Below are 51,338 nucleotides of genomic sequence, written 5' to 3'. Positions count from 1 at the left end.
ACCTTTATCAGCGCCGCTCAGGTTGTTCGGGGGCTATTTCAGACTTCGCCATTCGGCTGACCCACAGTTTGTTCGAGCGCCCATTAAGCATCGAACACCTTGAATACCGAAGGCAAAAGCGAACAGAGCTGAAGGCTGCCCAAGGCAGCCTTCAGCTCTGAAAAGGTTTTACCGGACACTAGTGACGCTCCGCGTGGGAATGCCTCACTGGACGCTCCGCGTCCGCTCTTGATGTGACGCAGAGCGTCACGGGCTGCATTCCCACGCAGAGCGTGGGAACGATCATCCTCCAAACCCCGCGTCATACCCCTTCCTTGAGCCAGCGTAGGAAAGCTACCGCCGAGCCCTGCGATTAGTCCTTAGCACCCTATTCATGTTTAACTTGAACGTTCATTCAAGTTAAACCGGTGGTTCGCCGCCCGCTCACAACAGGAGGCTTGCCTTTGCTGAGTCCGATTTTTACAGCCACGTTTTCCCCCCTCGAGGTGCACCTTTCATGAGTGCATCGTCCATCCCCGCAAGCGGTCAGGTCCGCATGAATCCGCCGGTGTTTTATTTCGCGGCGACCTTCATTTTGTTGTTCGCCGTCGTGGTCATGGCGATCCCCGAACAGGCCGGCGCCTGGCTTCTGGAAGCGCAAAACTGGGCGGCCAATACGGTCGGCTGGTACTACATGCTCGCGATGACGCTGTATCTGGTCTTCGTGGTGGTCACCGCCTTGTCCGGCTACGGCAAGATCAAGCTCGGTGCCGACCACGACGAGCCCGAATTCAGTTACTTGTCCTGGGCGGGCATGCTGTTCGCCGCCGGGATCAGCATCACGCTGTTTTTCTTTTGCGTGTCCGAACCGCTGACTCACCTGGCGCAACCGCCGCAAGGCGAGGCCGGCACGGCGGAGGCGGCGCGTCAGGCGATGCAGATTCTGTTTCTGCACTGGGGCCTGCACGGCTGGGGTGTGTTCGCCTTCGTTGGCATGGCGCTGGCCTATTTCGCCTATCGACATAACCTGCCGCTGGCCCTGCGTTCGGCGCTGTACCCGCTGATCGGCAAGCGCATCAATGGCCCCATCGGTTACGCGGTGGACGGCTTCGGCATCATCGCCACGGTGTTCGGCCTCGGCGCCGATATGGGCTTTGGCGTATTGCACCTCAACTCAGGGCTCGACTACCTGTTCGGCATCGCCCACACCCAGTGGATTCAGGTCGGCCTGATCACGCTGATGATGGGCGCGGCGATCATCGTCGCGGTGTCCGGCGTCGATAAAGGCGTGCGGGTGATGTCTGACATCAACATGCTGCTGGCCTGCGCGCTGCTGCTGTTCGTGTTGTTCGCCGGCCCCACCCAGCACTTGCTCAATACCCTGATCCAGAACCTCGGTGATTACCTCGGCGCCTTGCCGATGAAGAGTTTCGACCTCTACGCCTATGACAAACCCAGCGACTGGCTGGGTGGCTGGACGGTGTTTTACTGGGCCTGGTGGATTGCATGGTCGCCGTTCGTGGGCCTGTTCATTGCGCGGATTTCCCGTGGCCGGACCATCCGCGAATTCGTCTTCGGCGTGCTGCTGATCCCGCTCGGCTTCACCCTGGCGTGGATGTCGATCTTCGGCAACAGCGCCATCGATCAGGTGCTCAACCACGGCATGAGCGCGCTTGGTATGTCGGCTATCGACAACCCGTCGATGACGCTTTACCTGCTGCTGGAAACCTACCCGTGGAGCAAAACCGTGATTGCGGTCACGGTGTTCATCAGCTTCGTGTTCTTCGTCACCTCCGCCGACTCCGGCACCGTGGTCTTGTCGACGTTGTCCGCCAAGGGTGGCAATCCCGATGAGGACGGGCCGAAATGGCTGCGAGTGTTCTGGGGCGCGATGACGGCGCTGGTGACCAGCGCACTGTTGTTCTCCGGCAGCATCGATGCCTTGAAGTCAGCGGTGGTGCTGACCTCGTTACCGTTCTCGATGATTTTGCTGCTGATGATGTGGGGCCTGCACAAGGCGTTTTATCTGGAGTCGCAGAAGCAGATCGCGCAACTGCATTCCCTGGCGCCGGTGGCCGGTTCGCGACGCGGTGGATGGCGTCAGCGCTTGAGTCAGGCGGTGCATTTTCCGTCTCGGGATGAGGTCTATCGCTTCCTCGATACCACGGTGCGCCCGGCGATCGAGGAAGTGAAGGCGGTGTTTGTCGAGAAGGGGTTGCACGTGGTCACTCAGCCCGACCCGGCCAACGACAACGTCAGCCTGGAAATCGGTCACGGCGAACAGCATCCGTTCATCTATCAGGTGCAAATGCGCGGTTACTTCACGCCGTCCTTCGCCCGTGGCGGCATGGGCTCCAAGCAACTCAACAACCGTCGCTACCACCGCGCCGAAGTGCATTTGAGCGAGGGCAGCCAGGACTACGATCTGGTGGGTTACACCAAGGATCAGGTGATCAACGACATCCTCGACCAGTACGAACGGCACATGCAGTTTTTGCATTTGGTGCGTTGATCGACGGTTTGGCGGGGGAATCCGGTTTTCTTACCAGTGACCGATGGTCAGCGGGCAATCTGGTCTACTTGTGTTCGGTTAATATTTATCAGAGTGTGTATTGTGTGTATTGAGGGTGTGATCGTCGCGTAATGTGCTCAGCAGATGCTGCCCACAAGGACGAAGGTGATGCGAAGTCGGGAAATGATCAGGATGATCGAAGAGGATGGCTGGTATCTGGTGGCTGTGAAAGGTAGTCATCATCAGTACAAGCATTCATGCAAGTCAGGCAGGGTGACGATAAAGCACCCTGACTCTGATCTTCCAAAAGGAACCATCAACAGCATATTGAAACAGGCGGGTCTGAAATGAGGCCCGACATTGGAAACGAGAGCCTCGAAAGGGCCACATCACAGGAAGGACTCATCGAAATGAAATTCCCGGTCGTTCTGCACAAGGATGCCGACTCAGAATACGGAGTGATTATCCCGGACGTGCCGGGATGCTTCTCCGCAGGCGCTACTGTGGCGCAGGCATTTGAAAACGTGAAAGAAGCGTTGGCTTTGCACTACGAAGGTCTGGTCGCCGATGGTGATCCACTTCCGCAGGTGCGTGAAATTGACGCTCATCTTGATAACCCTGATTACGCTGGCGGTGTGTGGGGTGTGGTCGAATTCGATATCACACCCTATTTCGGCAAGTCGGTGCGCTTCAATGCCACGCTTCCCGAGCAGTTGCTTGAGCGTATCGATCAGACGGTCAGACGAGATCAGCGATATAGCTCAAGGTCTGGCTTTTTGGCGGCTGCCGCGCTACGTGAGTTGTCGGCGTAAGCGTTGGGCGTGGATATCGACTCTATGGGGGGAGCTCAGTTTTTAATAATCTGTGAAACGTTTCAGCAATTAGTCGAATCCAGGGTTTGCTGGCGTTTGTCTGGGCGTATGCTGGGCAGCTTGCAAAACAGTCGATACCCCATTCAAGACCCACAAGAGAGGATTCGATGACCTACACCGCTGCCGAAAACCGCTACGACTCCATCCCTTACCGCCGCGTAGGTCGCAGCGGGCTGGTGCTGCCGGCACTGTCCCTGGGCCTGTGGCACAACTTCGGCGACAGCACGCCGATCGACACCCAGCGCTCGCTGCTGCGCACGGCGTTTGACTCAGGGATCAACCACTTCGACCTGGCCAACAACTACGGCCCGCCTTATGGCAGCGCCGAGATCAACTTCGGTCGTTTGCTGCGTGAAGACTTCAAGCAGTACCGCGATGAGCTGATCATCTCCAGCAAGGCCGGTTGGGACATGTGGCCCGGCCCTTACGGCCAGGGCGGCGGGTCGCGCAAGTATGTGCTGGCCAGTCTCGACCAGAGCCTGCAACGCCTGGGCCTCGATTACGTGGACATCTTCTATTCCCACCGTTTTGACCCGGACACCCCGCTGGAAGAAACTGCCAGCGCACTGGCCACGGCCGTGCAACAGGGCAAGGCGTTGTACATTGGCATCTCGTCTTACTCCGGGGTGAAAACCCGGGAAATGGCCGCGTTGCTCAAGGAGTGGAAAGTCCCGCTGCTGATCCACCAGCCGGCCTACAACCTGCTCAATCGCTGGGTGGAAAAGGACCTGCTGGATGTCACCGACGAACTCGGTACCGGCGTGATCGCCTTCACACCGTTGGCGCAGGGCCTGTTGACCGACAAATACCTCAACGGCATTCCGAAGGATGCGCGGGTCAATCGCCCGGGCGGTGACTCATTGCAGTCGTCTCACCTGTCCGAAGCCAACATCGCCCAAGTGCGGGCGCTCAATGAGATCGCCAAGCGTCGTGGTCAGAGCCTGGCGCAACTGGCGTTGGCCTGGACCTTGCGCGATCCACGGGTGACCTCGGCGCTGATCGGCGCGAGCCGGCCGGAGCAGATCATCGAAAACGTCGGGGCGCTGAAGAACCTGAGTTTTAGCGTGGAAGAGCTGGCGGAGATTGATCGATTTGCCCAGGAGGGCGGGATCAATCTGTGGGAGAAGCCTTCGATGGCTGAGTAACTCCGTACTGATCGTTCCCACGCTCTGCGTGGGAATGCAGCCCGGGACGCTCAGCGTCCCATCCAAAGCCGGACGCAGAGCGTCCGTTGAGGCATTCCCACGCGGAGTGTGGGAACGATCGGCTCAGCGGAAAAACGGCACATCCCCCAACACCGTCGCCCGCTGCATCACCCGCCGTGCCGGGCGGTAATCATCCACCGCGTAATGCTGGGTCACGCGGTTATCCCAAAACGCGATGTCGTCTTTTTGCCAGCGCCAGCGAATGGTGAAGTCTGGCCGTGTGGTGTGGGCGAACAAGAACTTCAGAACTGCTTCGCTCTCGGTTTCCGACAGTTCGTTGATCTTCGACGTGAAACCCTCATTGACGAATAACGACCGGCGCCCGCTCACCGGGTGCGTGCGAATCACCGGGTGTGACAGCGGCGGGTTCTTGCGCCGGGCTTCTTCCCATTGGGCCAGTGCCTCCGGCGTGTTGCCATAGCGCTCCAGTGGAAACGAACGGGTGAAGTCGTGAGTGGCGGTCAGCCCTTCGAGCAAGGTTTTCATCGGCGCGGACAACGCTTCATACGCCGCAATGCCGCTGGCCCACAGGGTGTCGCCGCCAAACTCCGGCAGCAACTTGGCGCTGAGCACCGCGCCCATCGCCGGGGTCGGCAGGAACGTCACATCGGTGTGCCAGATCGCGTTGTCCCGCACGTCAGTGACGGCGGTGTCGAGGATCAGCACTTCCGGTTGTTCCGGCACGTTCGGGTAGATCGGATGAATATGCAGGTCGCCGAAATAGGCGGCGAATCGCGCCTGTTGCTGTGGCTCGATCGGCTGGTTACGGAAGAACAGCACCTGATACTTGAGCAGCGCCTGCTCGATGGCGTCGCGTTGATCCACGTTCAGCGGCTGGCTGATGTCGACGCCGCTGATTTGCGCGCCGAGGGCGCAGCTTAATGGGACGATAGTCAGGTGGCTCATGGTGGCTCTCTTCAATCCGGGGTGTCGACACATGAATATTCAGTGAGCCAGGCCATGCCACGGCACCAGTTTGCGTTGCAGGGCGCGCAGGCCCATCTCCATGGCGAAGGCGATCAGCGCGATCACCAGAATCCCCAGCACCACCACATCAGTGACCAGGAACTGCGCCGCCGACTGCACCATGAAGCCCAAACCGCTGGTGGCAGCGATCAACTCGGCAGCCACCAGCGTCGACCAACCCACCCCCAAGCCAATGCGCACACCGGTCAAAATGTCCGGCAAGGCACTGGGCAGAATCACATGGCGAATCAACTGCGCCCGAGTCGCCCCCAACGACTGTGCAGCGCGCAATTTCGCCGGGTCGACGGTGCGCACGCCGGTGGCGGTGGCGATGGCTATCGGGGCGAAGATCGCCAGGTAGATCAGCAACACTTTCGACAGCTCACCGATGCCGCACCAGATCACGATCAGCGGCAAATAGGCCAGGGGCGGAATCGGGCGGTAGAACTCGATCAGCGGATCGAGAATGCCGCGAGCAATGCGGTTGTGGCCGATGGCAATGCCGATCGGCACTGCGGTCAGCACCGCGAAGCCCAGGCCCAAACCGATGCGGCTGAGGCTCGCGCCCAAGTGCTGCCACAAGGTCGAATCCATGTAGCCGCTGGTCACCAGCAGCCAGCCTTTTTGCAGCACGGCGGAGGGGGGCGGCAGGAACAACGGTTCGATCAACCCGGTGGCGGTGACGGCCCACCAGATCGCCAACAGCGCGATCAGGGTCAACACGCTGATCCAGCGGGTGCTGATACGGCGGCGCAGCGCAATCACCGCCGAGCCCTTCACCTTTGAACCGGGTTTCACCGTTGCGGCGGGAATTCCATAGCTGCTCATGCGTGCTCCTGCCGCTGGACGGCACTGCGTTGGGAGAACACTTTGGCGAGCACGTGTTCGCGGGTTTCGATAAAGCGTGGGTCGGACTTGATCGAGCGCGCTGACTCGCCAGCGGCGTAACGCTGACCGAAATCCAGGCTCAGGCGCTCGACGACTTGCCCGGGATTCGGCGCCAGCAGAATCAGGTCGGTGGCGAGGAACACCGCTTCTTCAATATCGTGGGTAATCAGGAACACCGGTTTGGCGGTGCGTTGCCAGACTTGCAGCAGCAGCTCCTGCATCTGTTCGCGGGTGAAGGCATCCAGGGCGCCGAAGGGTTCGTCCATCAGCAACACCCGAGGGTCGGCGGCGAGGGCGCGGGCCAGGCCGACACGTTGTTTCTGCCCGCCCGAGAGTTGCCAGATGCGGCGGTTTTCGAAACTGGAAAGGTCTACCAGCGCGAGCATTTCCCGGGCGCGCTGTTCACGTTTTTCTCGCGCAGCGCCGGCCAGTTCCAGGCCGAAGCCGACGTTGGCCAGCACGTCCTGCCAAGGCAGCAGGGCGTCGTCCTGAAACACCACGCCGCGCTCGGCGCTCGGGCCTTTGACCGGCACGCCGTCAAGGGTGATGCGCCCGGCGCTGGGCTCGACGAAACCGGCAATCAGGTTCAACAGCGAAGTCTTGCCACTGCCGGAAGGGCCGAGGGCGACCAGCAACTGCCGGGGCCCCAGGCTCAGGGAAATATCCGCCAGCACAGGTTCCGGGCTGCCGGGGTACTGTGCGCTGATGCGCTCCAGCTGTAGCAAAGCCATCGTAGTTAACTCCCGATCAGTTGGTGATGTACTTGGCGCTGACGTACGGTGCGTAGTCCGGCAGTACGGCCTCGACTTTGCCTTGTTCCTTGAGGAAGACGGCGGTGTCGGTAATGGCCTTGGTGGTCGGCGCGCCGAGGGTGATCACCTGATCAGCCGCCAGCGGGTATACGTTGCCTTGCAGCAGCAGCGGAATATCGCTGGCCTTGGCACCGGAGAGTTTCACCAGTTTGTCGACGTTGCTTTGGTTGGCCAGCCAGGCTTGCGGATCCTTGCGGTAGTCGGCGTAGGCATCGAGGGTCACTTTGGCGAATGCGGTGACGATCTCCGGATGCTTCTCGGCGAAGTCCTTGCGCACGATCCAGGCATCGAAGGTCGGCGCGCCGAACTTGGCCAGTTCACCGGAAGTGATCAGCACTTTGCCGTTTTCCTTGGCCACACCGAGGGCCGGGTCCCACACGTAGGTGGCGTCGATGTCACCGCGTTTCCATGCCGCGATGATGGCTGGTGGCGCGAGGTTGAGCACGGTGACTTTCGACGGGTCGATGTTCCAGTGTTTCAGCGCTGCAAGCAGGCTGTAGTGGCCGGTGGAGACGAATGGTACGGCAACTTTCTTGCCTATCAGGTCTTGCGGGGTCTTGATCCCGGACCCGTCGCGCGCGACCAAGGCTTCGGCGGCGCCGATCTGGGTGGCGATGAGGAAGGTTTCCACCGGGACTTTGCGGGTGATTGCCGCCGTCAGGGGGCTGGAACCTAGGTAGCCGATCTGCACGTCGCCGGAAGCGATGGCGGCGATGATGTCGGCGCCGTTATCGAACTTGCGCCAGCTGATATCGGCTTTGGTGGCTTTTTCGTAGGCACCGTCGGCTTGGGCGACTTTGGCGGGGTCGACGGTGGTCTGGTAGGCGACGGTCACATCTGCCGCCTGAGCCAGGAAACTCGCCGCAGCCAACGACGCGGCCGCCAGGAGGCGAAGGGGGAAAGTCAGTTTCATCGGGAAGCTCCTTTTCAGACGACCGAGAGTCGGCGTGAAAGGAGACTAAATGATATAAGAAACTTAAAATAAATAACTTTTTAGAATGAGCTTATGAGCGGAAAATTCTAAAGGCTCAAAATATGGCAGCCTGCGGCAGCTCCTACAAAGGTAGCGTGCAAATCCGAAATTGCGTGATGCGGGCAAAAAAAATCGCAGCCTCGACACCCTCCCATAGGAGCTGCCGAAGGCTCGGGCCGCGTTCGGACGATCTTTTAACAGGCGCTGTTTAGTTACTGATCGCCAAAATACTGGCCTGATACGATCCGACAAACACATCGAAATCGCCGACTTCGTTCCGTTCAAGCTCAACCTGCTGAGCCAGCGACGAACGCGCCAGCTCTTCAAACCTGGCCTGTTCTTCGCCTGAAAGCGGCTCGCTGCGGAAAAACTCTGCATGCACCTGGCTTTGGCGCAAGGAGAACTGGGCGAAGCTTTCCTTGTGCTCGGCCATCGCTGCCAGCACCTGGGCCGATGGCGTCAGGGACGAGTCCTGGACCTTGGCCATTTGGGCGTCCAGCGCCTTGCTGTGGGCATCGCCGCCATGGCTTTGATCCAGCAGCGCCGCCAGTGGCGCAATCTTCTCCAGCAATTCGCCGGCCCATTCCTTCATGTCCACCGCTTGCCCGTCGCGTTGCAGCTGCAGGCCCGGACGACGACCTTCCTTGACCACGCTGAGGAAGTTCGAGGTTGCGTTACCGCAACTGGTACTGGTCAGCAGCGGGCTGTCGTTCAGCGCGCAGTACAGCAGGAATGCGTCGAGGAACCGTGATTCGGTGAGGTCGATGCCCATCGGCAGGAACGGGTTGATGTCCAGGCAGCGGACTTCGACGTACTGGATGCCACGGGCCACCAGCGCCTGAATCGGCCGTTCGCCGGTGTAGGTCACGCGCTTGGGGCGGATGTTGGAGTAGTACTCGTTTTCGATCTGCAGGATGTTGGTGTTGAGCTGAACCCATTCACCGTCCTTGTGCGTACCCACCTCGACGTACGCTGGATACGGCGTAGCCACCGCCTTGCGCAGGCTATCGGTGTAGCTGGTCAGGTCGTTGTAGCACGGCGTCAGGCCGGCCTGGGCATTGCTCTGGTAACCCAGATCGCTCATGCGCAGGCTGGTGGCGTACGGCAGGTACAAAGTGTCCGGGTCCAGCTGTTCCAGCTGATGCGAGCGACCGCGCAGGAAACCGGCGTCCAGCGCAGGGGACGCGCCGAACAGGTACATCAACAGCCAGCTGTAGCGACGGAAGTTGCGAATCAGCGCGATGTAGGCCGACGACTGATAGTCGCGGTCGGTGCCGACAAAGCCTTCGGCCTCTTTAAGCAGCGGCCAGAGCTTTTCCGGCAGGGAAAAGTTGTAGTGAATCCCGGCGATGCACTGCATCGTCTTGCCGTAACGCAGGGCCAGGCCCTTGCGATAGACGTACTTGAGCTGACCGATGTTGGAGGTGCCGTAATAGGCGATCGGGATGTCTTCCTCGGCCGGCAACGGGCACGGCATCGATGGACTCCACAGGTACTCGTCGCCGAGTTTGCTGTAGGCAAACCGGTGAATCTTGTCCAGGCTCGCCAGCGTATCCGCCGGGTCTGGCAGGGCCGGCGTGATGAACTCCAGCAGCGACTCGGAGTAGTCAGTGGTGATTTGTTCGTTGGTCAGCGCGGAACCCAATGCTTCGGGGTGCGGCGTTTGCGCCAGGCGCCCTTCGCCTGTCACGCGCAGGCATTCACGTTCGATGCCGTGAAGGCACTGTTCGAGCAGAGAGAGGTTAGCGCGCTCGCCGAGCAGAGCCAGGCGGCGGTTGAGAAGTTCGCTCAAGTTGGATTCCTTCACGCGTCAGTCGCCCCAATATGGGGGTGGGCAAGACGGTCTACAAGGGTGAAGTTGAAACTGGCGTTTTCGCCTGGTTCTTGAGCCATATAGGCCCGTATTGAAAGGCCAACTTCAATCCTTGAATCTGGCAGACACGAGCGAAGGAAACTCCCACAGAAACTCCGACGCTGTAGTCACAGCGCCGAAATTAACTCAAATTGATGATTGGGGGCTACAGGACAGCGAACGTGCCTTGTGCTTTTGCGACCAGTTTGTCGCCTTGCATCACATCGGCCTCGACGACAAGCGTGCGACGGCCCGGGTGGATCACCCTGGCCGTGCACATCACTTCACCGTCGGCCACTGCGCGGATGTAGTTGATCTTGCACTCGATGGTCGCGCTTTGTTGGTCAAAACCGTGGGTGCTGGAGCAGGCCAGCCCCATGGCAATGTCCACCAGACTGAACAAGGCCCCGCCGTGCAGCTTGCCGCCGCGATTGCGCAGTTCTGGTTCCAGCGCCAGGGCGACTTGCGCCACCCCGGTGTCCAGGCTGTGCAAGCGACACCCCAGCAGCTTGAAAAATGCGCTTTCGGTCAAGCCAGCCGGGATCTCCATCAACGTTTCTTCAACTGCTTGGCGTTGGCAAACAGCGACGCCATGGCGTTGTTGGTCGGAGCCGCTGTCGGGGTTTCCTTGCGCGGCGCGGTGTTCTGGGACTGGCGCGGAGCCGACCCCGGACGTGCACCACGGGCACCGTCGATCTTCTCGCCCGGGGTATCGCTCATGCGCATCGACAGGCCGACGCGTTTGCGCGGGATATCGACTTCCATGACCTTCACCTTGACCACATCACCGGCCTTCACCGCTTCGCGTGGATCCTTGATGAACTTCTCCGACAGCGCGGAAATGTGCACCAGACCGTCCTGATGCACGCCGATGTCGACGAAGGCACCGAAGTTGGTCACGTTGGTGACCACGCCTTCGAGGATCATGCCCAGTTGCAGGTCCTTGAGGTCTTCGACGCCGTCCTGGAACTCGGCGGTCTTGAACTCGGGACGCGGGTCGCGGCCAGGTTTTTCCAGCTCTTGCAGGATGTCGGTGACCGTCGGCAGGCCGAACGTTTCGTCGGTGTACTTCTTCGGATCCAGACGCTTGAGGAACGCGGCGTCGCCGATCAGAGAGCGAATGTCGCGGTCGGTTTCAGCGGCAATGCGCTGCACCAGCGGATAGGCTTCCGGGTGAACCGCCGACGAATCCAGCGGGTTGTCGCCATTCATTACGCGCAGGAAGCCGGCGGCCTGTTCGAAGGTTTTTTCACCCAGGCGGGCGACTTTCTTCAATGCCGCACGGGTTTTGAACGCACCGTGCTCGTCGCGGTGGGCAACGATGTTCTGCGCCAGGGTCGCGTTGAGGCCGGAGATGCGCGCCAGCAGCGCCACGGAGGCGGTATTGACGTCCACGCCCACGGCGTTCACGCAGTCTTCGACCACTGCGTCCAGGCCGCGCGCCAGTTTCAGCTGCGACACGTCGTGCTGGTATTGGCCAACGCCGATGGATTTCGGATCGATTTTCACCAGCTCGGCCAGCGGGTCCTGCAAGCGACGAGCGATGGACACCGCGCCACGGATCGATACGTCCAGGTCCGGGAATTCCTTGGAAGCCAGTTCCGAGGCCGAGTAAACCGATGCGCCAGCCTCGGAGACCATGACTTTGGTCATCTTCATGGCTGGGTATTTTTTGATCAATTCAGCCGCCAGTTTGTCGGTTTCGCGGCTGGCGGTACCGTTGCCGATGGCGATCAGGTCCACCGAATGCTTGGCGCACAGGGCGGCGAGCACGGCGAGGGTCTGGTCCCACTTGTTGTGCGGCACGTGCGGGTAAACCGTGGCGTGGTCCAGCAGCTTGCCGGTGGCGTCGACCACGGCGACCTTGCAGCCGGTGCGCAGGCCCGGGTCGAGGCCCAGGGTGGCACGCGGGCCGGCCGGCGCGGCCAGCAGCAGGTCGTGCAGGTTGTGGGCGAACACGTTGATCGCTTCGGTTTCCGCGCCATCGCGCAGCTCGCCCAGCAGGTCGGTTTCCAGGTGGGTGTAGAGCTTGACCTTCCAGGTCCAGCGCACCACTTCGCCCAGCCATTTGTCGGCGGCGCGGTTCTGGTTCTGGATGCCGAATTGCTGGCCGATCATGCCTTCGCACGGGTGCATGGTGCCGGGCAGCTCGTCACCGACTTTCAGCGCGGAGCTGAGAATACCTTCGTTGCGGCCACGGAAAATCGCCAGTGCGCGGTGGGACGGCATGCTTTTCAGCGGTTCGTCGTGTTCGAAGTAGTCGCGGAACTTGGCGCCTTCCTCTTCCTTGCCGGCGATCACGCGGGCACTGAGGGTGGCTTCTTGCTTGAGGTAATTGCGCAGCTTGTCCAGCAGGCCCGCGTCTTCGGCGAAGCGCTCCATGAGGATGTACTTGGCGCCTTCGAGGGCGGCCTTCGCATCGGCCACGCCTTTTTCGGCGTCGATGAAGCGCGCCGCTTCGGTTTCCGGGTTCAGGGTCGGATCGTTGAACAGGCCGTCGGCCAGCTCGCCGAGGCCGGCTTCCAGGGCGATCTGGCCCTTGGTGCGGCGCTTCTGCTTGTATGGCAGGTACAAGTCTTCGAGACGGGTCTTGGTGTCGGCGAGCTTGATGTCGCGCTCAAGTGCAGGGGTCAGCTTGCCTTGCTCCTCGATGCTGGCGAGGATGCTGATACGCCGTTCGTCGAGTTCTCGCAGGTAGCGCAGACGCTCTTCCAGATGACGCAGTTGCGTGTCATCGAGGCTGCCGGTCACTTCTTTCCGGTAGCGGGCGATGAAGGGCACCGTGGAGCCTTCATCGAGTAGCGCGACGGCCGCTTCGACCTGTTGAGGGCGCACGCCCAGTTCCTCGGCGATGCGGCTGTTGATGCTGTCCATAAAACCACCTGACAAATTGTGAAAGCAGGCTCGCAGGCGCGGAGATAGGGCCTTCGCGAGTCTGGTTGAGCGGCCTGGCGAGCGCCGCTACCTGGATCAACAGGCATGCCGTTGACCCGTGAAATCGAACAATTACTGCCATCGCCATGAAAATAAAAAGTGGCTAACGGCAATAACGATCAGACGTTGCCTGACACAAAAGGCCGCGCATTATAACCAGCGTTCTGTCATTCGGGGGCATTGCAGGCTGTAGGCGAAAAGACTGGTTTTCTGGCGGTGAAGGAAAAATCTGCTAACAATGCACTCGGTGCGTATAACGGCAGCTACGCCATAATGCGCGCCGAGATCAAAGGAGCATCCAATGAGCAGCACTGCACAAACTGCTGAAGGCGAAAAAATTCTTATCGTTGACGACGATCCAGGGCTGAGCAGCCTGCTGGAACGCTTTTTCGTCAGCAAGGGCTACCGTGCCCGCGCCGTCCCGAACACCGAACAAATGGACCGCCTGCTGGCGCGTGAAGTGTTCAATCTGGTCGTCCTCGACCTGATGCTGCCCGGCGAAGATGGCCTGACCGCCTGCCGCCGCCTGCGCACGGCGAACAATCAGATTCCAATCATCATGCTCACCGCCAAGGGCGACGAGCTGAGCCGCATCAAGGGCCTGGAACTGGGCGCCGACGATTACCTGGCCAAGCCGTTCAACCCGGACGAGCTGATGGCCCGGGTCAAAGCGGTGCTGCGGCGTCAGGCCGCACCGGTGCCGGGTGCGCCGGGCAGCGAAGACGAAAGCGTGACCTTCGGTGACTACGAGCTGTCCCTGGCCACCCGCGAACTCAAACGCGGCGATAAAGTGCACATGCTCACCACCGGTGAGTTCGCGGTGCTCAAGGCCCTGGTCATGAACGCCCGTCAACCGCTGACCCGCGACAAGCTGATGAACCTGGCCCGTGGCCGCGAGTGGGATGCCCTGGAGCGTTCCATCGACGTGCAGATATCCCGTCTGCGCCGGATGATCGAGCCCGATCCGTCCAAACCGCGCTATATCCAGACCGTCTGGGGCGTGGGCTACGTGTTCGTTCCGGATGGCGCCGCCACGAAGTGATCGGTGATTTGTAGGAGCGGGTCTTGCGGGTGACGGGTCGGATGACCTCTCCCGCAGACTCGCGATCCGCAATATGCGAGCATCGCTCGCTCCTGCAAGTGTGTAGCGGTTACCCATGAAAACCCCTGTTTGGTTCCCCCAGAGCTTCTTCTCCCGCACCCTGTGGCTGGTGCTGATCGTCGTCCTGTTCTCCAAGGCGCTGACCCTGGTTTATCTGTTGATGAACGAAGACGTGCTGGTGGATCGCCAATACAGCCACGGCGTCGCCCTGACGCTGCGCGCCTATTGGGCCGCCGATGAAGAAAATCGCGCGAAGATTGCCGATGCCGCGACCTTGATCCGGGTGGTGGGCGCCGGTGTGCCGGAAGGCGAGCAGCACTGGCCGTACAGCGAGATCTACCAGCGACAGATGCAGGCCGAACTGGGTGCCGACACCGAAGTACGATTACGCATGCACTCTCCACCGGCGCTGTGGGTCCGGGCGCCCAGCCTGGGCGATGGCTGGCTGAAAGTGCCGCTGTACCCGCATCCGTTGCGCGGCCAGAAAATCTGGAACGTGCTCGGCTGGTTCCTCGCCATCGGTTTGTTGTCGACCGCTTCGGCGTGGATTTTCGTCAGCCAGCTCAATCAACCGTTGAAACGTCTGGTCTATGCTGCGCGGCAACTCGGTCAGGGCCGCAGCGTGCGTCTGCCGATCAGCGACACGCCGAGTGAAATGACCGAGGTCTATCGCGCCTTCAATCAGATGGCCGAAGACGTCGAACAGGCGGGACGCGAGCGCGAGCTGATGCTGGCCGGGGTGTCTCACGACCTGCGCACACCGCTGACCCGTTTGCGGCTGTCCCTGGAGCTGATGGGCGATCATAGCGACCTGACGGACGACATGATTCGCGACATCGAAGACATGGACGCGATTCTTGACCAGTTCCTGGCCTTCATTCGCGACGGTCGTGACGAGTTGGTGGAAGAAGTTGACCTGAGCGATCTGGTTCGCGAAGTCGCCGCGCCGTACAACCAGAACGAAGAAAAAGTGCACTTGCGCCTGGAGCCGATCCAGCCGTTCCCGTTGCGTCGGGTGTCGATGAAGCGGCTGCTGAACAACCTGATCGGCAATGCGCTGCATCACGCTGGCAGTGGAGTGGAAGTGGCGGCTTATGTGTCCGGGGATACCAGCGCGCCATATGTGGTGCTGAGTGTCATGGACCGTGGCGCGGGGATTGATCCGTCGGAGCTGGAGGCGATTTTCAACCCGTTCACCCGCGGTGATCGGGCCCGGGGCGGGAAGGGGACTGGGTTGGGGCTGGCGATCGTGAAACGGATCGCCTCAATGCATGGCGGGAATGTCGAGCTGCGCAACCGCTCCGGTGGTGGGCTGGAAGCACGGGTTCGGTTGCCGCTTGGGTTGATGTTGCCGCGGGATGCGGTTTAGCGGCTGAAAAGATCRCAGCCTCAACCCTTACCTTTGGTCCGCGTCATGTTCGGCCCGCCATTCTTCTCCAGATGCTCAATGATGATCCCCGCCACGTTCTTCCCCGTGGTGGTTTCAATCCCTTCCAGACCCGGCGACGAGTTCACTTCCATCACCAACGGGCCGTGATTGGAACGCAGGATATCCACACCCGCCACTGCCAAACCCATGACCTTCGCTGCACGCAACGCGGTCATGCGTTCTTCCGGGGTGATCTTGATCAGGCTCGCGCTACCGCCGCGATGCAGGTTGGAGCGAAACTCCCCCGGCTTGGCCTGGCGCTTCATCGCCGCGATCACCTTGTCACCGACCACGAAACAGCGAATGTCCGCGCCGCCGGCTTCCTTGATGTACTCCTGAACCATGATGTTCTGCTTCAGGCCCATGAAGGCCTCGATCACCGACTCCGCCGCCGTCGCCGTTTCACACAGCACCACGCCGATGCCCTGGGTGCCTTCCAGCACCTTGATCACCAGTGGTGCGCCGTTGACCATCTCGATCAAGTCGGGAATGTCATCCGGGGAGTGCGCAAAACCGGTGACCGGCAAACCGATCCCCCGGCGCGACAGCAATTGCAGGGAACGCAGTTTGTCTCGGGAACGGGCGATGGCCACCGATTCGTTGAGCGGAAACACCCCCATCATTTCGAACTGGCGCAGCACTGCACAGCCATAAAACGTGACCGATGCGCCGATCCGCGGGATCACCGCATCGAAACCCTCCAGCGGTTTGCCACGGTAGTGGATTTGCGGCTTGTGGCTGGCAATGTTCATGTAGGCGCGCAGGGTGTCGATCACCACCATTTCATGGCCACGCTCTACACCGGCTTCGACCAGACGACGGGTGGAATACAGACGCGGGTTCCGCGACAGCACAGCGATCTTCATGCAACACCTGTGGAGAGGGTAGATACCGGGAACACCGGCTTGTCTTGTACATATTTGATGCCCGGATTGACCACCAACTGGCCGTCGATCAAGGCTTTGGAACCGAGTAACAGGCGATAACGCATGGACTTGCGGCAGGCGAGGGTGAACTCGACCCGCCAGACCCGATCACCGAGGGCCAGGGTGGTACTGACCACATAGCGCATCTGCGCGTGGCCGTTGGAGCTTTTAATGGTTTTCATCGTCACCAGCGGTGCTTCGCAGCGCCGGTGACGCAATTGCACCACCGTGCCCAGGTGTGCGGTGAAGCGCACCCACTGTTCGCCGTCGCGCTCGAACGGCTCGATGTCGGTGGCATGCAGGCTGGAGGTACTGGCGCCGGTGTCGATTTTTGCCCGAAGGCCCGCGACTCCCAAATCCGGGAGCGCCACCCACTCGCGCAGACCGACAACGGTCAAATGGTCAAATGTCTTCAAAAGTGCTCAACCGGCAAAAACCGCTCAGGCCATGTGCGGCCGAATTCGCGGTATTCACGCAGAATAATGGGTAAAAGGCGACAGATATCTACGGCCCGGATTTTCATCCCTCAAACAGGGGGGAATGCCTGCATTCTAATCCACAGCGTTGTGATTCATGGCACGACAGAAACGGTAGTACAGTTCATCGATATTTCAGAATGAGGTCATCCAATGGCACAAAAAAGCGAAGAGGACGACAAGGTCCGTCTCGATAAATGGTTGTGGGCCGCGCGTTTTTATAAAACACGTGCCTTGGCCAAGGCCGCGATTGAAAGCGGCAAGGTGCATTGCCGGGGTGAGCGCTGCAAGCCAGGCAAGGAGCCGAGGATCGGCGACGAGTTTCAGATTCGCACCGGCTTCGAGGAGCGCACGGTGGTGGTCCAGGCGTTGTCGATCGTGCGCCGTGGCGCGCCGGAAGCTCAGGCCCTGTATGCCGAAACCGAAGCCAGCATTGCCAAGCGCGAAGCGGCGGCGGCCATGCGCAAGGCCGGGGCGTTGGGCGTGAGCACCGACGGCAAACCGAGCAAGAAACAGCGCCGGGATTTGTTCAAGTTTCGCGGCAACAGCAACGACGAGCAGTGACAGCTGTCGGGCGCAGACTTGTAATCGCCTGCCTGTGCAGCCATATGGGGGATATTCGCCAACGGCGCATTTCGCAGGTGAAAGCACCGCTCGTCGAAAACCGAGGTTTGACCTTGCTTGGAACAACCCCGAATTGTTCATAAAATGCCGCTATGGCTAAGCTCACCCCCAAAAGTGCTGCTACGGCGTGTTTCATTTTTTTGTAACCTTTTTTGTCACCACTTCAGATACCCAGACCTATGACCGATCTACCGGATACCGACTACACCCAACGCTTCATCTTCGATGACAGCGACACCCGCGGCGAACTGGTGGCATTGGAGCGTAGCTATGCCGAAGTCCTCGCCAAACACACCTATCCGGAGCCGGTCGCGCAACTGCTGGGCGAGCTGATGGCGGCTGCAGCGTTGCTGGTAGGCACCTTGAAGTTCGATGGCTTGCTGATTCTTCAGGCCCGTTCCGAAGGCCCGGTGCCGATGCTGATGATCGAGTGCTCCAGCGAGCGCGAAATTCGCGGCCTGGCCCGCTACGACGCCGAGCAGATCGCGCCCGATGCGACGCTCGCCGACCTGATGCCCAATGGCGTGTTGGCGCTGACTGTCGACCCGACTCAAGGCCAGCGTTATCAGGGTATCGTCGATCTCGACGGTGAAACCCTGTCCGATTGCTTCACCAACTATTTCGTCATGTCGCAGCAGGTTGGCACCCGCTTCAAGCTGTACGCCGACGGCCGTCGTGCCCGTGGCCTGCTGTTGCAGCAATTGCCTGCCGACCGTCTGAAAGATGAAGAAGATCGCGCCGCCAGTTGGCAGCACATCACCGCCCTGGCCAGCACCCTGACCGCCGACGAATTGCTGAGCCTGGACAACGAAACCGTGCTCCATCGCCTGTACCACGAAGAACAAGTGCGTCTGTTCGATGTGCAGAAACTGCGCTTCCATTGCAGTTGCTCTCGGGAACGCTCGGGCAATGCGCTGGTCAGTCTGGGTCTGGAAGATGCTCAGAGGCTGGTCGTCGAACATGGCGGCAGCATCGAGGTCGATTGCCAGTTTTGCAACGAACGCTACCTGTTCGACGCGGCCGATATCACCCAATTATTCGCCGGAGCAGGGGTTGATACGCCGTCAGATACCCGTCACTAAAACGCTTCAGCGCAGGTAAATTCACTGCTTTGCGCCGGAATAACGCCGTTCTGACGGGAGGGCCCTACACTTTTTGGGCTTTTCTGGCATAATCCGGCCCACTTTTTTCGCGGTAGTAGTGCACGACTTTCTACTACAAAACGTTTGGAGCACTCGGCCACTGGCCGACGGGGAACCTCATGACGCAAGCCAATAACGCCGTGTACACCGATCTGAGTGTTGATGATCTGGTTAAACAAGCCCTGAGTCGCGGTGAAGGCGAGCTTGCCGATACCGGCGCGCTGGTTGTTCGCACCGGTCACCGTACCGGCCGTTCGCCAGTCGATCGTTTCATCGTTGAAGAGCCGACCACCCAGGACGCCATTGCCTGGGGCCCGATCAACCGCAAGTTCCCGGCCGACAAGTTCGATGCCCTGTGGGCTCGCGTCGAGGCGTTCAACAACGCGCAAGAGCATTTCGTTTCCCACGTGCACGTAGGTTCGGCTGAAGAGCACTACCTGGCCGTGAAAATGACTACCCAGACTGCCTGGCAGAACCTGTTCGGTCGTTGCCTGTTCATCAACCCGGCCCAGTACAACCCGGCCGGTCGTGAAGAGTGGCAAGTTCTGAACGTCGCCAACTTCGAGTGCGTGCCAGAGCGCGACGGCACCAACTCCGACGGCTGCGTGATCATCAACTTCGCCCAGAAGAAAGTGCTGCTTGCCGGCATGCGCTACGCCGGTGAGATGAAGAAAGCCATGTTCTCGGTGCAGAACTTCCTGCTGCCGGCCGCCGACGTGTTGCCAATGCACTGCGCCGCCAACATCGGCGAAGCGGGCGACGTGACCCTGTTCTTCGGTCTGTCCGGCACCGGCAAGACCACCTTGTCCGCCGACGAAAGCCGTTACCTGATCGGTGACGACGAACACGGCTGGGGCGAGGGCGTGGTGTTCAACATCGAAGGCGGTTGCTATGCCAAGTGCATCGACCTGTCCGAGAAGAACGAGCCGGTCATCTGGAAAGCCATCAAGCACGGCGCGGTCCTGGAAAACGTTGTTATCGACGACGCCAAGCACGCCGACTACACCGATGTCAGCCTGACCCAGAACAGCCGCGCCGCCTACCCGCTGGAGCACGTAGCCAAACGTTCCGAGAAGAACCTGGGCGGCGAGCCAAACGCAGTGATCTTCCTGACCTGTGACCTGACCGGCGTGCTGCCGCCAGTGTCGATCCTCAATGAAGAACAAGCGGCCTACCACTTCCTGTCCGGCTACACCGCTCTGGTGGGCTCGACCGAAATGGGTTCCGGCAGCGGCATCAAGTCGACCTTCTCCACCTGCTTCGGCGCACCGTTCTTCCCGCGTCCGGCTGGCGAATACRCAGAACTGCTGATCAAACGCATCCGCGGCTTCGGCTCCAAGGTCTACCTGGTCAACACCGGCTGGACCGGCGGCGGCTACGGCGTCGGCAAACGCTTCAACATCCCGACCACCCGCGGCGTGATCGCAGCGATCCAGAGCGGCGCGTTGATCGGTGCCGAGACTGAGCACCTGGACACCATCAACCTTGACGTGCCATTGGCTGTACCGGGCGTTGAGACTGGCCTGTTGAACCCACGTAACACCTGGGCTGACAAGGCTGCTTACGATGAGGCTGCTAAAGCACTGGCCGGGTTGTTTGTTGAGAACTTCAAGAAGTTCGACGTGAGCGACGCGATCAAGGCTGCTGGGCCGAAGTTGTAAGAGTTGGTTTGATGTAATGAGAAAGCCGCCCTTTGGGGCGGCTTTTTTATGGGCGCTGATTCAGTTCCCTTGAGGCATAACTGGCAATATTCCCGCAGTAAACCCGCTAAACAGCCAGAATAATTCCACTTCTATTGTCCTGATCCACTAGACCTCTTCCACTTCCTGCGTGTCCCAGCGTTGCTTCTTGATTGCTTTGTAGAGCATGGCAATCGTCAGCGGGACTTTGTCGCCTCGACCCTTTGCCCGACGCTTGAGAAACACATCAAACCCTTCCGGTTGAAAATAGCGATACGCGTCATAGTCGACGAAATCGATGGCGAACTGTTCCTCCAGCGCTTCCATCAGCTGCCGCGCATCGGCGCCATCGCAACCCAGGTCGAAGTTGATCGAGGTGTTGAGGCTGATGGCTTTGCGTTCGGGCAGGCCGAGTTCTTCGTGCAGCAGCTGCATGAGCAGGTGCATGGCGTGGTCGTCGGGGAAGTTGGGGGCGAGGATCATTACGGGGCATCCGGTTGGGCTTTGGAGGATCTTATTGGGCGTCGGATTCGTGGGGAAGGGCGCAAGCCCGATGGCAGCGGTTAAAACGTAAAGGATGTCTCCGGTTTCTACCCAGGCAAGCCAGCTCCCGCGGGGGGCGGCTTGCCTGTTAGCGCGTGGTCAGGCTGACGCTTTCCAGCCCATCATGCGTTGTTGGGCGACTTTCAGTAGGTCGCAGCCATCTTGGGTCAACAAGAAGAGCGCGTGAGTGATGTGGGGGATGTCTTCGACATCACCGTGTTTGAAGCAAACGCAGTGCAGCGTTTTGAGGAGGTCGCTGGAGGCTCGGATGCGCTGGAGGGCGGCTTCGAGGATGTCCTGGGGATTGGCCTCTGTGTCAATGATCAGGGGCGGGGAGTCGGTGAGGTTGGTTTGGAGTGGGCGGTAGCGATCGGGTGTGAACGGATTATTCATAATGTGTAATCTCGAATGCATCAGAAAGAACCGCTGCCATCGGGACCAAGCGATGGGAGGCGGACTGTATTCGGGTTGGTCAACCGGTGAGATCACACGCTTACCCGGCACGCCCGAAGACGTCCCAAACACAGCCGCCATAAAGCGTGCTGACACAAAGCGCCAGCAGCATACAACGGGTGCGTACGTAGATCTAATTCGGGTGACCAAGCCCGAGTCGCTGATTCGGCAGCGACAGTTCGACTATAGGTGTGAGCCGCCGGGTGGCGATAGGCGACAAGGTGTCTGTGCTTGTAGGACCGGGATGAAGCTTCGATAGGCCCTTGCCTACGGACTTATCTCTTTTGCTATTTGTCTCGTTTGATTGCCGTCAGGCGTTTGGCTCCCACCGAGATTTTCATTCAAACCGCTGTGGTTTTCGGCAGGCGTTGCCGGGCGATTTCGAGTAGTTCATTGCCGTCCTGGGTCAGCAGGTACAACGCGTTGACGATATTGGGGATGTCTTTCGCGTCGGCCTGTTTGAAACACAGGCAATAGAGCGTTTCGAGCAGGTCGCTGGCGGCACGGATGCGTTGCAGAGCGGCGTCGAGGATCTCGTGAGGATTGGCATCGGTGTCGATGACCAACACCGGGGTGTCGCTGTAGCTGGTCTTGAGTGGGTGATAGCGGTTGGTCAACGGGTTGAACGTGTTCATGGTTGAGGCGTGTCCTGTACGAAGTCGCTCCGGCGGGCCGACACAGTGTTTTCAGCCGCGTCGAAAACTATAGAGGGCCGCAGCGAGGCGTCGCAAGGTGGTGCAAGTGGACAGGTTTTGTAGGGGGTTTACCGGTGTTATCGCCCTTTGCCTACGCAGCCCTCGACAATTTTTTAAGCTTTTCCCCTGAAGGTCGATATTCCTACGGGATTGTCAGGCATAACGCATCCAGCCTCTGGAGGGTGCGCGCCAGAATGTGTAGGACGTTTCGAAGCGTCTGAGTCGACTCTTAAAGGGAATTAGGTATGCAGTGGCTACGTGTGGCCTCGATTTTATTGTTGTGGGCCGGTGTTTCTCGGATAGCGGGTGCTGCTGACGTCGGTCATTCGCTGATCCTGGCCAACATGGAGCGAACCGGTTGGCCGGATGCGCTGACCACCCAAGCGGACATCGACACCGCCTCTCGCGCCGAGGTGTTAATGGTGGGCAAGGCATTGCTGGCCAGCGAAGCGCTGGATGAGCAGGGGCTGAAACAGCGACTGGGCGTGCGGGCTGTGAAGCTCAAGTCGGTCAGGCAAGTGCGTGACGGGTTGTGGGATCGGTTGCTGATCACCTATCGCAGTGCCAGTCAGAACTGCGAGGACCAACTCTTCTGTCCTCGTGTGCGCAGGGTCTCCGATTTGCGTCAGCTGGCGGCGGCGTTTACGGGGGAAATAAGCCCGGCTTATGCGGCGTGGGCGAGCAAGAGCCGGGTGTTTCATGAACAGGCGCTGGATGAGCAGTTGCGGGTGGCGGTATTGGTGCCGTAGCCACCCGACGTCAGTCGATCGATGACTAAGTCTGTGAGGAGTTGTCCAGAGTTGTGGGCGCAGCATAGAGGGGGTCGTCAGGGAGCTTCATGCACCCGTTCAGCAGCAGGGATACAAGGACAAGGGCGATTGGGAAAAACAGAGTGTCAGGCATGATTGTTCCTTCGTAAGGATCCGCGTGCAGGCGTCCTGCCTTGATGAAAACTTCGCGGATAATGGTTTTTCTCGAGCTGAACCTTACCGGCTGACAGGGGACTGATGTCAGGGGGCAAAGTGCCTCGTTTGTTTCAATCTGTGGCGAAGGCATCGATGGGCCGACGCTGTATCATCCCGTATCGTTTTTGCCCCCGACCTTTTCTCGACTTGCTGCGTTCGCCGGCTAGGCTTTGGGCTTCGCAGCGGTCAACGGAGTGACAGCTTATGCACAACACCCTGGAACAGGTTTTCGGTTATCCACAGTTTCGGCCCGGCCAGGAGGCGGCGGTCAGCGCGGTGTTGGCCGGGCGCTCGGCGGCGGCGATTTTCCCTACCGGCTCGGGCAAATCCCTGTGCTATCAGTTACCGGCCATCCTGCTGCCGCACCTGACACTGGTGGTCTCGCCTTTGCTGGCGTTGATGCAGGATCAGTTGGCGTTCTTGCAACGCCACGGCATCGCGGCGGGCAGCATCGATTCGGCCCAGAGCCGCGACGACGCCAGCGATGTGATGGCCCGGGCCAAGTCCGGCGAATTGAAGATTCTGATGATTTCCGTGGAGCGCCTGAAGAACGAGCGCTTCCGCCATTTTTTGCAGCAGGTGCCGATCTCGCTGCTGGTGGTGGACGAGGCCCACTGCATCTCGGAATGGGGCCACAACTTCCGCCCCGACTACCTCAAGCTCCCGGACTATCAGCGCCAGTTCAACATCCCCCAGGCGTTGCTGCTGACGGCCACCGCGACACCCAAGGTGATCGCCGACATGGAGGCCCGGTTCGCCATTGCGCCTGAGGATGTGGTGACCACCGGTTTCTACCGGCCCAATCTCAATCTGTTGGTGGAACCGGTGCGTGGCCAGGACAAGCGCCGCCGCCTGGTCGAGTGGATGAGCCAGCGTCCCGGCCAGCCCAGCATTGTCTACGTCACTCTGCAGAAAACCGCTGAGCACATCGCCGAACACCTGGGGCGCAACGGTATACAGGCCGAGGCCTATCACGCCGGTTTACCCCACGAGCAACGGGAAGCGATTCAGCGCCGGTTCATGGGCGGGCAGTCCAATTGCATCGTCGCCACCATTGCCTTCGGCATGGGCATCGACAAAAGCGATATCCGCAACGTGGTGCATTTCGACCTGCCCAAATCCATCGAAAACTACAGCCAGGAAATCGGCCGCGCCGGGCGTGACGGGCAGCCGTCCGATTGCCTGGTGCTGGCCAACCGCGACAGCCTCAACGTGCTGGAGAATTTCGTCTACGGCGACACACCGGAGCGGGACGGTATTCGTTGTGTGCTTGACGAGTTGCAAGCCGCAGCGCCCGAGGGGCAGTGGGAGTTTCTGCTGGGGCCTTTGGCCGATCAGAGCAACATCCGCCAGTTACCGCTCAAGACCTTGCTGGTACAGCTGGAGTTGCGTGGGCTGATCGCTCCGCGCTATGCCTATTACGCCGAATACCGCTTCAAGTATTTGCAGGAGCCGGAAGCGTTGCTGGCCCGTTTCGAGGGTGAGCGCAGGGACTTCGTCTCGGCGATCATCCAGACCTCCAGCCGTGCACGGACCTGGGCCACGGTGAATTTCGACGCACTGTATCAGCAGCATTCCGCCGAGCGCAGTCGAGTGGTCAAGGCGCTGGATTACTTCCAGGAAAAGGGCTGGGTGGAGCTTGAAAGCAAGCAGATGACGGAGGTCTATAGCCTGCTGCAAGCCGACTTCGATTCCCAGGCCTTGAGCGCCGAATTGCACACCTACTTCAGCCAGCACGAACGCACCGAGATTTCGCGGATTCACGCCATGCTGGATCTGTTCGCCACCGACCACTGCCTGGGCTATCGCCTGGCCGAGTACTTCGGCGACGAAAACGCGCCACGGCGATGCGGGCATTGTTCGGTGTGTCACGGCCACGTAGCGCGGTTACCCGAACCACCGGTATTGCCGGCGCTTGTGGATAAAAATTTCGAGGCGCTGTGCGGTGATTTTATCCACAGGCACCAGCAGCACACGGGAAGTGCTCCATCGGCGGAGCGCGTGACGCGGTTTTTGTGCGGGATCAGCGTGCCGTTGTTTACCAAGCTCAAGGCGCGGTCGATTCCGGGGTTTGCGGCGTTGGAGGAGTATCCGTATGCCGAGGTCCGGACGTGGGCTGAGGCGAACCTCTAACCTGCGGGATCGGGACGCATCCATCCGCTGAATGTCACCCATCACGGGAATAAACTTCAAAAACACCCATAGGCTGACTATGGTGAGGGCTGTCTTTGGATCGCCAATAAGAGAACAACAACCATGAGCCAGACATCGTTCGATATTCAGCGCGCCGCCGTGATTGGCGCGGGCACCATGGGCCGGGGCATTGTCATGTGCCTGGCCAACGCCGGGGTGCCGGTGCAGTGGGTCGATAACAATCCGCAGATGCTTGAGCAGGCGCTGACCAGCGTGGCTGACACTTACGCCCACAACGTGCGTCAGGGGCGGCTCGATCAGGCCGAGGCGGATGCGCGCATTGCACGGGTAACGGCGGTTGCCGATTACGCGGCGATCCGCGATGTTGATCTGGTTATCGAGGCGGTCTACGAAAACCTCGAACTGAAGCAGAAAATCTTTCGCGAGCTCGACGGCCTGCTCAAGCCTGAAGCGATACTGGCCAGCAATACCTCGGCGCTGGATATCGACGCCATCGCCGCCGCCACTCGCCGCCCGCAACAGGTCCTGGGCCTGCACTTCTTCAGTCCGGCGCACATCATGAAGTTGCTGGAGATCGTACGCGGTGCCCAGACAGAGCCGGCGGTGCTTGATGCAGCCCTGGCACTGGGCCAGCGCATGGGCAAGGTCAGCGTGATCTCGGGTAACTGTCACGGTTTCATCGGCAACCGCATGCTGCATCCGTACGTACTCGAAGCGCGCAAGATGCTGCTGGAGGGTGCGTTGCCTTATCAAGTGGATGCGGCGCTGCAAGGTTTTGGTTTCGCCATGGGGCCGTTCCGCATGTACGACGTGGTCGGCATTGACCTGGAGTGGCGCGCGCGGGAGCTGGCTGGCAAAGGCCAGGATGCGCCGGAAGTTCAGGTGGACAATCGTTTGTGCGAGCTCGGGCGTTTCGGCCAGAAGAGTGGCGACGGGTATTACCATTACGAACCGGGCAGTCGTCAGGCTGAGCACGATGTGGAAGTCGATGCGCTGGTACTGGAAGTCAGCGAAGGGCTGGGGTTTCAGCGGCGTGAGATAGGGCCAGAGGAGATTCTTGAGCGCAGCTTGCTGGCACTGGTCAATGAAGGGGCGAAGATCCTTCAGGAGGGCATTGCGGCGTCGGCGCACGACATCGATCTGGTGTATCTCAACGGTTATGGTTTCCCGGCGGACAAGGGCGGGCCGATGGCCTGGGCGGATCAGCAAGGGTTGGCGGATATTCATCTGCGGTTGTTGCAGCTTGAGACCAAACAGGGGGATCACTGGGCCCCGGCACGGTTGATTGGGGAGTTGGCGGCGCAGGGCAGAGGGTTTGCCGAGATGTGATTTTATGTGGCATCTGTGAGGGGGCCTTCGCGAGCAAGCCCGCGAATGAGCAAGACGCGATTTTCGCCTTAGACTGACGATCCAACTCCAGGAACAAACGCTGATGTCTAACCCGATGCCCCAACGCACCGACTACCCCCATTTCCAGCCCATCACCACCCGCTGGCATGACAATGACGCCTACGGTCATGTCAACAACGTCACCTACTACAGTTTTTTCGATACGGCGGTGAACACCTACCTGATCGAAGTCGGCGGTCTGGATATCCATGACGGTGAGGTGGTGGGTTTTGTGGTGAGTTCGGCCTGCGATTACTTCGCGTCTATCGCCTTCCCGGATCGGATCGAGATTGGCCTGCGGGTCGGCAAGTTGGGCAATAGTTCGGTGCAGTACGAGCTGGCGGTGTTCAAGGCTGGAGAAGATGAGGCCTGCGCGGCAGGGCGCTTCGTGCATGTATTCGTCGATCGGCTGTCGAACCAGCCGGTGGCGATTCCTGCCGGATTGCGTGGGGCATTGGAGCGACTGGCGATCTGAGGGCAAAAAAAATCGCAGCCCGAGGGCTGCGATTTTTGGATCTACCGGCAAACGAGGCGATTCAAGCCTCAGTCGCGATAGCGATGGTGATGCTTGCGATGGCCGTAGGCATGGCCACGACCCGGATGGCCGTCACGGTAGTAGCGACGATCATCATCGTCATAACCACGACGATAGGAACGACGATCATCGTCGTCATTGCTACTGTTGCCCATGTGATTACCCAGCGCGCCACCGAGGCCGCCGCCTGCTGCGGAGCCGATCAGGCTACCGGTGGTGCCGCCCATGCTGCGGCCGACCACGTTACCGCCAGCTGCGCCCAACGCACCGCCAATGGCGGCTTCGCCACGGCTGTGTCTGTCTGCGCCAACTGCGCTACCACCCGCGCCGCCCAGGGCCGCGCCAATGGTTGAACCTGTACTGCCGCCTAGCGATTGACCGACGACCGAGCCCAGAACCCCGCCCAATGCGCCGCCCACACCTGCTTCGGTGGTGCCGCCAGCAGACGCGAAGCCACTGACCAGGCCAAGGGACAACAAGAGAATCGAGGAGAACTTCATAGAGGAACCTCAAGGGGATGACGGCGCGATCCTGAGGCTGTGTCATGGTTGTGACAATAGAAATCCGACGAATAACACGACTTGAGCACATTTCTATAAGTTACTGTTTTTTGGGCGGAACTTAAGTATTTTTCACCGGTCTTTAGCTACTTATCAAAGGCCGTTTTCATAGGAAGACGGCCTTTTTTGTGGGCGATTGGAAAGTACGAATCGGAAGAATTTGTTGAGTGGGCTACCGCCATCGCTGCGTCAAGCTGACTTGGCCATGATCAACCCGGTTTCACTCGCCGCTTCCAGCCGGATCGCCACAAACTTCGATGTCGGCGTATGGCTGCCATCCCCGGTGCTTTCCAGCGGCACCAGCGGGTTCACTTCCGGATAGTACGCAGCCGCTTGCCCGGCAGGAATATCAAACGCCAGCAGGGTAAAACCCTTGACCCGCCGTTCACGGCCATCATCCCAGATCGAAACGATGTCAGCCTTCTGCCCCGGTTTGAAGCCCAGGCGAATGATGTCGGCTTCATTGACGAACAACACATCCCGCTGACCTTTAACCCCGCGATAACGATCATCAAGACCATAAATGGTGGTGTTGTACTGATCGTGGGAGCGCATCGACTGCATGATCAGGTCCGGCAGCACGCCGGTGGCGCGGGTACGTTCGTGCACCAGGTGTTTGGGCAGGATGTTCGCACGGAAGTTGGCCCGACCCGATGGAGTATTCCAGCGACGTGCGCCGGCACTGCTGCCCAGGTAGAAACCGCCGGGGTTCTGGACTTTCTCGTTGAAGTCCCGGAAGCCCGGGATGGTGTCGGCGATCAGGTCGCGGATACGGCTGTAATCAGCCACCAGCCAGTTCCAGTCCACCGGTTTGCTGCCCAGGGTCGCGGCGGCGATGCCGGCAATGATTGCAGGCTCCGAGCGCATCAGGTTCGACAACGGCTGCAACTGACCGTTGGAGGCGTGGACCATGCTGAAGGAGTCTTCCACGGTCACCGCTTGGGGGCCTTCGGTCTGGATATCGATATCGGTGCGGCCCAGGCACGGCAGAATCAGCGCGTCTTTACCGTGGACCAAATGGCTGCGGTTGAGCTTGGTGCTGATCTGCACGGTCAGGTCGCAGTTGCTCAGGGCCTCGAAGGTCCGTGAGCTGTCCGGGGTGGCTTGGGCGAAGTTGCCGCCCAGGCCGATGAAGACTTTCGAACGGCCTTCGGCCATGGCGTGAATCGCCTCGACCACGTTGTGGCCGTTTTCGCGCGGCACCTTGAATTGGAAGCGCCGCTCCAGGGAGTCGAGGAACGCCACCGGCGGACGTTCGTTGATGCCCATCGTCCGGTCGCCCTGCACGTTACTGTGGCCGCGCACCGGGCACAGACCGGCACCCGGCCGCCCGATGTTGCCGCGCAGCAGCATCAGGTTGGCGATTTCCTGGATGGTCGCCACTGAATGGCGATGCTGGGTGATGCCCATCGCCCAACACATGATCACGTTCTTGCCTTTGGCGTACATGCGCGCCGCTTGCTCGATTTCCACCAGGGTCAGGCCGGATTGCTCGACGATCTGCTCCCACGGGGTGTCGTCGACGATGCCGAGGTATTCCAGAACGTTGGCGCTGTGTTCATTGAGGAAGTCGTGGTCGAACACCGCAGGCTCACCCGCCTTCTGCGCATCGCGCTCCCATTGCAGCAGGAACTTGGCCATGCCGCGCATGATCGCCATGTCGCCGCCCAATGCCGGGCGGAAGTACGCCGTGTTGGTCGGCTTGTCGCCGTTGGTGAGCATTTCGATCGGGTGTTGCGGGTGCTGGAAGCGTTCCAGGCCACGCTCTTTCAGCGGGTTGATGCACACTACCTGCGCACCGCGTTTCACCGCTTCGCGCAGTGGCTCGAGCATCCGCGGATGGTTGGTGCCAGGGTTTTGGCCCCAGACAAAAATCGCATCGGCGTGTTCGAAGTCGTCGAAGGTCACCGTGCCTTTGCCAACGCCGACGCTCTGGGCCAATGCCACACCGCTGGCTTCGTGGCACATGTTCGAGCAGTCGGGGAAATTGTTGGTGCCATAGGCGCGCACGAACAATTGATAGAGGAACGCTGCTTCGTTGCTGGCGCGGCCCGAGGTGTAGAACTCGGCCTGATTCGGACTCGACAGCCCTTGCAGGTGTTTGCCGATCAGAGCGAAGGCGGCTTCCCAGCTGATCGGTTTGTAGCGATCGGTCTCGGCGTCGTAGCTCAGCGGTTCGGTCAGACGGCCCTGGTACTCGAGCCAATAATCACTTTGCTCCAGCAACGAGCTAACGCTGTGCTTGGCGAAAAACGCGCCGTCGACACGCCGTTTGGTCGCTTCCCAGTTCACTGCTTTGGCGCCGTTCTCGCAGAACATCACCATGCCGCCTTCCTGGGAATCGCCCCAGGCGCAACCGGGGCAGTCGAACCCGCCGTTTTTGTTGGTCTTGAGCATCATGCGCAGATTTTTCAACGCGTTGTCGCTGGTCAACCAGGCCCGGGCAACGCTGGCCAGCGCGCCCCAGCCACCGGCCGCGCCCTTATAGGGCTTGTAACGTGGAACGGGTTTCTGGTCGGCTTGTTGGTGTTGGCTCACGCTTGTTTCTCCGTCGCAGGGCTGTAGACCCGCGGCGCACTTTTCTGCGGCAGGTGGATGAGATTGAGGTTGTGTCGACGGGCCCATTGCACAGCCAGGCTCGTGGGCGACGACAGGCTGACCAGGGTCTGGATGCCGGCGCGTAAAACTTTCTGGATCAATTCGAGGCTGCAACGGCTGGTGACAATCGCCAGGCCATCGGTGGTCGGGATTTTTTGGCGGATCAACCCGCCAATCAGCTTGTCGAGGGCGTTGTGTCGGCCGATGTCTTCACGGCCCAGCAGCAATTCGCCTTTGCCATTCATGAACACCGCCGCATGCACCGCGCCGCAATGCTGGCCCAAAGGCTGGAATTCACCGATGCGATGGCGCAGGCCGTCCAGCCATTCGGCCGGGGGCAGCGGGGCGCCGGGCAGCACCTTGAGATCGGGCAGCGCTTGCTCCACCGCTTCAACGCCACAGAGCCCGCAACCGCTGGTGCCGGCCAGTTGGCGGCGCTGCTGCTTGAGGTTCCAGAAGGCGCGGTTGGCGATGGTCACCTGTGCGTATTGCGCCGACCCCGAGCCGCTGAGTTGCAGGTCATAGATGTCTGAAGCGTCTTCGATGATGCCGCTGCCGAGGCTGAAGCCGACGATGAAGTCTTCAAGGTCTGTCGGCGTCACCAGCATGACGGCCTGGCTGATGCCGTTGTAGGCGATCGCCAACGCGACTTCCTCAGCCAGCGCGGTGCTGGATGATTCGGAGTCTTCAAGGTTGCAGTAACTGTATGTCTGGCTTGCGGCGGGCGCGGGCGTTTCGAGAGCGGGCGCCGCGCAGCCGGGGCGCTTGGCGTTCATTAGGCATCACCGACGGTTTGGTCAGCTTTAAGCCTAGGCGCGTCAACATGTCGCGTCTAATCGCTATTACTGATCTACCGATAGATGGCGTCGATCAATCGTCTGTCAGTGATTTCTGATAGATCGCAAAACAGGCTTCTGCCAAGGCCGAACGCGGAGCGCTGCGACGCATGATCAGCCCCAGCCGGGCGAGGGTCTGGGCGCTTTCGATGGGTTGCAGGCGCAAGTGATCGGTGAGGTTTTCGAGGCCGCTGTTCAGCGGCATCACCGCGCAGCACAGGCCACCGTGTACCGCTTGTAACAATTGGTGGACTGCATCGGTTTGCAGCAACGGCTGTGGAGTCAGGCCACGGCTGTGGAAATTATGGTCGATGGACTGGCGAAAATGCATGCCGCTGGTGAGCATGCCCATGGGCAGTTCGATCAGCGACTCCCAGCTCAGCGGCGCCTCGCCGAAACTGAAGAAGCGTTGATCGTAGAGCAGGCCCATGCGGGTTTCGCTGAAGGCCAGGGAGTCGAAGCGCTCGCCGTCCAGATGCTCCAGGTACGATACGCCGAGGTCGAGACGGTTATTCGCCAGTTGTTCAAGGATCTGTTCGGAGCTCAGGGCCGAGAGTTCGAAGCGCAGGTTCGGGTGGTCGGCGTGCAGGCGTTGCATCAGCGGCACCGGGTCGAAACTCGACAGCGGCACCACCCCCAGACGCAACGTACCCACGAGGTTGCCGCGACAGGCCGCCGCTTCGGCCTGCAAACCGTCATAGGCCGCCAGCACTGTACGCGCCCATGCCAGTACGCGTTCGCCCGGCGCGGTGAAACCTTCGAAGCGCTGGCCGCGATTGACCAGCGGCAGTTCGAGTTCTTCCTCGAGGCTGCGCAGGCGCATGGACAAGGTCGGCTGGGTGATGTGACAGCGCGCGGCGGCCTGGCCGAAGTGTCGGGTTTCGTCGAGAGCGATGAGGAATTTCAGCTGCTTGATGTCCATCTTCGCTCCAGGGCGCTGGCAAGGTTTGCGATTCTACCGCCTGCGCGGGGTTGGGGTCATTGGTCGGCTGGGAGCCGGTCTTCAAATGGCTGGTCTAGTCTTGGGCATCTGGAACCTGAATCCCAAGGAGAGTGCACCATGAGTATTTTTAGCTTTGTGAAAGAAGCAGGTGAAAAACTTATCGATCTGCTGACCCCCGGCAATGCCAACGCCAGCGAGCAGTTGAAGGAACACATCAGCAAGGTCGGCCTGGGTAATCCAAATGTTCAGGCGACCATCGAGGGCGACAAAGTCATCGTCACCGGTGACGTGGCGAGCCAGGAAGAGAAGGAAAAGATTCTGCTGGCCGTGGGCAATATTGCCGGTGTCGGTAGTGTCGATGACCAGATCACGGTGACCGGACCGGTAGCAAAGGCTGCCCGTTTCGTTACGGTGAAAAAAGGCGACACCCTAAGCGCGATTTCCAAGGCGGAATATGGCGACGCGAACAAGTACAACAAAATCTTCGAGGCCAACAAGCCAATGCTTTCGCACCCGGACAAGATCTATCCGGGGCAGGTGTTGCGGATTCCTGAATAAGGCTTGAGATCGCTTTCGCGGGCAAGCCTCGCTCCTACAGGTCGGTGTCGTGCGCCTATTTCGCGAACGACATATATCCGTAGGAGCGAGGCTTGCCCGCTAATGCAGGCGACTCGGTCTAGAGCCCTGCGATGAGCTCGCGATAATTCCCCACCGCTGCAAACTCTGCCGTGTCCTTCGGCCCTTTGCGGCTGTCCGGCTCGCTCACGGCCAGCAGGTGCGCCACCCCGAAATTGCGTGCGCTGCGCAGGATCGGCAGGGTGTCGTCGATGAACAGACAGCGTGCCGGGTCGAAGCCGATATCGGCCTGCAAGGCATCCCAGAACTGCGGGTCTTCTTTGGCGAAACCGTAATCGTGAGAGCTGATCAAACGCTCGAAATAAGGCGCCAGTTCAATTCTTTCCAGTTTCAATGACAACGAGTCGCGGTGGGCGTTGGTGATCAGTACCACGCGCTTGCCGGCCTGTTTTATCGCTGCCAGAAAAGTGTCTGCATCCGGACGCAGGGCGATCAGGTGCGCGGTTTCCAGTTTCAGTTCGCGCACCGACAACTTCAGTTCGGCGCTCCAGAAGTCCAGGCAATACCACTGCAACTGACCGGCATGGCGCTCGAACAGTGGCTGCAATTCCAGCTCCGCCATGGCCAGGCTCACCCCGTGCAACTCGGCATAACGTTTTGGCAGGTGTTCCAGCCAGAAATGGTTGTCGTAGTGCAGGTCCAGCAGCGTGCCGTCCATATCCAGCAGAACGGTATCGATGTCGCGCCAGGGCAGCAGGGACATAAAAAACTTCTCCAGCGGTAAAAAAGATATCCGAGGTAAACAATCAGGATAGGCCGGGTATAGTAACGCGTTCACGCCAAGGAGCCGTCTATGCGCCAGAAACCCACCATACTCGCCCGCGAGATCGTCGCTACCAGCCGATTATTCTGTGTCGAAGAGCTGAAATTGCGCTTTTCCAATGGCGTGGAACGTACTTACGAGCGATTGGTCGGCAAAGGCGCTGGTTATGGTGCGGTGATGATCGTGGCGATGCTCGACGCGGACCACGCAGTATTGGTGGAGGAATACTGCGGTGGCACCGATGCCTACGAATTGTCCCTGCCCAAAGGCTTGATCGAGCCGGGCGAAGACGTGCTGGCGGCGGCCGAGCGGGAGCTCAAGGAAGAGGCCGGGTATGGCGCGCGGCAACTGGAGCACTTGACCGAGTTGTCGTTGTCGCCCGGCTACATGAGCCAGAAGATCCAGGTGGTGCTGGCCACCGATTTGTACGAAGAACGCCTGGAGGGTGACGAGCCCGAGCCGATGGGGATGGACAAGATCAACTTGCGGGAATTGTCGGCGTTGGCGCAGAACCCGCGATTCACCGAGGGCCGTGCCTTGGCGGCGCTGTATCTGGCCCGGGACTTGTTGATCCAGCGCGGTATTTTTCAATTATGAGTGAGACGTTCATGAGTTTTCCCCATCCGTTGATGGCGCCGGTGGTCGCGCTGGCATTGAAGGCTGGCGAGGCGATCCTGCCGTTCTGGCGCGTCAACGTTGCCGTGACTGCAAAGTCCGATGATTCTCCAGTTACCGCTGCCGACATGGCTGCTCATCATGTGATCCTGGCCGGGCTGACGGCGCTCGATCCGACTATTCCGGTACTGTCCGAAGAGGACGCCGGTATCCCCCAGAGTGTGCGCGCTGGCTGGCAACGCTGGTGGCTGGTCGATCCGTTGGACGGGACCAAGGAGTTCATCTCCGGCAGCGAAGAGTTCACCGTGAACATTGCGCTGATCGAGCAAGGGCGTGTGGTGTTCGGCGTGGTATCGATGCCGACCAGCGGGCGTTTTTATGTTGGCGGTGCCGGGTTGGGAGCCTGGCGTGGCGATAAAGGCGCCGAGCCGTTGCCAATTCAGGTTCGCGAGGTGCCGGCTGCGGGGGAAGCCTTCACGGTGGTCGCCAGTCGTCGGCATTCAAGCCCTGAGCAGGAGCGCTTACTGGCGGGGTTGACTGACAGTCTGGGCGAGCTGCAACTGGCGAATATCGGCAGCTCACTGAAGTTTTGCCTGCTGGCGGAAGGGACGGCGGATTGTTATCCGCGATTGGCGCCGACTTCGCAGTGGGACACGGCCGCGGCTCAAGGTGTGCTGGAAGGCGCCGGCGGTGAGGTGCTGGATTTGAGCGGCGCGCCGTTCTGTTATCCGGCGCGGGAATCGTTGCTGAATGATCGCAGCCTCGTTTCACTCGACTGCTCCTACAGGGGGCGCGCTTCTCTGTAGGAGCTGTCGAGTGAAACGAGGCTGCGATCTTTTGCTTTATCGGTGAAGGACGTACTGCCCGGTAAACCTCACCGCATCCTCTTCACTCCCGGCATTCACGATCCGCGAATGCAGCGTCAACCGCGCTCGCCCATAGCGTCGATACATCGCCAGGAACTTCCTCCACACTGCTGCATTGGGCGCCTGGCAAATCGCTGTCGCGTCCATGGTGACCGGCAGCGGGTAGTTGATCTGCCCTTCCTGAATCACGATGTGCCCGTCTTCGATGCCTTCTTCACGCAAACGCAAATGCAGCCAGCCCCAGCCGGCCAGCACCGCGCCACAATACAGGCTGCCACCGAACATGGTGCTCTTGTGATTGACGTTGGGCTCCAGCGGCAGATGCAGGCGCAGTTGTTGGTCATGCCAGTCGAGCACTTTGAGGCCCATGTCCCGCGTGAGGGGGATGTCGCGATAGAGGATCGATTCCAGGTGACGACTGTCGCGGTTCATTCGCGGGCCTTTTGTTTGATGAGGATGATTTTACGGTAGCTCAGTCGAGGTCGTCGGTATGGCTGCTGGTGCCGCCATCGGCGAAGTTCAGGCCATGCTTGCGCAGCTTGTCGTGCAGGGTTTTGCGCGGAATGCCGAGCGCTTCGGCGAGGCTGCGCACGGAGCTGTGCGAGCGCGCCAGTTCGGCGGCAATCAGGCTCTTCTCGAAGTTCTCGACTTGCTCGCTCAAGCCGCCGCTGACCACTTCAACCGTGGTGCCGACACCGCCATCCGGCGCACTGTTGTCCAGTGCCAGTTCCAGGCCCAGGGCAAAGCGCTCGGCGGCATTCTGCAGTTCCCGCACGTTACCTGGCCAGCTGTGACGCAGCAGCAGCGCCCGTTGCCCCGGTTGCAGTTCGTGGGGCGGCAAGCCGTGGCGGGCGCTGGCTTCGTCGGCGAAATGCTGGAACAGCACCAGCGCGTCTTCGCCCCGTTCGCGCAGGGGCGGAATGCGCAACGGCGCAACGTTCAGGCGGTAATACAAGTCGGCACGGAAGCGCCCCTGATCGGCGGATTGCCGCAGGTCTTCCTTGGTCGCGGCGATGATGCGGATGTCCAGCGGGATCAACTGATTGCCGCCCAGGCGTTCGACGACCCGCTCTTGCAGCAAGCGCAGCAATTTCACCTGCACGTCCAGGCTCATGCTTTCGATTTCATCGAGGAACAACGTGCCACCGTTGGCGAATTCGAACTTGCCGATGCGGCGCTTCTGCGCGCCGGTAAACGCGCCGGGTTCGTGACCGAACAGCTCGCTTTCCACCACCGACTCGGCCAAAGCCCCGGCGTTGATTGCCACGAACGGGCCGTTACGCCGACTCGACAAGTCGTGCAGCGCGCGGGCCACCACTTCTTTGCCCGCACCGGTTTCACCGAGGATCAGCACGTCAGCCTTGGTCGCTGCCAGTGCCCCGATCTGCTCGCGCAGGCGCAGCATTGGCGTCGATTGCCCGACCAGTCGGGCGCTCAGTTCGTTGCGATCGCTCAGGGCCAGCCGCAGGCTGCGGTTGTCCAGCACCAGACGGCGCAGGGCCAGGGCGCGACGTACGCTGTCGAGCAGGGCGTCGCTGGCGAACGGTTTTTCCAGAAAGTCATAAGCCCCGGCGCGCATGGCTTGCACCGCCAGGGGGACATCGCCGTGGCCGGTAATCAGCAGCACGGGCAGTTCCGGATCCTGGGCGTGGAGTTCGGTCAGCAGTTCGAGGCCGTCCATGCCCGGCATGCGGATGTCACTGACCACCACGCCTGGCCAGTCACGCTCCAGTTGCCCGGCCAGACCCTTGGCTTCAGCGAGCGGCAGGATCTTCAGGCCGGCCAGGTCCAGGGTCTGGCTCAGGGCCTGGCGCAGGTGGGGATCGTCGTCGATCAACACGACCTGGATGCGGTTGTCGATGGTCATGCACTTCGGTCCTCGGACGGTTGCAGGCTCACACCCGGTGCGCCTGCACGCAGCTTCAGGGTAATCAGGGCGCCGCCTTCCTTATGGTTGGAGAACGACAGTTCACCACCGAAGGCGCGCATCAGGGTGTCGCAGATCGCCAGCCCCAGCCCAAGTCCCTGAGTGCGGGTCTTGGTGGTGTAGAAGGGCTCGCCGGCACGACCCAGCGCTTCCAGGCAGAACCCGGGGCCGTTGTCGCGAATGTACAGATTGACGCCGTCGGTGGTGGATTGGGCACTCAACCAGAGTTTACGCGGCGGGCCTTTTTCCGTCAGCGCATCGAGCGCATTGGCCAGCAGATTGCCGAGTACCTGGCGCAGACGGGTTTCTCCGGCCTCGACCCACAGGGTGGCGGCCGGCAGGTCGCGGATCAGCTCGACTTCCATGCTGCGCCGACGCTTGGCCAGTAACGCCAGGGCGTCGTCCAGCGCCGGTTGCAGGGCCACGCTTTCCGGGGCGTGGCGATCACGTCGGGCGAAGGCGCGCAGATGGGCGATGATCGACGCCATGCGCCCGGTCAGTTCGCTGATCAGCTTGAGGTTGCCGCGAGCATCCTCGGTGCGCTGATGATCGAGCAGCACTTCGGCGTTTTCCGCGTAGCTGCGGATTGCCGCCAGCGGTTGGTTGAGTTCATGGCTGATACTCGCCGACATTGTCCCCAGCGCCGAGAGCTTGCCGGCCTGTACCAGATCATCCTGAGCGCGTACCAGTTCTTGCTGGGCGTGCTCGCGCTCCAGCACTTCCTGTTTCAGTCGACGGTTGAGGCCCTCGAGGTCGCTGGTCCGTTCGGCGACCCGGCCTTCCAGTTCATGGCGGGCCTTGGCTTCGAAGGCAATCCGGTCCAGGTAATGGCGTCGGCGTTGCATCATCAGGCCGAGTAGCAGCATTAATACCAGCAGCGTTGCGCCGCCGATGGCCACGACTGTGCGCACCGGGCGGTCGATCAGGGTACGCGGTGCAAGGATACTGACGCTCCAGCCGGTTTCTTCGATCTGCCGGGTTTGGGTCAACCAGGCATTGGGGTCAAGACTCAACGGCTTTGGATCGCGGGTTGGATAGGGTTGAATCGCGGCGACGGCCTTGTTCTCTTCATCACTCAATGGACGGGTCGAGCGGAAACGCCATTCTGGCCGCGACGTGAGGATGACCACACCGTTGTGGTCGGTGACCAGCAGTTGTTCCGGGGTTTTGCCCCAGAGGCTTTCGGTGTGATCGAGGTCGACCTTGACCACCAACACGCCGATGATTTTTTCACGATCATGTACCGCCGCGGCGAAGAAGTAACCGCGCTTGGCCGAGGTGGTGCCCAGGCCGAAGAAGCGCCCCAGGCGCCCGGCCATGGCTTCACTGAAATAAGGACGGAAAGAAAAATTGCGGCCGACGAAGCTGTCGTGTTTGTCCCAGTTGGAGGCTGCCAGCGTCTTGCCGGTGGTGTCCATCAGGTACATGACTTCGGCGCCGGTCTGGGCACTGATGTGTTTCAACAGACGATTGGCATTACCTTGAATCACGCCCTCGTCGGGTGCGCCCAACGTCGCACGCAGGGCGGGCAGTTCGCCGAGAATCTGCGGCAGCACTTCATAGCGGTGCAGGGTACCCAGCAGGTTGGCGACGTAGAGGTCGAGGGTCTGACGGTTCTGCCCGGCCAGCTCACTGCGGTAATAACGCTCGGCCAGATGCTCCAGCGGCCACAGCAAGGGTGCCAGGCACAAGGCAAGCAGTGCCAGGCTGCGCCAGCGGGGTCTGCGGGGGAGGGTCGGTGTCATGAGCATCAAGCGCCTGTGGGTACAGACGCATTATGCCTAGGCTTGCGGGCGCAGTCTGCGCACTTGGGATCAAGTGCGCCCTGACGGTGAAGATTCAGACAGCCATTCAGGAAAAGACTTCAGCGTCCTTGAAGAACGCGGCGGCCTGATCCTTGGCCGACAGCTGCGGTGCTTCGTCCAGCTGCCAGTCGATGCCCAGATCCGGGTCGTCCCAGCGAATGCTGCGCTCGGCTGATGGGGTGTAATAGTCGGTGGTTTTGTAGAGGAACTCGGCGAAATCGCTCAGTACCACGAAACCATGGGCAAAACCTTCCGGTACCCAGAGCTGGCGATGGTTGTCGGCGGACAGGCGCACCGCGACCCATTTGCCGAAATGCGGCGAGCTGCGGCGAATGTCCACGGCCACGTCCAGCACTTCACCGGCGGTAACGCGGACCAGTTTGCCCTGAGTGTTTTGCAGCTGGTAGTGCAAGCCGCGCAGAACGCCTTTTTGCGAGCGGGAATGGTTGTCCTGCACGAATCGGGTGTTCAGGCCGGTTGCTTCTTCGAAAGCCTTGGCGTTGAAGCTTTCATAGAAGAAGCCGCGCTCATCACCAAATACCTTGGGCTCGATGATCAGAACACCGGGCAGGTCGGTGGTGACTATATTCATGGTGTTTCTCCAGCAATAGGCGTTGATGGCCGACATTCTTACGCAAAGTGCCGGCAGGCGCGAGTGGGGCGGTGAAGAGAGTTGCTCACGCATTTGATTCGGGCCAACCAGGGAAGAGGGGTTGCGTATCGCCCCCGGCAGTGGCGATATAAGCGCCTAATAAAATTTCAGGGGTTGTTGTATGTCGCTCGCCACGTTGATTCACCGCGCCAGTCTGCCCAGCCCGCAAGTGTCCGCGGCGCAAGCGCTTGAGTTGCTGGAAGAACATTACGGGCTGAGCGGACGGTTGCAGGCTCTTGGAAGCCAGCAGGATCTCAACTACCGCGTCGAAAGCGAGCAGGGGCGTTTCGTCCTGAAAATCTGTCGTGGCGATTACTCGGTGCTGGAGCTGCAAGCCCAGCACGCAGGGCTCAAGCACCTGGCCGAACATCCCGGCGTGCAGGTGCCGCGAGTAATCCCGGCGAAAAATGGTGCAGACCTGCTCTCCCTGGAGGTCGGCGGTCAAGCGGTGCATGTACGTCTGCTCGATTACATCGACGGCCAGTCCCTGACGCACCTCGATCATCTGAGCCAGGCCGTGGTCGCCGGTTTCGGTCGGCTCTGCGGCGAGATGGACCTGGCGCTGGCCGGTTTCGGCCATCCTGGTCTTGAACGCACCCTTCAATGGGACGCCCGCCACGCCAACGCGTTGATCGCGCATTTGCTGCCGGTGATCAAGGATGATCAGCAACGCAAGCTGATTGCTGAAGCGGCCGAGCAGGCCGAGCGCCATTTGCAGCCCTTGGTGGATAAGTTGCCGGTGCAGGCGATTCACATGGACATCACCGACGACAACGTGGTTTGGCAGCGAGATGCGCAGCGCCAATGGCAGTTGCAGGGTGTCATCGATTTCGGCGACCTGGTCCGAACCTGGCGGATCACCGATCTGTCGGTGACCTGTGCCGCGCTGCTGCACCATGCCGATGGCGATCCGTTCTACATTTTGCCGGCGGTTCGGGCCTATCACGCGATCAATCCGCTGCAACATGAAGAACTGCTGGCGCTCTGGCCGCTGATCGTTGCGCGCTCGGCGGTGTTGGTGCTGAGTGGCGAACAGCAGGTCAGCATTGATCCGGGCAATGAGTACAGTCGCGACAACCTGACCCATGAGTGGGAAATTTTCCGCGTGGCCACATCGGTGCCGCTGGCGTTGATGGAGGCGGCGATTCTTGCCGCGGTTGGTCAAGGCCTGCCGAGCATCGGCAGCGAAGGCTTTGCGCCTTTGTTGCCGAGTCTGGTGGGGCGTGAGTTTGCCTTGATCGATCTGGGCGTGCTCAGCCCGCACTTCGAAGCGGGTAACTGGGAACAGGAGGGGATCGACCAGCGCCTGCTGACCGAGGCCGCCGCGGCCCACGGTCTGGCGGCCAGTCGTTATGGGCAATATCGTCTGTCTCGCACCCGACCGGACAGCGCCACTGAACCGGCCACTTGCCCACTGCATGTAGAGCTGCGAGTGCCCCATGGCACGGCGGTCGAATCGCCGTTTGCCGGAACGCTTCACCAGCCGGCAGTGGGTGAGCTGCAACTGGATGGTCCGCACCTGAGTTTACGGCTGTGGGGTGTGACGCCGTCGTTGCACGCGGGCGCAGCCTTGGTCAAAGGTCAGGTGCTGGGTTCGGTCAGCGGGCCGTTGATCGTGCAATTGTGTCGAGGCGCTCAGCTCGACGCACCGTTGTTTTGCACACCTTCGCGCGCCGCAGCCTGGCAGGCGTTGTGCCCGTCGCCGGCGGCGTTGCTGGGGCTGGCCTGCGATGCCGAAGAAGAACTCGACCCGCAGACGTTGCTGGCACGCCGCGATGCCAGTTTTGCCCGATCCCAGAAGCATTATTACGTCGACCCGCCGCGCATCGAGCGGGGCTGGCGCAATCACCTGATCGACATGCAGGGCCGCTCCTACCTCGACATGCTCAATAACGTTGCGGTGTTGGGGCACGGTCATCCGCGCATGGCCGCTGTCGCCGGCCGTCAGTGGTCGTTGCTCAACACCAACTCGCGTTTTCACTACGCAGCGATTGCCGAGTTTTCCGAGCGCTTGCTGAAGCTGGCACCGGACAACATGGACCGGGTATTCCTGGTCAACAGCGGCACCGAGGCCAATGACCTGGCGATTCGCCTGGCCTGGGCCTACAGCGGCGGTCGCGACATGCTCAGTGTGCTGGAGGCGTATCACGGCTGGTCAGTGGCGGCGGATGCGGTCTCGACCTCGATTGCCGACAACCCCAAGGCCTTGAGCAGCCGTCCCGATTGGGTGCATCCGGTGACCGCGCCGAATACCTATCGCGGCGAATTCCGTGGCCCGGACAGCGCGCCGGACTATGTGCGCAGCGTCGAACGCAACCTGGCGAAAATCGCCGGGCAGAAACGCCAGTTGGCCGGTTTCATCTGCGAGCCGGTGTACGGCAATGCCGGCGGCATCTCGCTGCCGCCGGGCTATTTGAAGCAAGTCTATGCATTAGTGCGGGCGCAGGGCGGGGTGTGCATCGCCGATGAGGTGCAGGTCGGTTACGGCCGCATGGGCAAATTCTTCTGGGGCTTCGAAGAGCAGGGCGTGGTGCCGGACATCATCACCATGGCCAAAGGCATGGGTAACGGCCAGCCGTTGGGCGCCGTCATTACCCGTCGGGAGATTGCCGAAGCGCTAGAGGCCGAGGGTTATTTCTTCTCGTCCGCTGGCGGCAGCCCGGTCAGTTGCCGGATCGGCATGGCGGTGCTGGATGTGATGGAAGAAGAAAAACTCTGGGAAAATGCCCAGGTCGTGGGCGGGTACTTCAAGGAACGTCTTGAAGCCTTGATCGACCGGCATCCGTTGGTGGGGGCGGTGCATGGTTCCGGTTTCTATCTGGGGGTGGAGTTGGTCCGCAATCGCGAAACCCTTGAACCGGCGACCGAAGAAACCACGGCATTGTGCGATCGCCTTCGTGAGTTGGGGATTTTCATGCAGCCGACGGGTGATTACTTGAACATCCTCAAGATCAAACCACCGATGGTCACGTCGCGGCAGAGCGTGGACTTCTTTGTGGACATGCTGTCGAAGGTGCTGGGCGAAGGATTGTAGGCAGCTCGTAGAGGTTGAGAATATCGATTGTTATCGGGAATTTTTGAGAATATTTCAACGTGGTGAGTATTTATTGCTTTTAAAGCCGATTTTTATCGGCTATAAAGTCGCCACTGCCCACGGTGTGGACGAACCACGCCCGGTGATTCCCGTTTCTGTCATCGGTCGATGCCAAACTGACCCTCAAGCACTTGCCCAGGAGATGATTCATGAGTCGTATCGTTACCGTCGCCGCCACCCAGATGGCCTGTTCCTGGGACCTTGAAGCCAACATCGAGACCGCTGAGAAGCTGGTCCGTGAGGCAGCGGCCAAAGGTGCGCAAATCATCCTGATCCAGGAACTGTTCGAGGCTCCGTACTTCTGCCAGAAGCCGAACCCGGACTACCTGCAACTGGCCACGACGGTAGAAGACAACGTTGCCATCAAGCACTTCCAGAAAGTCGCCAAGGAACTGCAAGTGGTGCTGCCGATCAGCTTCTACGAATTGGCCGGTCGCGCGCGTTTCAACAGCATCGCGATCATCGATGCCGACGGCAGCAACCTCGGGATTTATCGTAAAAGCCACATCCCGGATGGCCCTGGCTATCACGAAAAGTACTACTTCAACCCAGGCGATACAGGTTTCAAAGTCTGGAACACCCGTTACGCGAAAATCGGCGTGGGCATTTGCTGGGATCAGTGGTTCCCGGAGTGTGCCCGCAGCATGGCGCTGCAAGGCGCGGAAATCCTGTTCTACCCGACCGCCATCGGCAGCGAGCCACACGACAAGACCATTTCGTCCCGCGACCACTGGCAGCGCGTGCAACAAGGCCATGCCGGCGCCAACCTGATGCCGCTGATCGCCAGCAACCGCATCGGCAACGAAGAGCAGGACAGCTACGACATTACCTTCTACGGCTCGTCGTTCATTGCCAACCAGTTTGGCGAGAAAGTCCAAGAGCTGAACGAAACAGAAGAAGGCATTCTGGTTCACAGTTTCGACCTCGATGAGCTGGAGCACATTCGCAGCGCATGGGGCTCGTTCCGTGACCGTCGCCCGAACCTGTACGGCGCGATCAAAACCCTCGACGGTTCCCTGGAGTCCTGAACCATGACCACTTTGAACAGCACCCCTCGCGCCGACGGCTTTTATATGCCAGCCGAATGGGCACCACAGACCCAGACCTGGATGGTCTGGCCCGAGCGCCCGGACAACTGGCGTCTGGGCGGCAAACCGGCGCAAGCCGCGCATGTGGCGGTGGTCAAGGCCATCGCGCGTTTCGAACCGGTGACCGTGGCGGTTTCCGCTGGCCAGTACGAGAATGCTCGTGCCCGTCTCGACGTGCCGAATATTCGTGTGGTGGAGATGTCCAGCGATGACGCCTGGGTCCGGGATACCGGCCCGACGTTCGTCATCAATGACAGCGGCGAAGTCCGTGGCGTGGACTGGGACTTCAATGCGTGGGGCGGTTTCGACGGTGGTTTGTATTCGCCGTGGAACCGTGACTCGCAGGTGGCGGGCAAGATCCTCGAAATCGAGCGCAGCCCGCGCTACCGCACCGAGGGTTTTGTGCTCGAAGGCGGTTCGATTCATGTCGATGGCGAAGGCACCCTGATCACCACCGAAGAGTGCCTGCTCAACCGCAATCGCAATCCGCACATGAGCCGTGAGCAAATCGAAGCGGTGCTCAGCGCAAACCTGGCTGTGGATAAGATCATCTGGCTGCCGGACGGCTTGTTCAACGACGAAACCGACGGCCATGTGGATAACTTCTGCTGCTACGTGCGTCCAGGCGAAGTGTTGCTGGCCTGGACCGACGACCCGCAGGACCCGAACTTTCCGCGCTGCCAGGCGGCCATGAACGTGCTGCAAAACAGCACCGATGCCAAGGGTCGCCCATTCACGGTGCACAAAATGCCGATTCCGGGGCCGCTGTATGCGACCGAAGAAGAGTGCGCAGGTGTGGACCCGGTGGACGGCACTCAGGAGCGCAATCCGACCGTGCGCCTGGCCGGCTCTTATGTGAACTTCCTGATCGTCAACGGCGGCATCATCGCGCCAAGCTTCGACGACCCACTGGATGGGCCGGCCAAAGAGATTTTGCAGAGCGTGTTCCCGCAGCACGAAGTGGTCATGGTGCCGGGTCGCGAACTGTTACTTGGGGGCGGTAACATCCATTGCCTTACCCAACAACAGCCCGCTCCGCACAAGGAGTGAGTGAGGACGTAACAGCTTGAGTTGATTGAAAAATCGATTGAGCAACGATTTTGGCCTCCTTATCTCGCAGAAAGCCCGCAGCCCATCAGGACTGCGGGCTTTTTTGTATCCACTTATCGACACTTCGAAAACATTGGCATAGCTCTTGTATCTTCGATGGCGCAACACGGGGAGGGAGAGAACTTCGATGTTCTGTCATAAACCTTGGATAAGTTAGCCGCTCACAAACCAGGAGAGAGCGCTGAGATGAACGCCGAAATGAACGTAGTGGGCGAGCGGGCACTGCATCCCCTGGCAGTTAACAGCGAATCGCTCCAGGTCCTGGCACAGTGGTTGAAGTCCAATGGAACGCGTCAGATCAGGGAACCTGATCCGCGCCGGATGATGATCGAGCGCTATCCCGCTGGTTTATTCAGCGAGGCGGAACTGGAAGCATTGTGGGATGTGATGGAAGGATAAGAAGAAAAACAACGGATTGATAAAAGCGCTGCCGGGAAGGTGGCGCTTTTTTATGCCCGTCGGAAAAGTTGGCGCCTGTTATAACGCCAGGATCGGTGTAGGAGCTGCCGAAGGCTGCGATCTTTTGATCTTGCCTTTATAGCCGTAGATGCCGGTCATTCGACCGATTCCTGAAATAGACTGAAATCGATTCCGGCGTTTTTCCGAAACTGTCTGGGGATTAATCTGCCGGCATTGAGTTTTCCTACTTTGTTGCCGGAGTCTTCCCATGATCCTTCACTACATTTACGACCCATTGTGCGGTTGGTGCTACGGCGCCAAACCCTTGGTGCAAGCTGCCCAAACCGTGTTGCCGGTGATCGGCCACGGTGGCGGCATGATGAGCGGTGCCAATCGCCAAACCGTTTCGCCACAACTACGCAATTACGTCATGCCCCACGACCGGCGCATCGCCGAGTACACCGGCCAGCCGTTTGGCGAGGCGTATTTTGAGGGGTTGTTGCGTGATGGGACGGCGGTATTCGATTCCACGCCGCCGATTGCCGCCGTGCTGGCAGCCGAGCAGATCGCCGGGCGCGGACTGGAGTTGCTGGGACGTTTGCAGACTGCTCATTACGTGGAAGGTCGACGCATCGCTGACGAGGCTGTTTTGCTTGAACTCGCCGCACAGACAGGTCTTGAACCCGAGGCTTTCCAGCAGGCATTTAGTGCAGCCGATACCGATCGTCATATCAAGGACAGCCGCGCACTCTTGGCCCGTGTCGGCGGTCAGGGCTTCCCGACCTTCGCGCTGGAACAGGATGGCCAGTTCACCCTGGTCGATATCGGCCCCTGGCTCGGCAAGCCGCAAGCCTTCGCCCAATGGTTGAGCCAGTCGCTTGCGGCAACAGAGTCTTCATCCGCGTTTCAAACCTGTGGCCTCGACGGCTGCGCCCATTGAACTCACCTGGAGTCACCATGGATAACCTGAGCCTGATCAAAAGCACCTACGAAGGCGTCAACTCCCAGGAGAATGCGCGCAACACCGCCGCGGCGCTGGCCGATGACGCCCGCTGGACCGAAGCCGCAGGTTTTCCGTATGCCGGGACCTACGTCGGTTTTGACGCTATCGTCGAAAACGTCTTCAAGCGCCTGGCCACCGAGTGGGAAGATTTTCAGTTCAAGGTCGAAAACTACGTCGCTCAGGGCGATAAGGTATTTGCCTACGGCAATTACAGCGGCGTCTATAAAGCCACCGGCCGTGCGATGAATGCCCGGGTCGCGCACTTGTGGACTCTGGCCGACGGAAAAGTCACCCATTTCGAACAATTCGTCGACAGCCATATCGTGCAATTGGCTATCGCTGACAAGTGATTTCTTAGACGATTTTCGCCTATTTACAGAAGATTCACGAAATTGACACCTCATTAAGGGCGCAGATAGGATGCGCCCCAACGCCTGTGGCTAACCGCCACGACTGACAAAACAATAAAAGGCCCGCCGCGAATTTTCGTGGGCGGGCCTTTTTGTTTTTGCGGTGAAAAAAGAGCGCGATAGCGCCGTTTCAGCTGTTTGGCACAGAGCGTATCAACCCGTAATAAGGAAAATAACATGTTGAACAAGCGAATCAGCCTGATCGCACTGGGGATGTTGAGCGCCACACAGGCCATGGCTAATGACCAGGCCGAATCCAAGGGTTTTGTTGAAGACAGCAGCCTCAAAGTGTTGCTGCGTAACGCCTACATCAATCGTGACTATAAAGACGGTAACCCGGACAAAGCCGAATGGGGCCAAGCGGCCATCGGTACTTACTCGTCCGGTTTCACCCAAGGCACCGTCGGTGTGGGTGTGGATGCCTTCGGTCTGTACGCACTGCGTCTGGACGGCGGCAAAGGCCGCAGCGGCGCCGGTGGTATCGACTTCTTCAAGCAGGGCGACAGCGGCAACGCGGCGGATGACTTGTCCAAGTTCGGTGGCGCGGTCAAATTCCGTATCTCCAGCACCGTCCTGACCTACGGCGACCAGATGCCGGCCCTGCCGGTGCTTAACTACGACAACTCCCGCCTGCTGCCGGAAAGCTATACCGGCACCTTGATCACCTCCAAAGAGATCAAAGGCCTGGAGCTGAACGCCGGTCGCTTCACCGCCGAATCGCGCAAAAGCGCTGAAGGCCGTGACAGCGGTGGCTTGAAGTCGATCAATGTATTGGGCGGTAGCTACCAGTTCACTGAACAGTTCAAGGCAGCGCTGTACGCTTCCGACGTCGAAGACGTGCTGAAGAAGCAATACGTGAACGCCAATTACGTGTTCCCGATTGCCAAGGATCAGTCCCTGACCCTGGACTTCAACGGCTATCGCACCAAACTGGACAACTCCTACGTCCGGGAAAACGGTGTCACCGGCGACGACAATAAAATCTGGAGCCTGGCAGCGACCTTCGCCACCGGCCCGCACTCGTTCACCCTCGCCCATCAGCGCAGCACCGGCGACAGCAATCTGGGTTATGCCTATGGCGGCTATCAGCGCGGCCAAAACCGCGTCGGCGACGGCGGCAACACCATCTACCTGGCGAACTCCTACTGGTCCGACTTCAACGCCGAAGACGAACGCAGCTGGCAGCTGGGTTACGGTCTGGACTTCAGTGCCTTCGGCGTTCCAGGCCTGAGCTACAACGTGGCCTACGTGCGCGGCGACAACATCACCACTTCCACCAGCGAAGGCGGCACCGAGCGCGAGATCTTCAACCAGTTCAAGTACGTCGTGCAGAGTGGCCCGGCCAAAGACCTGAGCGTGAAGGTACGCAGCTCGATCCTGCGTGTGTCGCAGAAATCCAGCGAGTACAACGTCAGCGGCAACGAGCTGCGGGTGTTCGTGGATTACCCGATCAACATCTTCTGATGATCGGTTGAGTTGTTCTGACTCGATAAAAACCCCGACTGGTTCGGGGTTTTTTTGCCTCATGACCGTAGAAAAACACCGAAAACGGCTGTTTTCGATCGTAAAAAAACGAATTGAAGTAACTTCATCCTGCGTTTCAAGCAACGCTTGATATGCCTGAAATTCTTTCTCATGGGCCGTCAATCAGGCACCTACTAGATTAGGCCGCTTAATGCAGCGGAGACCTAGTAATGATCGTGTTGAACAAAGAAGTTGGCGAATCGCTACGGCGCGACAAGTATGTCAACGTCCAGGGAGCCGACTTCAATCTCTTCGGTCATTTTTCCGACTTCGTCAGATTGACCAAAAGTTGGGAAAACATGGAGCCGGACAGTTATTACGGCCAGGCCGATGCGGGCATGCGTTTTCGTCGCTACAGCGATTTTGAATACAACCCGGTCACCCGTGACTTGACGCAATTGGAACACCGCGCCTACGTGCAATCGAAGGCCAACAACAGCTACGTCGGTGGACTGGAGCGGCACTTCCAGGACTTCTCTAATGAGGTCATTAATTCGCCGGTGATGCGCAGCCTCATCGATACGGATTTCGAGGTGTACAAACACGTATTGCCGCCGGAACTGCACGACGAAATCTGGCAATGCCAGATTCATCAGATCCGCATCGAGATCAAGCCGGGCAAGCAACTGGAAATCACCCCGGAAGGTATTCACTGCGACGGTTATCCGTTCAGCGGTGTGCACTTCTGGGGCCGTAACAACGTGGACGGGGCGCAGAGCCGTTTGTATTCGGCCCAAGAGGAACAGCTGGCGGCGACGACTTATATGGAAATCCTCGACACCACCTACTTCCTCGATCGCGAGATGCGTCACTACGTGACACCGGCACGCAACACCCATGCTCACGAAATGGCCTATCGGCAGATTCTGGCCATTTCCTTCTCGCGGCCCGGGACCGCTTTCGACATTGTTCGCTGAACAGTTCGACCCCATGATGAACATCGCCGAGTGCTCTGCACCGGTGATGCTGCGACGCGCGACGGCCAAGGATGCCCAACGCCTGGAGCGCTTCTTTCGGCAATTCGAAGAAGTGTCGTTCTGTGAATGGCAGGACGCCAAATGCCTGCGCGGTGTGCTGGTGCAGAACACCACCACCGCGTTCCTCGCGCTCGATGTCCGTGGCGAAGTGGTCGGCGCGGTGTTGGGCGGCATGCTTGGCAGTCGTGGCACCATCAATCACCTGGCGGTGAGCCCGTTGTATCGCAGCCAGGGCGTCGGTCAGCGTCTGGTGGAAGCGGCCTCGGCGGACATGAAACGGGTGGGTGTGCTGCGGATGTTCCTGTTTGTCGACGATGCTAACCTTGCCGGCAAACGTTTTTGGAGTGCCCAGGGCTTTTGTGAGCCGCGCGGCGAAACGACCTTTGAGAGGGACCTATGAATGAGACGTCCAGCAGCCAGCCGCTGATGGTCGAGCCCCAGCCCTCGCGCACGTTTGCTGAAGCCAGCCCGGTGGTTGCGGGCTACTTCACGGTGTCGTTTGTGTTCGGTCTGATGGCCGTCAATGCCGGGTTGCCCGTGTGGCTGCCGGTCGCGATGTGCCTGTTCGTCTACGCCGGTGCCTCGCAGTTCGCCGCCCTGGCGCTGATCTCCAGCGGCGCGTCGCTGACCACCATCATCCTCACCACGTTTCTGATCAATGCGCGGCACATGCTGATGTCGGTCTACATGGCCAAGGCCCTGCAGGCGATGGGGCTCAGTCGTCTGGAACGCTGGTGTTATGCCGGTGGGCTGACCGATGAATCGTTCGCCTTCCACAGCGTCAAACTGGGCAAGGGCACGCCGGTCAATGTGCGTTACCTGATCGGCTTCAATCTGTATTGCCACACCTCGTGGGTACTCGGCGGTTTGCTGGGGGCGATCTGCGCGCAGTACGCGGCGCACCTGATCAAATATCAGCTCGACTATGCGCTGACCGCGATGATGCTCTACGTGCTGGTATCGCTCTGCAACACCCGCAACAAACTGATCGCCGCACTGGCCGCGGTTGCTTGCATGGGTGCACTGAGCCTGATTGGCAACTCACCCTTCAACGTATTCATCGCCACATTCGTGGGCTGCGGAGTGGGTGTATGCCTGACCAAACGTTCCTGATCCTGGTCGTCGCGCTGATGATGGCCGTGACATTCCTGCCACGCGCGTTGCCGCTGCAGGTGAACACCGATCATTGGCCACCCCTGGTCGCCCGGGCGCTGGAATACCTGCCGGTGGCGATCGTGGCTGCCATCAGCCTCACGCCTCTGTTGATCAAGGATCAGCATGTGCAGCTCGATCGCCCGGAATTCTATGCAGCCATTCCGACGTTGTTATGTGCGTATTTCAGCAAAAACCTCTTTCTCTCCGTTGCGGTGGGAACGGCTGCGTACATTGCGCTCGGCTCGTTCATGTAACGGCAGATCGACCACTTCATTCAAGGCCTGACCCGACAACTCGGGATTATTGATCGCCAGCCGCACTTCGAGGGAATCCTCGAACCCCGGGAAAATGGTCAGGCCGTTACGCAGGGCCGCCTCACGGGAAACCATGCCCAAGCCGTCCATTTGCGTGATCAACGATAGGGTCAGGGTTTCACTGCAGGAATAGATCATCCGCTTGCCTGACTCGTAGTTGCCAAGGCCTGCGTCGAGAAAGCGCAAGAAGCTGTGGGAATACGGACAGTCGTCGGCCGGCCGAACCTGAAATTTATTGCCAAGCAGCACCAGCGGGTCGTTTTCCTGACCGCAATGAGCACCGACCACCTGCACCTGCACATCGGGCAGCGCAATGCTGGGCAACCCCGGCTGTTGCGGCCCGATCAGCACGGCCAGGTCGAAGTCCTCATTCTTCAACTTGCTGAGGTTTTCCATCGACTCGGCATAGCTGAATTCCAGCTGATAATCAGGAAACACCTCGATGAGGCGTCCGATCATTCGCCGGTTGAAGTCGGCCGAGAGCGTGGTGTTAAGCGCAACCTTGAGCGTGCGCTGCCCGGGGACCTTGAGTGCGGCGACTTTCTCTTCCAGCTGCCGCGTGGCAACCAACACTTTGTCCATGTAGGGCGTGAGCTCCGTGCCCTGTGTGGTCAGAGTCAACCCCTTGTTGGAGCGACGAAACAACCGAAAACCGAACTGCTCTTCGACCTTGTTCAACTGCGCGGCCAATGCCTGCACGGTCAAAAAGGAATGCTCTGCCGCCGCCGACAACGAGCCGGTCTGCACGATGCGCATGAGGTTGCGTAAGGTTCTGCTATCCATTTGGGTAATGCCCTCTAAAGTGGGCTGGCTATTGTTGTGTACCTTGCCGCCCGGTGGGCGTGGGTCGCGTGCTGGCTATGATCCTGTACCAGAGCATGCTTGTCCCGAGTTTAGTAGCGAAATGATTCTGCGTCCGATGGCTGGAGGCTTCCACAGGATCGAGATTTTTGTTGAG

The 51,338-nt window shown here is 59.9% G+C and carries 50 protein-coding genes (1 of these 50 running past the window's edge); 27 read left to right on the top strand and 23 right to left on the bottom strand.

Going from position 1 to position 51,338, the window contains the following annotated elements:
• Positions 1–535: 535 nt before the first annotated feature.
• The 4 genes from betT to mgrA all read left to right on the top strand — a co-directional run bounded on the left by betT (position 536) and on the right by mgrA (position 4,508).
• Complete coding sequence (betT, locus tag AC1D2Q_RS24865; RefSeq protein ID WP_477814883.1) at positions 536–2,491, top strand: choline transporter BetT; 1,956 nt, start codon at positions 536–538, stop codon at positions 2,489–2,491.
• Between the two features lie 168 nt (positions 2,492–2,659).
• Positions 2,660–2,842: a type II toxin-antitoxin system HicA family toxin gene (locus tag AC1D2Q_RS24860; protein ID WP_008005171.1), complete on the top strand. Its 183-nt coding sequence runs from the start codon at positions 2,660–2,662 to the stop codon at positions 2,840–2,842.
• Positions 2,839–3,303, top strand: a complete 465-nt coding sequence (locus AC1D2Q_RS24855) for a type II toxin-antitoxin system HicB family antitoxin (protein ID WP_477814880.1) — start codon at positions 2,839–2,841, stop codon at positions 3,301–3,303. Before AC1D2Q_RS24860 ends, AC1D2Q_RS24855 begins: the two co-directional genes overlap by 4 nt.
• Before the next feature lie 167 nt (positions 3,304–3,470).
• Positions 3,471–4,508 carry an L-glyceraldehyde 3-phosphate reductase gene (mgrA, locus tag AC1D2Q_RS24850; protein WP_477814879.1) on the top strand — a complete coding sequence of 346 codons (1,038 nt, stop codon included), beginning with the start codon at positions 3,471–3,473 and terminating at the stop codon, positions 4,506–4,508.
• 123 nt (positions 4,509–4,631) lie between these two features.
• On the opposite strand, the gene tauD is transcribed toward mgrA, so the two are convergent.
• The 7 genes from tauD to AC1D2Q_RS24815 form a co-directional block, all read right to left on the bottom strand.
• Positions 4,632–5,474, bottom strand: coding sequence for a taurine dioxygenase (gene tauD / locus AC1D2Q_RS24845; protein WP_477814878.1), 843 nt, complete (start codon positions 5,472–5,474; stop codon positions 4,632–4,634).
• Positions 5,475–5,513: 39 nt separating this feature from the next.
• Positions 5,514–6,362 (bottom strand): taurine ABC transporter permease TauC, encoded by an 849-nt coding sequence (tauC, locus tag AC1D2Q_RS24840; protein WP_477814877.1) that lies wholly within the window; start codon positions 6,360–6,362, stop codon positions 5,514–5,516.
• On the bottom strand, positions 6,359–7,153 hold the full coding sequence (gene tauB, locus AC1D2Q_RS24835; RefSeq protein WP_477814876.1) for a taurine ABC transporter ATP-binding subunit: 795 nt from the start codon (positions 7,151–7,153) through the stop codon (positions 6,359–6,361). Before tauB ends, tauC begins: the two co-directional genes overlap by 4 nt.
• A 16-nt stretch (positions 7,154–7,169) precedes the next feature.
• Positions 7,170–8,147 (bottom strand): taurine ABC transporter substrate-binding protein, encoded by a 978-nt coding sequence (tauA, locus tag AC1D2Q_RS24830; protein ID WP_477814875.1) that lies wholly within the window; start codon positions 8,145–8,147, stop codon positions 7,170–7,172.
• A gap of 268 nt (positions 8,148–8,415) precedes the next feature.
• Entirely contained in the window at positions 8,416–9,999 is a 1,584-nt protein-coding gene (gene gshA, locus AC1D2Q_RS24825) for a glutamate--cysteine ligase (protein ID WP_477814874.1), read from the bottom strand.
• Positions 10,000–10,225: 226 nt separating this feature from the next.
• The gene (locus AC1D2Q_RS24820; protein ID WP_477814873.1) at positions 10,226–10,609 is read right to left on the bottom strand and encodes a PaaI family thioesterase; all 384 of its coding nucleotides are present in this window, start codon (positions 10,607–10,609) and stop codon (positions 10,226–10,228) included.
• Positions 10,609–12,933 (bottom strand): Tex family protein, encoded by a 2,325-nt coding sequence (locus AC1D2Q_RS24815; protein WP_477814872.1) that lies wholly within the window; start codon positions 12,931–12,933, stop codon positions 10,609–10,611. Before AC1D2Q_RS24815 ends, AC1D2Q_RS24820 begins: the two co-directional genes overlap by 1 nt.
• Positions 12,934–13,294: 361 nt before the next feature.
• Here AC1D2Q_RS24815 and ompR point away from each other — a divergent pair, with 361 nt between their 5' ends.
• Together ompR and AC1D2Q_RS24805 are read left to right on the top strand one after the other, a co-directional pair.
• Positions 13,295–14,035 (top strand): osmolarity response regulator transcription factor OmpR, encoded by a 741-nt coding sequence (gene ompR, locus AC1D2Q_RS24810; protein ID WP_007939544.1) that lies wholly within the window; start codon positions 13,295–13,297, stop codon positions 14,033–14,035.
• 115 nt (positions 14,036–14,150) lie between these two features.
• Positions 14,151–15,464 carry an ATP-binding protein gene (locus AC1D2Q_RS24805; protein WP_007939543.1) on the top strand — a complete coding sequence of 438 codons (1,314 nt, stop codon included), beginning with the start codon at positions 14,151–14,153 and terminating at the stop codon, positions 15,462–15,464.
• A gap of 20 nt (positions 15,465–15,484) precedes the next feature.
• Here the strand turns inward: AC1D2Q_RS24805 and rimK are convergent, their stop codons facing one another.
• Entirely contained in the window at positions 15,485–16,390 is a 906-nt protein-coding gene (gene rimK / locus AC1D2Q_RS24800; RefSeq protein WP_018929318.1) for a 30S ribosomal protein S6--L-glutamate ligase, read from the bottom strand.
• A complete protein-coding gene (rimB, locus tag AC1D2Q_RS24795; RefSeq protein ID WP_018929317.1) occupies positions 16,387–16,866 on the bottom strand; it encodes a retropepsin-like aspartic endopeptidase RimB in 480 nt (159 codons plus the stop codon). Before rimB ends, rimK begins: the two co-directional genes overlap by 4 nt.
• Positions 16,867–17,079: 213 nt before the next feature.
• On the opposite strand from rimB, the gene AC1D2Q_RS24790 reads away from it, so the two are divergent.
• From AC1D2Q_RS24790 to AC1D2Q_RS24780, 3 genes are all read left to right on the top strand, one after another.
• Positions 17,080–17,490: an RNA-binding S4 domain-containing protein gene (locus AC1D2Q_RS24790; RefSeq protein ID WP_477814871.1), complete on the top strand. Its 411-nt coding sequence runs from the start codon at positions 17,080–17,082 to the stop codon at positions 17,488–17,490.
• Between the two features lie 239 nt (positions 17,491–17,729).
• Positions 17,730–18,632 (top strand): Hsp33 family molecular chaperone HslO, encoded by a 903-nt coding sequence (gene hslO / locus AC1D2Q_RS24785; RefSeq protein ID WP_477744107.1) that lies wholly within the window; start codon positions 17,730–17,732, stop codon positions 18,630–18,632.
• 179 nt (positions 18,633–18,811) lie between these two features.
• Positions 18,812–20,353, top strand: coding sequence for a phosphoenolpyruvate carboxykinase (locus AC1D2Q_RS24780; protein WP_477814870.1), 1,542 nt, complete (start codon positions 18,812–18,814; stop codon positions 20,351–20,353).
• Between the two features lie 147 nt (positions 20,354–20,500).
• Here the strand turns inward: AC1D2Q_RS24780 and AC1D2Q_RS24775 are convergent, their stop codons facing one another.
• The 3 genes from AC1D2Q_RS24775 to AC1D2Q_RS24765 form a co-directional block, all read right to left on the bottom strand.
• Entirely contained in the window at positions 20,501–20,854 is a 354-nt protein-coding gene (locus AC1D2Q_RS24775; RefSeq protein ID WP_477814869.1) for a DUF1493 family protein, read from the bottom strand.
• Positions 20,855–21,013: 159 nt separating this feature from the next.
• Positions 21,014–21,307, bottom strand: coding sequence for a hypothetical protein (locus AC1D2Q_RS24770; RefSeq protein WP_477814868.1), 294 nt, complete (start codon positions 21,305–21,307; stop codon positions 21,014–21,016).
• A gap of 401 nt (positions 21,308–21,708) precedes the next feature.
• Entirely contained in the window at positions 21,709–22,002 is a 294-nt protein-coding gene (locus tag AC1D2Q_RS24765; protein WP_477814867.1) for a hypothetical protein, read from the bottom strand.
• A 305-nt stretch (positions 22,003–22,307) separates the two neighbouring features.
• Between AC1D2Q_RS24765 and AC1D2Q_RS24760 the strand changes: the two genes are divergently transcribed.
• The 4 genes from AC1D2Q_RS24760 to AC1D2Q_RS24745 all read left to right on the top strand — a co-directional run bounded on the left by AC1D2Q_RS24760 (position 22,308) and on the right by AC1D2Q_RS24745 (position 27,045).
• Positions 22,308–22,811, top strand: a complete 504-nt coding sequence (locus AC1D2Q_RS24760) for a polysaccharide deacetylase (RefSeq protein WP_477814866.1) — start codon at positions 22,308–22,310, stop codon at positions 22,809–22,811.
• 420 nt (positions 22,812–23,231) lie between these two features.
• The gene (locus tag AC1D2Q_RS24755; protein ID WP_477814865.1) at positions 23,232–25,160 is read left to right on the top strand and encodes a RecQ family ATP-dependent DNA helicase; all 1,929 of its coding nucleotides are present in this window, start codon (positions 23,232–23,234) and stop codon (positions 25,158–25,160) included.
• 123 nt (positions 25,161–25,283) lie between these two features.
• Complete coding sequence (locus tag AC1D2Q_RS24750) at positions 25,284–26,510, top strand: 3-hydroxyacyl-CoA dehydrogenase (protein ID WP_477814864.1); 1,227 nt, start codon at positions 25,284–25,286, stop codon at positions 26,508–26,510.
• 103 nt (positions 26,511–26,613) lie between these two features.
• A complete protein-coding gene (locus AC1D2Q_RS24745; protein ID WP_019581755.1) occupies positions 26,614–27,045 on the top strand; it encodes an acyl-CoA thioesterase in 432 nt (143 codons plus the stop codon).
• A gap of 68 nt (positions 27,046–27,113) precedes the next feature.
• Here the strand turns inward: AC1D2Q_RS24745 and AC1D2Q_RS24740 are convergent, their stop codons facing one another.
• The 4 genes from AC1D2Q_RS24740 to AC1D2Q_RS24725 all read right to left on the bottom strand — a co-directional run bounded on the left by AC1D2Q_RS24740 (position 27,114) and on the right by AC1D2Q_RS24725 (position 32,021).
• A complete protein-coding gene (locus AC1D2Q_RS24740; RefSeq protein ID WP_019581756.1) occupies positions 27,114–27,605 on the bottom strand; it encodes a glycine zipper domain-containing protein in 492 nt (163 codons plus the stop codon).
• A gap of 249 nt (positions 27,606–27,854) precedes the next feature.
• Positions 27,855–30,203 carry an FdhF/YdeP family oxidoreductase gene (locus AC1D2Q_RS24735; protein ID WP_477814863.1) on the bottom strand — a complete coding sequence of 783 codons (2,349 nt, stop codon included), beginning with the start codon at positions 30,201–30,203 and terminating at the stop codon, positions 27,855–27,857.
• Complete coding sequence (fdhD, locus tag AC1D2Q_RS24730; RefSeq protein WP_477814862.1) at positions 30,200–31,039, bottom strand: formate dehydrogenase accessory sulfurtransferase FdhD; 840 nt, start codon at positions 31,037–31,039, stop codon at positions 30,200–30,202. Before fdhD ends, AC1D2Q_RS24735 begins: the two co-directional genes overlap by 4 nt.
• 94 nt (positions 31,040–31,133) lie before the next feature.
• On the bottom strand, positions 31,134–32,021 hold the full coding sequence (locus AC1D2Q_RS24725) for a LysR family transcriptional regulator (RefSeq protein ID WP_477814861.1): 888 nt from the start codon (positions 32,019–32,021) through the stop codon (positions 31,134–31,136).
• A 138-nt stretch (positions 32,022–32,159) separates the two neighbouring features.
• Between AC1D2Q_RS24725 and lysM the strand changes: the two genes are divergently transcribed.
• The gene (lysM, locus tag AC1D2Q_RS24720) at positions 32,160–32,600 is read left to right on the top strand and encodes a peptidoglycan-binding protein LysM (protein WP_477814860.1); all 441 of its coding nucleotides are present in this window, start codon (positions 32,160–32,162) and stop codon (positions 32,598–32,600) included.
• 118 nt (positions 32,601–32,718) lie between these two features.
• Here lysM and yrfG read toward each other — a convergent pair whose 3' ends face one another.
• A complete protein-coding gene (yrfG, locus tag AC1D2Q_RS24715; RefSeq protein WP_477814859.1) occupies positions 32,719–33,381 on the bottom strand; it encodes a GMP/IMP nucleotidase in 663 nt (220 codons plus the stop codon).
• A 90-nt stretch (positions 33,382–33,471) separates the two neighbouring features.
• Between yrfG and nudE the strand changes: the two genes are divergently transcribed.
• Positions 33,472–34,038, top strand: coding sequence for an ADP compounds hydrolase NudE (gene nudE / locus AC1D2Q_RS24710; protein ID WP_111453961.1), 567 nt, complete (start codon positions 33,472–33,474; stop codon positions 34,036–34,038).
• Positions 34,039–34,049: 11 nt separating this feature from the next.
• Complete coding sequence (gene cysQ / locus AC1D2Q_RS24705; protein ID WP_477814858.1) at positions 34,050–34,862, top strand: 3'(2'),5'-bisphosphate nucleotidase CysQ; 813 nt, start codon at positions 34,050–34,052, stop codon at positions 34,860–34,862.
• Positions 34,863–34,898: 36 nt separating this feature from the next.
• On the opposite strand, the gene AC1D2Q_RS24700 is transcribed toward cysQ, so the two are convergent.
• The 4 genes from AC1D2Q_RS24700 to rfbC form a co-directional block, all read right to left on the bottom strand.
• Positions 34,899–35,354: a thioesterase domain-containing protein gene (locus AC1D2Q_RS24700; RefSeq protein ID WP_477814857.1), complete on the bottom strand. Its 456-nt coding sequence runs from the start codon at positions 35,352–35,354 to the stop codon at positions 34,899–34,901.
• Between the two features lie 40 nt (positions 35,355–35,394).
• Complete coding sequence (locus AC1D2Q_RS24695; RefSeq protein ID WP_028939583.1) at positions 35,395–36,789, bottom strand: sigma-54-dependent transcriptional regulator; 1,395 nt, start codon at positions 36,787–36,789, stop codon at positions 35,395–35,397.
• Positions 36,786–38,594, bottom strand: a complete 1,809-nt coding sequence (locus AC1D2Q_RS24690) for a sensor histidine kinase (protein ID WP_477814856.1) — start codon at positions 38,592–38,594, stop codon at positions 36,786–36,788. The genes AC1D2Q_RS24695 and AC1D2Q_RS24690 overlap by 4 nt, the downstream gene beginning before the upstream one ends.
• Positions 38,595–38,700: 106 nt before the next feature.
• Positions 38,701–39,246 carry a dTDP-4-dehydrorhamnose 3,5-epimerase gene (rfbC, locus tag AC1D2Q_RS24685; RefSeq protein WP_477814855.1) on the bottom strand — a complete coding sequence of 182 codons (546 nt, stop codon included), beginning with the start codon at positions 39,244–39,246 and terminating at the stop codon, positions 38,701–38,703.
• Between the two features lie 181 nt (positions 39,247–39,427).
• Between rfbC and AC1D2Q_RS24680 the strand changes: the two genes are divergently transcribed.
• The 11 genes from AC1D2Q_RS24680 to AC1D2Q_RS24630 all read left to right on the top strand — a co-directional run bounded on the left by AC1D2Q_RS24680 (position 39,428) and on the right by AC1D2Q_RS24630 (position 50,320).
• A complete protein-coding gene (locus AC1D2Q_RS24680; RefSeq protein ID WP_477814854.1) occupies positions 39,428–42,340 on the top strand; it encodes an aminotransferase in 2,913 nt (970 codons plus the stop codon).
• Positions 42,341–42,549: 209 nt separating this feature from the next.
• Positions 42,550–43,428, top strand: coding sequence for an N-carbamoylputrescine amidase (gene aguB, locus AC1D2Q_RS24675; protein WP_477814853.1), 879 nt, complete (start codon positions 42,550–42,552; stop codon positions 43,426–43,428).
• Between the two features lie 3 nt (positions 43,429–43,431).
• Positions 43,432–44,538, top strand: a complete 1,107-nt coding sequence (aguA, locus tag AC1D2Q_RS24670; RefSeq protein ID WP_477814852.1) for an agmatine deiminase — start codon at positions 43,432–43,434, stop codon at positions 44,536–44,538.
• 246 nt (positions 44,539–44,784) lie between these two features.
• Positions 44,785–44,997: a hypothetical protein gene (locus tag AC1D2Q_RS24665; protein ID WP_018929289.1), complete on the top strand. Its 213-nt coding sequence runs from the start codon at positions 44,785–44,787 to the stop codon at positions 44,995–44,997.
• Positions 44,998–45,265: 268 nt separating this feature from the next.
• Complete coding sequence (locus tag AC1D2Q_RS24660) at positions 45,266–45,937, top strand: DsbA family protein (RefSeq protein WP_477814851.1); 672 nt, start codon at positions 45,266–45,268, stop codon at positions 45,935–45,937.
• Between the two features lie 17 nt (positions 45,938–45,954).
• Positions 45,955–46,350, top strand: coding sequence for a nuclear transport factor 2 family protein (locus AC1D2Q_RS24655; protein WP_477814850.1), 396 nt, complete (start codon positions 45,955–45,957; stop codon positions 46,348–46,350).
• 237 nt (positions 46,351–46,587) lie between these two features.
• Positions 46,588–47,874 (top strand): OprD family porin, encoded by a 1,287-nt coding sequence (locus AC1D2Q_RS24650; RefSeq protein ID WP_477814849.1) that lies wholly within the window; start codon positions 46,588–46,590, stop codon positions 47,872–47,874.
• A 230-nt stretch (positions 47,875–48,104) separates the two neighbouring features.
• Positions 48,105–48,851: a 2OG-Fe dioxygenase family protein gene (locus tag AC1D2Q_RS24645; protein WP_477814848.1), complete on the top strand. Its 747-nt coding sequence runs from the start codon at positions 48,105–48,107 to the stop codon at positions 48,849–48,851.
• Positions 48,852–48,897: 46 nt separating this feature from the next.
• Positions 48,898–49,311: a GNAT family N-acetyltransferase gene (locus tag AC1D2Q_RS24640; protein ID WP_477814882.1), complete on the top strand. Its 414-nt coding sequence runs from the start codon at positions 48,898–48,900 to the stop codon at positions 49,309–49,311.
• On the top strand, positions 49,308–50,024 hold the full coding sequence (locus tag AC1D2Q_RS24635; RefSeq protein ID WP_477814847.1) for an AzlC family ABC transporter permease: 717 nt from the start codon (positions 49,308–49,310) through the stop codon (positions 50,022–50,024). The genes AC1D2Q_RS24640 and AC1D2Q_RS24635 overlap by 4 nt, the downstream gene beginning before the upstream one ends.
• Positions 50,003–50,320, top strand: coding sequence for an AzlD domain-containing protein (locus AC1D2Q_RS24630; RefSeq protein WP_007939492.1), 318 nt, complete (start codon positions 50,003–50,005; stop codon positions 50,318–50,320). The genes AC1D2Q_RS24635 and AC1D2Q_RS24630 overlap by 22 nt, the downstream gene beginning before the upstream one ends.
• On the opposite strand, the gene AC1D2Q_RS24625 is transcribed toward AC1D2Q_RS24630, so the two are convergent.
• Together AC1D2Q_RS24625 and AC1D2Q_RS24620 are read right to left on the bottom strand one after the other, a co-directional pair.
• Entirely contained in the window at positions 50,237–51,163 is a 927-nt protein-coding gene (locus AC1D2Q_RS24625; protein ID WP_026346062.1) for a LysR family transcriptional regulator, read from the bottom strand. The two genes, AC1D2Q_RS24630 and AC1D2Q_RS24625, sit on opposite strands and share 84 nt — an antisense overlap.
• Before the next feature lie 28 nt (positions 51,164–51,191).
• A protein-coding gene (locus tag AC1D2Q_RS24620) for a hypothetical protein (protein ID WP_477814846.1) crosses the window boundary here: on the bottom strand, positions 51,192–51,338 show its 3' portion. Its footprint extends 198 nt past the window's final position; 147 of the gene's 345 nt are visible here — the last part of the coding sequence; its start codon lies beyond the right edge, outside the window — the gene reads right to left on this strand; its stop codon occupies positions 51,192–51,194.

This window comes from Pseudomonas sp. P1_A1 (genome assembly GCF_056406935.1).
Note: the sequence above shows the minus strand (reverse complement) of the source record. Positions and strands in the feature narration are given on the sequence as shown.

Coding starts and splice junctions, on each gene's coding strand:
- AC1D2Q_RS24740 (WP_019581756.1), bottom strand. CDS start 27,605: ATGAAGTTCTCCTCGATTCTCTTGTTGTCCCTTGGCCTGGTCAGTGGC.
- cysQ (WP_477814858.1), top strand. CDS start 34,050: ATGAGTTTTCCCCATCCGTTGATGGCGCCGGTGGTCGCGCTGGCATTG.
- rimK (WP_018929318.1), bottom strand. CDS start 16,390: ATGAAGATCGCTGTGCTGTCGCGGAACCCGCGTCTGTATTCCACCCGT.
- tauD (WP_477814878.1), bottom strand. CDS start 5,474: ATGAGCCACCTGACTATCGTCCCATTAAGCTGCGCCCTCGGCGCGCAA.
- fdhD (WP_477814862.1), bottom strand. CDS start 31,039: ATGAACGCCAAGCGCCCCGGCTGCGCGGCGCCCGCTCTCGAAACGCCC.
- AC1D2Q_RS24640 (WP_477814882.1), top strand. CDS start 48,898: ATGCTGCGACGCGCGACGGCCAAGGATGCCCAACGCCTGGAGCGCTTC.
- AC1D2Q_RS24765 (WP_477814867.1), bottom strand. CDS start 22,002: ATGAACACGTTCAACCCGTTGACCAACCGCTATCACCCACTCAAGACC.
- AC1D2Q_RS24770 (WP_477814868.1), bottom strand. CDS start 21,307: ATGAATAATCCGTTCACACCCGATCGCTACCGCCCACTCCAAACCAAC.
- AC1D2Q_RS24655 (WP_477814850.1), top strand. CDS start 45,955: ATGGATAACCTGAGCCTGATCAAAAGCACCTACGAAGGCGTCAACTCC.
- AC1D2Q_RS24750 (WP_477814864.1), top strand. CDS start 25,284: ATGAGCCAGACATCGTTCGATATTCAGCGCGCCGCCGTGATTGGCGCG.
- AC1D2Q_RS24665 (WP_018929289.1), top strand. CDS start 44,785: ATGAACGCCGAAATGAACGTAGTGGGCGAGCGGGCACTGCATCCCCTG.
- AC1D2Q_RS24680 (WP_477814854.1), top strand. CDS start 39,428: ATGTCGCTCGCCACGTTGATTCACCGCGCCAGTCTGCCCAGCCCGCAA.
- AC1D2Q_RS24745 (WP_019581755.1), top strand. CDS start 26,614: ATGTCTAACCCGATGCCCCAACGCACCGACTACCCCCATTTCCAGCCC.
- AC1D2Q_RS24820 (WP_477814873.1), bottom strand. CDS start 10,609: ATGGAGATCCCGGCTGGCTTGACCGAAAGCGCATTTTTCAAGCTGCTG.
- yrfG (WP_477814859.1), bottom strand. CDS start 33,381: ATGTCCCTGCTGCCCTGGCGCGACATCGATACCGTTCTGCTGGATATG.
- betT (WP_477814883.1), top strand. CDS start 536: ATGAATCCGCCGGTGTTTTATTTCGCGGCGACCTTCATTTTGTTGTTC.
- aguB (WP_477814853.1), top strand. CDS start 42,550: ATGAGTCGTATCGTTACCGTCGCCGCCACCCAGATGGCCTGTTCCTGG.
- AC1D2Q_RS24860 (WP_008005171.1), top strand. CDS start 2,660: ATGCGAAGTCGGGAAATGATCAGGATGATCGAAGAGGATGGCTGGTAT.
- tauA (WP_477814875.1), bottom strand. CDS start 8,147: ATGAAACTGACTTTCCCCCTTCGCCTCCTGGCGGCCGCGTCGTTGGCT.
- AC1D2Q_RS24790 (WP_477814871.1), top strand. CDS start 17,080: ATGGCACAAAAAAGCGAAGAGGACGACAAGGTCCGTCTCGATAAATGG.
- AC1D2Q_RS24695 (WP_028939583.1), bottom strand. CDS start 36,789: ATGACCATCGACAACCGCATCCAGGTCGTGTTGATCGACGACGATCCC.
- ompR (WP_007939544.1), top strand. CDS start 13,295: ATGAGCAGCACTGCACAAACTGCTGAAGGCGAAAAAATTCTTATCGTT.
- aguA (WP_477814852.1), top strand. CDS start 43,432: ATGACCACTTTGAACAGCACCCCTCGCGCCGACGGCTTTTATATGCCA.
- tauC (WP_477814877.1), bottom strand. CDS start 6,362: ATGAGCAGCTATGGAATTCCCGCCGCAACGGTGAAACCCGGTTCAAAG.
- lysM (WP_477814860.1), top strand. CDS start 32,160: ATGAGTATTTTTAGCTTTGTGAAAGAAGCAGGTGAAAAACTTATCGAT.
- AC1D2Q_RS24650 (WP_477814849.1), top strand. CDS start 46,588: ATGTTGAACAAGCGAATCAGCCTGATCGCACTGGGGATGTTGAGCGCC.
- AC1D2Q_RS24645 (WP_477814848.1), top strand. CDS start 48,105: ATGATCGTGTTGAACAAAGAAGTTGGCGAATCGCTACGGCGCGACAAG.
- nudE (WP_111453961.1), top strand. CDS start 33,472: ATGCGCCAGAAACCCACCATACTCGCCCGCGAGATCGTCGCTACCAGC.
- AC1D2Q_RS24760 (WP_477814866.1), top strand. CDS start 22,308: ATGCAGTGGCTACGTGTGGCCTCGATTTTATTGTTGTGGGCCGGTGTT.
- AC1D2Q_RS24660 (WP_477814851.1), top strand. CDS start 45,266: ATGATCCTTCACTACATTTACGACCCATTGTGCGGTTGGTGCTACGGC.
- AC1D2Q_RS24815 (WP_477814872.1), bottom strand. CDS start 12,933: ATGGACAGCATCAACAGCCGCATCGCCGAGGAACTGGGCGTGCGCCCT.
- AC1D2Q_RS24625 (WP_026346062.1), bottom strand. CDS start 51,163: ATGGATAGCAGAACCTTACGCAACCTCATGCGCATCGTGCAGACCGGC.
- AC1D2Q_RS24755 (WP_477814865.1), top strand. CDS start 23,232: ATGCACAACACCCTGGAACAGGTTTTCGGTTATCCACAGTTTCGGCCC.
- AC1D2Q_RS24690 (WP_477814856.1), bottom strand. CDS start 38,594: ATGACACCGACCCTCCCCCGCAGACCCCGCTGGCGCAGCCTGGCACTG.
- rfbC (WP_477814855.1), bottom strand. CDS start 39,246: ATGAATATAGTCACCACCGACCTGCCCGGTGTTCTGATCATCGAGCCC.
- hslO (WP_477744107.1), top strand. CDS start 17,730: ATGACCGATCTACCGGATACCGACTACACCCAACGCTTCATCTTCGAT.
- tauB (WP_477814876.1), bottom strand. CDS start 7,153: ATGGCTTTGCTACAGCTGGAGCGCATCAGCGCACAGTACCCCGGCAGC.
- AC1D2Q_RS24725 (WP_477814861.1), bottom strand. CDS start 32,021: ATGGACATCAAGCAGCTGAAATTCCTCATCGCTCTCGACGAAACCCGA.
- AC1D2Q_RS24805 (WP_007939543.1), top strand. CDS start 14,151: ATGAAAACCCCTGTTTGGTTCCCCCAGAGCTTCTTCTCCCGCACCCTG.
- AC1D2Q_RS24700 (WP_477814857.1), bottom strand. CDS start 35,354: ATGAACCGCGACAGTCGTCACCTGGAATCGATCCTCTATCGCGACATC.
- AC1D2Q_RS24855 (WP_477814880.1), top strand. CDS start 2,839: ATGAGGCCCGACATTGGAAACGAGAGCCTCGAAAGGGCCACATCACAG.
- mgrA (WP_477814879.1), top strand. CDS start 3,471: ATGACCTACACCGCTGCCGAAAACCGCTACGACTCCATCCCTTACCGC.
- AC1D2Q_RS24630 (WP_007939492.1), top strand. CDS start 50,003: ATGCCTGACCAAACGTTCCTGATCCTGGTCGTCGCGCTGATGATGGCC.
- AC1D2Q_RS24635 (WP_477814847.1), top strand. CDS start 49,308: ATGAATGAGACGTCCAGCAGCCAGCCGCTGATGGTCGAGCCCCAGCCC.
- AC1D2Q_RS24775 (WP_477814869.1), bottom strand. CDS start 20,854: ATGATCCTCGCCCCCAACTTCCCCGACGACCACGCCATGCACCTGCTC.